Source organism: Capnocytophaga cynodegmi DSM 19736 (assembly GCF_000379185.1).
GTDB classification, from domain to species: domain Bacteria; phylum Bacteroidota; class Bacteroidia; order Flavobacteriales; family Flavobacteriaceae; genus Capnocytophaga; species Capnocytophaga cynodegmi.
Genome location: NZ_KB900737.1, coordinates 1 through 57,671, shown reverse-complemented (window position 1 = coordinate 57,671; position 57,671 = coordinate 1). Strand labels below are relative to the sequence as shown.

Sequence of the window (57,671 nt, the reverse complement as noted above, 5' to 3'; positions counted from 1 at the left end):
AATTACCCCCAGAAGGATTGCATTTTGTACCCCAACAATGGAAAGCCCAATCGCCGTTAAAGCAGCAATACTTAACACTTGCAAACATATCCCTATCAAATAACTCTGAACTGCTGTCTTGATGTTGAAAAGTATGTTTTTCAGACGTTGTTGGTCGCCTTCACCTATCAGTTTAGAAAGAAACGTAATCAAATGATTTTGGTAGAGTAAAAACAAAAACGCATAAATAGGAATCATTGCCATACTAAATAAAACATCTGAAAAAGAAGTGACAAGCATCGCTGCTGAACTTGTCAGAGCAGACTTAGTTTCTTCCCGAACCATATTGATATGCTGTGATTGGTCTACTTTACTAATTCCAAAAAAATCAGTCACAAATCTCTGCAAACGAGCCCAATGCGTTTCAATATTCTTAACTATGGTTTCAGTATCACTGGCAATGCCTCCAATTTCTACAGAAATAAATGTTGCTATCCCCAATATCAACACCACAAAAAGGAAAATAGTCACTAGCGAAGATATTGTATTGGGAAATCGACATTTTTTATTGAAAAATCGATTTATAGGACGTAGCAATATAGCAAAAAGCAACGCCATAACCAGAGGAACGATAATATCTCTACCCAAATAAAAGATAAAGAAAACAAGTACAATTCCAAGCAATGTAAATGCCAAACGAGCATAAAAAGGAAATGTAATAGTGTTTTTCATAACTTGTTTTGTAATTTTAAAATCTCTATTAACTTTTATAGTCTAAAAAATGGAGCAATCTAAACTTTTTCAACTCAAAAATTTAAATTGCTCCAATAACCTTAAAACAAAATTTTCTTGTAGTTTACCATTCAAGAAAATCTGTTCTTACATAGCCGCTTTATAAAGTTCTGCTACTCTGCTCCAATCAATTACGTTAAAGAAATTAGACACATAATCCCCTCTCTTATTTTGATATTTTAAGTAGTAAGCGTGTTCCCAAACGTCCATTCCTAAGATAGGCTGACCTGAAATTTCCAAACCTGGCATCAACGGATTATCCTGATTCGCAGTGCTTCCTACTTGTAGCTTACCATCTTTTACAACTAACCAAGCCCAACCAGAACCAAATCGTTTTGCTCCAGCTTCTGAAAATTGCTTTTTAAAATTATCAAAACTACCAAAATCACGATTGATTGCTTCAGCCAAAGCTCCTGTTGGTTGTCCTCCACCTTTAGGTGAAATTACATCAAAGTACAAATTATGATTGTAATATCCTCCCGCATTGTTGCGAAGTGCTGAATTACTCATATCCAAACCTTTCAACACTTGCTCAATAGTTTGTGTAGCTTGTGCCTTGCCTTCCACTGCTTTATTAAGATTGTTTAGATAACCTACATAGTGTTTTGAAAAATGAATGAACATCGTTTGTGCATCAATGTAAGAATCTACTGCGTTGTAGTCGTATTTCAGAGAAACGATTTTGAAAGCACCTTCATTGGCTTTTACATCAGTAGGTTTTCCATATTCTGATGATTTAGAACACGACTTGGCACACGATTCTTTCTTTGTACACGATTTTTCTTTCTTTTTTACCTGAGCATTAAGCTCTCCTGATGAAAATACAGCACCTGAAAGAGCCAATGCTGTCATAGGAATCAATTTTCTTAGTTTCATAATGATATTTTTTTCAAAAGTAATTAAAAATATATAATGTGAAATGTTTTTAACATTTTTTTACGTTACTAACTATTTGATGTGATATAATTCCGCCATTTTTCTATGCAGCGTGTCATATCTTCAGGCAGATTTGAATCGAATCTCAAAAATTCGCCCGTAGTAGGATGTTCAAAACCTAATGTCTTAGCGTGGAGGGCTTGACGTGGCAATACATCAAAACAATTTTCAACAAATTGCTTATACTTCGCAAAGGTTGTTCCTTTGAGAATTTTATTCCCTCCATAACGCTCATCATTGAAGAGAGTATGCCCAATATGCTTCATATGAACCCGAATTTGATGTGTTCTTCCCGTTTCTAACTTGCACGAAATCAGAGTTACGTATCCAAATCGTTCCAAAACTTTGTAATGCGTGATGGCTTCTTTGCCGTAATTCCCTTCAGGAAAAACGTCCATTTGAAGTCTGTCTTTTAAGTGCCTCCCTATATGCCCTTCTATCGTTCCCTCATCTTGCTCCACATTTCCCCAAACTAAAGCAATATACTCACGTTCAGACGTTTTATTGAAGAATTGTTGTGCCAAATGAAGCATCGCTTCCTCTGTTTTGGCTATAACAAGTAACCCACTGGTATCCTTGTCAATACGATGTACCAAACCAGGTCGATTACTGCTATTATTGGGCAGATTTTCAAAATGATATATCAGTGCATTAATGAGTGTTCCGCTATAGTTGCCGTGACCAGGGTGAACTACCATACCAGCTGGTTTGTTTACTACCAACAATTGGTCATCTTCATAAACAATATCAATAGGAATGTTTTCAGGAGTTAGTAAATACTCGTGTGGTGGGTGGGCAAACATTACCTTCACCTCATCGTTGGCTTTTACGCGATGGTTCGATTTTACTGCAACTCCATTAACAAATATATTTCCTTGTTTTGCAGCCTGTTGCACCTTGTTGCGAGTAGCATTTTCGACAAAATTCATCAAAAATTTATCTACACGGAGCGGTTCTTGTCCCTTCCCTGCTTTAAAACTGTAATGCTCGTAAAGTTCCTCTTCTTTTTCTAAATCTTCATCAAATTCTTGCATCTTATTCCAAATCTTCTACAGGGATAACAATTTCTTTTGTGTTGGGAATTGAGTCAGAAACTCCCATATTTTCCAGTCCATTTCCGCAAATCAAATCAATTTTTGAAGTTTTCATCAATTGTTCTCCTGGTTCGATTTTTTTTCCTTTGTGCGAAAGCTCAAGAACCATATCTTTCCCTATATCATCAACATAGGTAATCGTGCCCACATCAAGTCCAACAGATTTTAAAGTTGCTTCGGCACTACGACGCGTAATTTGAATTATCTTTGGAACGCTTACTTTTCGATACCCCGAAGGATTAATCGTTAAGTAAATTTTTCTGTTTTCCTTAACGTGCTCTGTGGGTTCTGGACTTTGGCTAATAACTGAAAAAGCTGGAAATTTTGGGTCATAATTTGTTGAGTCAAGCACTTCATAACGCAAATTATTTTCTTTCAAAATGAATTCTACTTCAGTTAGTGTTTTCTTTGTTAAGTCTGGAACCACGACATATTCTCCGTGATTTGTCCATACTTTCAAGAATTTCAATACCAGAAATGCTAAAATCACGAGAGCCAAAACAGCTAAGGACAAATGGAAAAATATGCTTTTTATTTTCGGATTTTTTACAATATTTTTTAACATAAATATTTAATTTAGGCAGAAAGTTGCACAAAAATAGCCATTATCTGCGTGATTTGTTATCTTCCATCAATCTGAAAGCAACCGATTGAACCAACGATAAACAGAGGCTGAAAAGCAAAGCACCAAAAAATCCGCTTACCTCAAAACCATTTACTAGTTCTGCAGCCAATAAAATAATTATTGCATTGATAACGAACAAAAAAAGTCCTAACGTAATGATTGTGATAGGAATAGAGATAATTTGTAAGACAGGCTTCACCAAAACATTTAAAATGGATAATACAAAAGCCACCAAAATAGCAGAAAAATAGTCTGAAATCTTCGCAATAGGAAGTACATTCCCTAATAGAAAGACAATAACAGCCGTAACAAGCAAACTTACGATATACTTCATAATCAATATTTTATATTTAAGAATTAAAAAAACTCAAAGTTCTTGCCAAAAATTCGGTTGGGTTTTGAGCGTGAAGCCAATGTCCTGATTTTGAAATCATTTCAATTTTTGCATTCGGAAAATGAGCTTTTATAAGTGACTCATCTTCAGGCATTACATATTCTGAAAACTCACCCTTAAGAAACAATGTTTTTCCTGCAAAAGTATTGTTTTTTGGCAATTCTACACCGATTTCAGATTCATTCTCCATCAAAGCATTCAAATTCATTCGTAATCCTAACTTTTCACGCGTCTCCCAATACAAATTTTTTAACAGAAACTGACGGACAGAAGCTTCACTAACATATAACGCCAATTGATTATCAGCCTCCGAACGAGATTTAACATTCTCAAAATCAATAGACAATAATCCTTTCAAAATTTCTCTATGATGTGGCGGATAGTACTTCGGGGCAATATCAGCTACCACCAATGAGCGAACCATCTTTGGATTTTCAGTAGCAAAAAGCATTGCTGTTTTTCCTCCCATCGAATGTCCTATCAAATCAAACTCAGTGATGGATTTCGATTGTGCGTAACGCTTTAAATCTTCCGCCAAAATAGGATAGTTAAATTCCTCAGAATGAAAACTATGACCGTGATTTCGTTGGTCAATCAAATGCACTTCAAATCCTTCTTCTGCATATTTGAGTCCTAAAGTTTTCCAATTATCGGACATTCCTAAAAATCCGTGCAGAATAAAAAGAGGTTTACCCTGACCAATAATCTGTGAATGTAGTATTTCCATTAACAAACTACTAAAATTATATTATTTTTCAAACTCTGCAAAGATAGGAAATAATTAACAATCAGCAATTAACATTGAAAAAAAATATTTTGTGTTGTTTTTATAGTAAATTCTATCTAAAAAAATCGACTTTGGAACGATTTTGGCTATGAAAATATTATAAAATTAACTACCTCTTATGAAACAATTAATATTTTTTATCATTGGAACATTTTTATTAATTTCTTGTCAAGACACATCAAATAAAAATAAAGGTAGCGAAGAGATTTATTTACCTCAATCCAACGGACAAATAAATTCACTTGCTGTAGTGATTGACAATACCTTATGGAAAGGTACTGTGGGAGATACCATTCGCAAATATTTTGCCTCGCCAGTAGAAGGACTTTCAACAGAGGAACCTATTTTTTCATTACATCAAATTCCTCCAGAAATATTTACAAATAACACTCGAAACAGCAGAAATATCTTAATTATAGAAAAAGATTCCATTAATAATGTGGTGATAAAAGAAAATCTTTTCGCTAAACCGCAGCGAATTGGCGTCATTCGAGGAAAAACAAACCGCGATATTACCTGCGAAATACAAGAACATTTTTCAAAAATCGTAAGAGAATTTAAAGAAAATGACATCAGAGAAAACCAACTCCGCTTCCAAAAAGCTTTAAACAAAGAAAGAGACATTGAAGAAAAATTAGGTTTAAAACTAATGATGCCATCTGTTTATAAAATCGTAAAAAAAGAAAATAATTTCTTCTGGATAGAACGACAAATAAAAGGAGGAACCGCAAATATTATCATTTACGAAATGCCACCTAATAGCATTCCTGAAGGAGATATTCGTTCGGAAGCAATTGTTAAAATGCGAGATTCTATCGGAAAACGCTATATACCTGGACGAGAAGAAGGAATGTATATGATTTCAGAATCTGCCTTTGCTCCAAGCATTTATAACACTACAATTAAAGACCGCAAAGCCATTGAAAGTAAAGGATTATGGGAAGTTAAGAACTTCTTACTGGGCGGACCTTACGTAAATTACATTATCGAGGACGAACCTAATAATCGTTTGGTAGTTATTGAAGGATTTGTTTCGGCCCCTATGACTGATAAAAGAGATTATTTATTTGAATTAGAATCTATTATAAAATCTATTACATTTGTAAAGTAATTATTGGTGGTTAAATTAAAAATGGGAATCGTGGTTTCTTGATTCCCATTTTTTTATTTTCTGAATTTTAGTTTGGTATCATTCTTACATAACGGATGTACCCTTTCCCATCAACTTTACTTTTCACACTTTCGGAAGTGAGTTCAAACTCCACATCTGTTGCGTGATACTTTTGGTCTTCCACTGCGGTTTCAAAACGAATTTTATATCCTTTGTTGATTTTATCATCTTCAATTTCAATAACTTTAATTGCCCTTTCTCCTCCGCTGATGGTAGCTCCTGTAATGGCGTCAATAGTTTGTCGTTTGCCATAGAATTTCCACCATTCAATCAAATCACTATACCACTCAGGGTCATCACCCAGCACTTGCAATGTTTTTTCATATTTACCTTGCGGATTAATCAACGACACTACAATGTAAGCTCCCTCTCCCTCATAATTTGTAAGCTGAATCATACATTTGTATTTGGTGGTGGGCTGCTGTTTTGTGAAAGAAAAACCAACAAAAATAACCACTAAAATCCATATAAAATATCTGATTTTCATATATTTCTATTTTAAAAAATTAATATCCTTATCCTTTAGAGCTTCATTTTCTTTAGCTAAATCGTACGCAGTTTCTTCAAAATCTGTTGTAATGGTTTTATTAGCTTCTTTTTCCAACAAAAATTTGATGATATCCAAGTTCTTAGCCGTCATTGCAGCCTTGTGTAATGGGGTGAGTCCATCTTGGTTTTTTACATTGATATCAACATTTACGGAGACTACTTTTTGTAATAAATTTAGGTCTGCCTTATCAACTGCCAAATGATATATGTTGTTTCCTTTTTCCTGGTTTTGAGCAAAATTCAATCCTTTTTCTGTTAAAATGTTCCATTTTTCATCAAACTTTTTAATGTCTCTTGGTGTATAACTCTCTAACAGATAATATACTAATGTATTTCCTTTAACATCTTTTACGTTTATATCTGCTCCTTTTTTGATTAAATAAGAAACAACATCGGAAGTATTTCTGGCAACCGCCGAAGTTAAAGCAGAATGCCCTTGACTATTAGTTGCATTGATATTAGACGATTTATTCTCCAAAAGAGAAACAACCTCAAGTGAATTTCTAGATGAAGCATTAATTAGAGGAGTATTCCCTTCTTTATCTAACTGATTTACAGAATTTCCTTTGTCAAGAAAATAATTTAGAACAGCGATGTCTTTATGACGAGATGAAAGCGTAAAAAGAGGTGTTAATCCTTCCTTATCTTTTTGATTGGGACTCACTCCTAAGCTCTCAATATATTTAAAAAATTCCAAATTATTGGTTTTCTTTCTTGAGCCTTCTGCTGCTGCAAACATCAAGTTTTGTCCTTTATTATTTAAGGTTTTAGGATTTAATCCTTTTTTAATCAACTGATTGATTATCTTTTGATTACCATTTCTTGCAGCATAAAAGAGAGCATCATCTCCATTGTTATCAATACTTTTAAGCGATAATCCTTTTTTTATAAAATACTGAGCCTCTTTCAAATCTTTCATATGAGGAATTGCTAAAAGCAATGCATTAGCTCCATTTTCATTTTTTTCGTTAATATTTGCTCCTTTATTTATCAGAATATCATAAAGTTCAGTATTTATATTTCCACGCACGGCAGCGAAAAGAAGAGGTGTGTACATATGAGAATCTTTCACATTAACATCTGCACCTTTTTGTAGTAAGTAATTGATTAAAGGTAAGTTATTCTGAAATGCTGCCCAAAACAAGTAAGTACGTTTATCGTGAGTAAGTTTATCAACTTCATTTCCTTCCAGAGAAAGTAAAAAAAGTATAGTTTCATAAGGAGTTCCATTATTAATAGCCAGTGAAACAGCATCATACGCTCTCTCATTCAACTCAGTAGGATTATTCCCTTCTGCTATTTTTTGCTTTACTTGTTCAACAGTAGGCTTTGTTTTCCAATAATCATTACTCAAAAAAATATTTTTCTGTGCTAATAAGAAACCAGGCACAAAAAAACATAAAAAGAAGATAACTCTTTTCATCACCATTCAATTTAAAAATTAATGGTGCAAATATAGTTATTTAGATTAAATATAAATATAAATTCTATTTTTATTTATGGTGAAAGAAGATTCAAGCACTACATTTCAGAAAATTTCTCTGTAAAAGCTGTAACATTATCCCAATTGGTATATTCTATTTCTGCATCAGAATTTGTAGGGCCTTTAGTGATTACCATAATAAGTTTTATAATCAACTTATCAAAAAAGCCATAAATCTTATAGTTAATTTTACCCGCAAAAACTTCAACCATAGTTGGTTTCCACTTTATTTTATTCAAAAATTTAACTACATAAGGATTTGTATGTGCTTGTCTTTTTTCCTCTTTCCTGGCCACTAAATTCACTGAAATGAAAGCAGATTTTTTAGCATTGAGCAATTCGTAATTTTCATTTATCAGATTTATAATATCCTGATTATGTTTTCCATACCGAATACTTGATGCCAAAATTATTTTGTCAAAATCATTCAAATTATCTCGAAAATCAGCAATAGAAACCAATTTTACATCTTGTTTTCTTGAAAGCAAAACACCATTGATATGGTCACATATTTTCTTTGTTTGCCCATCTACAGAAGCATATATTATTACTGATTTTTCCATAATGTAATCTTACTTTTATCGTTTTTCCCATCGATGAATCCACGTTGCAATTGCATAAACCCACGCATCATCATCATTCAAACACGGAATCATTTTAAACTCTTCACCTCCATTTTCCAAAAATTCTTTTCCAGCCTCCATTTCTATTTCTTCAAGAGTTTCAATACAATCTGCTACAAAAGCTGGAGTTATGACCGCCAACTTTCTCACTCCGCTACGGGCAAGTTCTACAACTCTATCAGAGGTGAAGGGCTCCAACCACTTATCAATTCCTAAGCGAGATTGAAAAGCCTGTGAATATTGGCTTCTGGTTAATTGCAAACGCTCCACTAACTGACGTGTAGTTTCGAAACAATGTGTTCTATAACAACGTTCTGCTTCATCTGATTTTGGGTCACAGCAATATTTCCCTTCAGTAATTTTTTTATGATTATCTGTCTTTACTGTTTTCCATAAATGCCGCTCAGGCACACCGTGATACGAGAAAAGCAAGTGGTCAAAATTATACCCATTTAAGTGTGTTTTTGTCACTTTTGCAAGTGCATCAACATACTCAGAGCGATTGTAAAACGCAGGAAATTTAGTTAATGTCATTTCCTTGAATTTCGTTTTGATGAGTTTTTCTGTTAGTACCTCCACAGTTTCAGTAGTTGCCATAGCGTATTGTGGATACATTGGTAACAAAAGAACTTCAGTAACTCCTTTCTCCCTAAGTTGCTGTAAACCAAACTCTATACTTGGATTTCCGTAACGCATAGCAATCTGCACAGGCACAGAAACTTGCTTCTGTAACTTCGCTACCAATCTTTCTGTTATAACAATTAGAGGAGAGCCTTCCTCCCACCATATTTTTTTGTAGGCTTTCGCCGATTTTTTAGGTCTTACCCTCAAAATAATTCCACGAACAATAAGTACCCTCAAAAGATATGGAAGATCAATCACCCTACTATCCATCAAAAATTCATCCAAATATCGCCTTACATCAGATACCTTAGTTGAATCAGGAGAACCTAAATTAACCAACAAAACTCCTTTTGACATATAATTTCCCTATTTTATAAATATGAGGTGCAAATGTAAAGAAATTTTAATAACTTTTCACTTTCAAATACAGAAAAAAATTATACCAAAATTGATATTACTTATTCATTTTTAATTCAGAATAATAAAATTATCTTTGCCCTTCGGTTTAAGAAGTACTTTTCGATTATTAAAAAACTGAATAACAATATCTTAAATATTTAAAAAAGAAATAAAATGATTACAGCGAATAGCCTATGTGTTGAATTTGGAGGCACCACACTCTTCTCCGATGTTTCCTTCGCCATCAATCCTAATGACCGCATTGCTCTAATGGGGAAAAATGGTGCAGGAAAATCTACTTTACTTAAAATTTTGGCTGGTGAACGCGAAGCTACACGAGGAAATGTTAGTATGCCTAAAGATTTTACAATCGCATATTTGCCACAACATCTGATTATGGACGATAATTGCACTGTTTTTGAACAAGTTGCAAAAGCCTTTACCGCAATTCAATCAATGGAAAAACGCATTGATGAAATTAATCAAGAACTTACTATTCGCACTGATTATGAGTCTGATGAATATATGAAACTCATAGAAGAAGTTTCATCTTTAAGTGAGAAATTTTATGGCATAGAAGATACTAATTTTGAAGAAAAAATCGAAAAAACTCTGCTTGGTTTGGGCTTCACTCGTAACGATTTCCACCGACAAACAAATGAATTTAGTGGCGGTTGGCGAATGCGCATCGAATTAGGAAAATTGCTACTTCAAAATCCTGAATTACTACTTCTTGACGAGCCTACGAACCATCTTGATATTAACTCCATCGAATGGTTTGAAGATTTTTTGATTAATTCTGCCAAAGCTGTGGTACTTATCTCTCACGACAGAGCCTTTGTAAATAACGTAACGAATCGTACCATTGAAGTGACGATGGGTCGAATTTACGATTACAAAGCAAAGTATTCTCATTATCTTGAATTGCGGAAAGAACGCCGAGCTCAGCAACAAAAACAATATGATGAACAACAAAAAATGATTACCGAGACCAAAGAATTTATCGAACGTTTCAAAGGCACTTATTCCAAAACATTACAAGTACAATCGAGAGTAAAAATGCTTGAAAAACTGCAAATTATAGAAGTTGACCAAGAAGACACCTCGGCTTTGAAATTAAAATTCCCGCCTTCTCCTCGTTCAGGAAATTACCCTGTCATCGCTGAAGATTTGGAAAAAACTTATGGGGAAAAACAAATTTTTTCAAATGTGAATTTCACCATCAAACGAGGCGAAAAAGTAGCTTTTGTTGGGCGAAATGGAGAAGGAAAATCAACGCTTGTAAAATGTATTATGCGAGAAATTGACTACAATGGGACATTGTCATTGGGTCATAACGTGCAAATTGGCTATTTCGCTCAAAATCAAGCGTCTTTGTTAAACGGAGAACTATCTGTATTTCAAACTATTGACGATATTGCTGTCGGAGACATACGCACCAAAATTCGTGACATTTTAGGAGCTTTTATGTTTAACAAGGAAGAAAGTGAAAAGAAAGTAAAAGTGCTTTCTGGTGGCGAACGAACTCGTCTTGCGATGATAAAACTTTTGCTTGAACCTGTGAATTTACTCATTTTGGACGAGCCTACAAATCACCTTGATATGCGAACAAAAGACATCTTAAAACAAGCTCTTTTGGACTTTGACGGAACACTCATTGTGGTTTCACACGATCGCGATTTTCTGGACGGACTCGTAACAAAAGTGTACGAATTTGGAGGAGGGAAAGTAACTGAACATCTGGAAGATATTTATGGCTTCTTACAGAAAAAGAAAATGGAAAATTTACGAGAAATAGAAAAATAAAACTATTGTTTGAAAATAAGAAAACATCTGTAAATCAATTCTATTTACAGATGTTTTTTATTTTTAATTTTATCAGAGAAATGATTTTTTATTTCCCTAAAAAGGGATATCATCTATGTTTTGACTTGGAAAATTAGGAGGTATGTCCCCAAAAGCATCTCGTGCTGATGGAAGCTTAGAAACATCAAAATCATCGTTCATTTTCGAGCCTATTTCTTGCGTAAAAGATTGGAATCCAGAATTATCAAACTCATCTAAATTATCAAATTTACCAAACTGACCCAAGAATTTCAAACGAATATTATCCAATCCACCATTTCGGTGTTTAGCAACAATAAACTCTCCTTGATTTTCAGTTGAAGACTGAGCCTCATCGTCCCATTCCATAATCTTATAATATTCAGGACGATATATAAACGACACAATATCAGCATCTTGCTCAATAGCTCCTGATTCCCGCAAATCTGATAATTGAGGACGCTTATGTCCAGGGCGTGACTCAACATTACGCGACAACTGCGAAAGAGCAATAACAGGAACATCTAACTCCTTTGCTAAAGCTTTAAGATTTCGAGAGATAGTCGAAATCTCTTGCTCACGATTTCCTACACCCTTTGTTCCTCCAGCTGTCATAAGTTGAAGATAATCAATGATTATCAACTTTATACCATATTGAGAGGAAAGCCGTCGTGCTTTTGCCCTTAGGTCAAATATCGAAATTGAAGGTGTGTCATCAATATAAAGCGGTGCTTTTTCAAGGTCTTTAACTCTGGTACTAAGCACGTGCCATTCGTGAGGCTCTAATTTCCCTGTACGTAATTTTTCGGAAGAAAGTCCTGTTTCGGAAGAAATTAAACGTGTAATCAATTGAACTGAAGACATTTCCAAAGAGAAAAAAGCAACTGGAATTCCTTGCCCAACTGCAATATTTCGTGCCATAGAAAGCGTTAAAGCCGTTTTCCCCATACCAGGACGTGCTGCAATAATGATAAGGTCACTCGCTTGCCAACCCGAAGTAAGTTGGTCAAGTTTTGTAAATCCAGAAGGAACACCACTAAAGCCATCGGTTTTATTGGAAAGGTCTTGAATTTTATTCAAAGCCTTGATAACCAAATCTCCAGCTGATTCACTCGAACGTTTCAGGTTTCCTTGTGTAACTTCATAAAGTTTTGATTCGGCAGAGTCTAACAAATCAAAAACATCTTTGGTTTCATCATAAGCATCTTCAATTACTTCCGATGAAATTTGAATCAATCGGCGTTGAATAAATTTCTGCATAATGATACGTGCGTGAAACTCAATATGTGCCGATGAAGATACACGTTGTGTAAGTTGAATCAGGTAGAATTCACCCCCAACAGCTTCCAAATTTCCATTTTTGCGAAGCTGCTCCATAACTGTTAATAAGTCAATGGGTTGTGATTGTTGAAAAAGTTCAAAGATGGCCTGATAAATAAGTTGATGTTGTTTGCGATAAAAAACTTCGGGGCTGAGAACGTCAATAACATCATCAACTCCTTTTTTATCAATCATCATTGCACCAAGCACAACTTGCTCTATATTAATATCTTGAGGAGGAATTTTCCCTCGCTCCAGATTAATCATAGTAGGGCTTATTACATTTTCAGTTTGTAAAGATGGATATGTTTGAGTTTCTTTCATAGTGCGAAATTAGGAAAAAAAATGGTTTCTTGAAAAAGATATGTGAACACCCATTGTCAACAAATTGTTCATAACCTGTTTATAACTAATACAAAAACAATCCAAACACTGATTATCAGAACTCAGAAAAAAGTGATTTCAATAATAAGGTCTCTTAACAATGTTTTCTTTGTTCAGAAAATTATCCTTTCAAAATTGTACGCAGTGCTTTTCGTACAATATATTGTGTATTTTTTGTTGGGTTTTCTTTTTCCCAACGTTCGCAAAGTTGTGTCACAAAATCAGGACGGGTTTTGGAAGCATCATTGAGCCAATTACCTACACTATCCTGCACATATTTTGAAGAATCGGACTTTAGTTTTTCCAAGATGGACAAAGCCAATTCAGGTTTTTCTTTCAATTCATCAATATGCGGACACCAAACTCCCCTCGGACGAGTGGATTCTGTACAAAAACGGCGGATATTCTCATTTTCACTTTTAGTCCAATCCGTCAAAAACTTTATCGAAAAATCAAGATTGTCATTAATATCTTTACGAAGTGCCATCCACGCAACTTCTCGAACACCAAAATGCGTGTCGGCAATCAAAGGTTTTAATTGTATAAATTTATCTTTCAGAGAAATATTTTCATTTAGTTCTAAAAAATAGGTTGCATAACAGCGTACAGAATCTGAAATATGCGACTTGAGTTTTTGAAATAATATCTCATAATCGCTTGAACTCATATATTCTTTATAAAGCACTGAACTAACGACTCTTATGCTATTCATCGCTGAAGCTTTCTTCTGCTGTTTCAACAATGAAGTAATTTGAAGTATAATTTCTTCCGAAACGCCCATTTCAGGAAATACAGAACCAACCAAAACACTATGGTCAATTGCCAACCACTCCGTTAGATTTACCGTTTCGATATATCCTAAATTCAGTAATTTTAAAACTTCTGTAGGAATATTTTCAATTTTAATTGCTCCTTTTCTATGTAAAATCTCAGGGTTTATGTTCATTTTGTTTTCTTATTTTCTAAATTTATTGTCACAAAACTTTATTTCAAAAAAATGGCTACCTTATTTAGATAGCCTTTTTTTATTTCTATTGTTTATACACTCCCATATTCAGATATTTGTCCATTCGTTTTTCAACAAGTTTTTCTGACGGAAGTTTTTTCAACTCTTCGTATGTTTCCAAAATCACTTTTCTGACAGTTAGGAAAGTAGTTTCTCTATCACGATGAGCTCCACCAAGTGGTTCTTTGATAATCTCATCAATTAGTTTTAACTTCTTCATATCAGGAGCTGTAAGTTTCAGAGCTTCAGCTGCTTCTTTTTTATATTCCCAACTTCTCCAAAGGATAGATGAACACGATTCTGGAGAAATAACTGAGTACCAAGTATTTTCAAGCATATACACGCGATCGCCAATACCTATTCCCAAAGCTCCTCCCGAAGCTCCTTCCCCGATGATAAATACAATAACTGGAACTTTCAAACGAGACATTTCCAATATGTTACGAGCAATAGCTTCTCCCTGACCGCGTTCTTCAGCTTCAATTCCTGGAAAAGCTCCTGGTGTGTCCACGAAACAAACGATAGGAATTCCGAACTTCTCTGCGGATTTCATCAAACGTAAAGCCTTGCGGTAACCTTCAGGATTTGCCATACCAAAATTACGATATTGTCGCATTTTTGTATTTACTCCTTTTTGTTGTCCAATAAAAAGGAAACTTTGGTCTTCAATCTTGCCGAAGCCTCCTATCATTGCTTTATCGTCTTTTACAGTTCTGTCGCCGTGTAATTCTAAAAATGTATCTCCACAAAGAGCTCTAATATAGTCAAGTGTGTAAGGTCTGTCCAAGTGACGTGAGATTTGAACACGTTGCCAAGCTGTTAAATTACTGTAGATTTCTTTCTTAGTTTGGTTAAGTTTTTTTTCAATCTTTTTACAAGCATCGGTCATATCCACATCGCTCTCATCACCAATAAGAGCACACTTCTGCATTTGTTCCTCCAATTCTTTGATTGGTAATTCAAAATCTAAATATTCCATAAGGTCGTTTATTTTGACTTATATTTGAGCAAAAGTACGAAATTTTACAATTGAAAATATCTTTACCCCAAATATTTTGTATTATCTTGGCATCAATAATAAAAATCTCACATCAACAAGAAGCAACAAATCATTAATTAACAAATCATTACAAGCCCAAATTCAATTACTATTGTATTTCATTGATATTACTTATTTACCTATGTTTTCTCTTTTCATAACTTCACATTGTTTAAAACAAAACTTTTTCTTACTGCTAATTTCAATTTTACCTAAAAAAAAGTATATTTGCCCTTAAATTAAGTCTAAATTAAAATCCTTATGAACAAGGCTTCTGTTAAAGACAAACTTACCATTTCTCATCTTAAAAAAGGAGAAAAAGGAATCATAAAACATATTGACATTGAGAATATTCCGTTAAAACTAATTGAATTAGGGTGCTTTGTTGGTAGCGAGGTTGAAGTTATCGAAAAAGCTCCTTTTGGCAATCCAATCTACGTTAATATGAACAATTCCTACCTTTCTATCCGCAAAGAAATGGCTTCATTAATTGAAATCAACAAAATATGACCAAAAGAGAAATAAAAGTAGCACTTATCGGAAACCCAAATACAGGAAAGACTTCTATTTTTAATGCACTTACGGGATTAAACCAAAAAGTAGGAAACTACCCAGGAATTACAGTCGAAAAAAAAATCGGACATTGCAAACTCACTGACGATATTAAAGCTGAAGTTATTGATTTGCCAGGTACTTACAGCCTTAATGCCAATTCAATGGACGAACGCGTAGCGGTAGATATCCTTCTAAATAAGAACGAAACACTTCACCCTGATGTAGTTGCCGTTATCGCTGATATTGAAAACCTAAAGCAAAACTTGCTGATATTTACACAGATAAAAGACCTTAACATACCCACTATTCTGGTTGTAAATATGGCAGACCAAATGAAGCGAAAAGGCATCAGCATTGATGTTCCTGCTCTGGAAAGGGAACTCAAAACCAAAGTAATACTTACCAGTACACGCACACGAAACGGCTTGGACGAACTCAAAAGCGTTCTTGCCAACTGTGCTGACCTACCCACATATTCTTTTTTGGACATCAACCGATTAGATGCTCCATATTTCCATAATTTAACCACGCTGTTTCCTAAAGAAAACGCATACAAACTCTGGCTAATAATATCACACAATACGGATTTCATTGAGAGCCATAAAGAAATTGACCTCGCTGGTTTAAGAAACACCAAAAGCGAAAGCCAAATCAAGCAGATGAAGCAGCGAGAAACCATCTTGAGGTATCAGCAAATAAACGAAATACTAAAAAAAACATATTCGATAGACCTTTCTCAAGCGAAAACACTACGAGCAAAGTTAGACAAAGTGCTTATTCACAAAGTTTTTGGCTACATTATTTTTGCGTTGGTGCTTTTGCTCGTGTTTCAGGCTGTGTACGACTGGAGCAGTTATCCAATGGATTGGATAGAAGAGAACTTGGAGAAATTTACAAAATGGACGTCCAAAAAACTTCCTGAGGGAGCATTAACGGAATTATTAACCGAAGGAATTCTACCAGGAATAACGGGAATTTTGATTTTTATTCCCCAAATCGCTATTCTTTTCTTCTTCATCTCTCTGCTTGAAGAAAGTGGATATATGAGTCGGGTTGTGTTTTTGATGGACAACATTATGAAGCGTTTCGGGCTTAATGGTAAGAGTGTTGTTCCTCTGATATCAGGTGCAGCGTGTGCAATTCCTGCCGTGATGATTGCACGAAACATCGAAAGTTGGAAAGAACGCCTCATCACAATTTTAGTAACTCCGTTTATGACGTGTTCTGCCCGACTGCCCGTTTATCTGATTATCATTGCTTTGGTAATTCCTGATGGCGAGTTTCTGTTCATAAGTTACAAGGCTCTTACATTATTTGCATTGTACGTTTTGGGATTTGTTGCAGCATTGCTTTCCGCCTTTGTGCTTGACAAACTTCTGAAAATAAAGAAAGGAAAAAGTTTTTTCATTGCCGAGATGCCCAATTATAAACTTCCGCTGTGGCGAAACGTAGCTATCACTGTGTATGACAAAACAAAGAGCTTCGTGCTGGGTGCAGGGAAAATCATCTTGGCTATCTCTATAATTCTGTGGTTTTTAGCTTCACACGGAATGGGAGAGAAATACAACAATATCGAAAACGAAGCAACAACTTTAGCTCAACAACAGCAATGGGACGAAACCCAAACAGCTCATTTTATTGAGTCCTCACAGCTGGAATATTCCTACTTAGGCTACATCGGGAAAGCAATTGAACCTATTTTCAAGCCATTGGGCTACGATTGGAAGATAAGTATTGGCGTCCTTTCATCCTTTGCGGCACGTGAGGTTTTCATCAGTACACTGGCTTCTATTTATAGTTTGGGCGGTGATTTGGATACAGAAGAAGAGGAGGGCGAACGCACTATTTTAGAAAAATTACGAAGCGAAACCCGCACGGACGGAACGCCCGTATATACCTTTGCTACTGGCATCTCGCTACTTTTGTTCTACGCCTTTGCTATGCAATGCCTCAGCACTATGGCGGTGGTACGTCGTGAAACCAACAGCTGGAAATGGACTGCCCTACAATGGTGCTTTATGACGGGGGTCGCCTACCTGAGTGCTATGTTAGCGTATCAATTTTTATAACGAATTTTCTTTACAGAAAAAGGCAACTTCAGATACAACGAACCCACACTTTGCGGACAGACGTAGCGTGTGGTTTTTATTTCTTTAGGCTACCGAAAATTTTTCTGACGTAATAAATTAAAACAGACATACTGATAACTAAGAAAGGTTTGACGTCAAACTAAAATAAGTTTGCCTGTAAACTTAAAACACTTTGACGTCAAAGTATTTTCAGCAAACAGTGTAGTTTTTTTATCTAAATAGCTACCCAAAAACAGAAATACTTTCTATCTGAAAAAATATTGCCAATCCCCGAAATAAACGCAAAGGTCACTTTTTTAATTTGCTTTTTGTTATCTTTGCAAACGCATAGTTTATGGCGTTACTGGCTGTATTCTAATTTATTTCCACTTACATAAACAAAGAAAAAGATTACCTATGTAAGTTATAAAAACTTCGACTTCGTTTAGCCTAACGATAACTCGTAGTTAATTTTAGAACTCTCTACATTAAGAAATGAAAACCAAAGAAATACTTATAAAAGGAGCTAAGCTTCATAATTTAAAAGACATTACGGTTGGCATTCCGCGTAATCAATTGGTAGTGATTACGGGCTTATCGGGTTCGGGAAAGTCCAGCTTGGCGTTCGACACACTTTATGCCGAGGGGCAACGCCGTTACGTGGAAAGCCTTTCGTCTTACGCACGTCAGTTTTTAGGGAGACTCGACAAACCCAAAGTGGATAACATCGTGGGAATTGCTCCCGCTATAGCTATTGAACAGAAAGTCAATACTTCTAATCCGCGTTCTACCGTAGGAACGTCCACAGAAATCTATGACTATTTGAAATTACTCTTCGCTCGTATCGGAAAAACGTACTCGCCCATTTCTGGCAAAGAAGTGAAAAAACATTCTGTTACTGATGTAGTTGATGCCGTTTTGAGCTATCCTGAACGAACAAAATTACTGCTTTTAGCTCCCGTACATATTGCCGAAGGTAGGAAAACACCCCAAGTGCTTCAAATTTTATTACAGCAGGGTTATGCACGTATTCAGCATAAAGGCGAAATTATTCGCATTGACGAAGCCGACCTGAACAGCATAAGCTCTGATTTTCTGCTTGTTATTGACAGAATTATTGTACAACACGACGAAGATTTTAAACATCGATTAGCAGATGCCGTTGATACTGCTTTCTTTGAAGGAAAAGGCGAATGCATCATCGAAGAGATTGAAAGTCAGAACAAACAAACGTTCAGCAACCGATTTGAATTGGACGGCATTGAGTTTTTTGAACCCAATGTTCATCTGTTTAGCTTCAACAATCCGTACGGAGCTTGTCCGAAGTGTGACGGATATGGCGATACCATTGGGCTTGATGAAGAGTTAATCATTCCGAACACAGCTCTTTCCGTGTACGATAATTGCATCTTTCCGTGGCGAGGCGAAACGATGAGTTGGTATCGCGACCAGTTGGTTTTGAATGCTTACAAGTTCGATTTTCCCATTCACAAGCCGTGGTTTGAACTCACCAAAGAGCAAAAACAATTGGTTTGGAAAGGCAATAAATTTTTTACCGGACTGACAGATTTTTTCAAAGAACTTGAAGAAAAAAGTTATAAAATACAAAATCGAGTACTACTTGCACGTTATCGCGGAAAAACCAAATGTAACGAATGTGACGGGAAACGCCTACGCAAAGAAGCCGATTATGTAAAGATTAACGGAAAAAGTATTTCAGATTTAGTTGATATTTCCATAGAAGAATTACAAACTTTCTTTAAGGAGTTGAAACTTTCTGACTACGAAAGAAGTATAGCCAAACGCTTACTTGTGGAGATTGAAAATCGATTGCAATTCCTTTCGGACGTAGGATTAAACTATCTGACCCTCAATCGTAAGTCAAACACACTATCGGGCGGAGAAAGCCAACGTATTAATTTAGCAACTTCATTAGGAAGCAGTTTGGTAGGCTCAATGTATATTTTGGACGAACCCAGTATCGGTTTGCACCCGAAAGACACCGAAAAACTCATCGGAGTACTCAAATCGTTACGTGATTTGGGCAATACGGTGATTGTAGTTGAGCACGATGAAGACATTATGAAGGCAGCCGATTACATCATTGATATTGGTCCTGAAGCTGGAACGCACGGTGGTGAGGTAGTTGCACAAGGCACTTATGACGAAATTCTTACGGCAGATTCGCTAACGGGTAAGTACCTCAGCAAACGAATGCAAATCGAACTTCCGAAAGAAAGACGTACCTCTCCGCATTACATCACGCTTATAGGTTGTCGTGAAAACAACTTAAAAAACATAGATGTTACACTTCCGTTGGATATGCTTACGGTAGTTACGGGCGTTTCTGGAAGCGGAAAATCGACACTTATCAAGCGAATTTTATATCCTGCGATGCTTAAAGAGTTGGACATCAATAGCGACAAAGCAGGGCAGTTCTCAAAACTTGACGGAAAGTACAAGCACATTCAGTCTGTGGAGTTCGTTGATCAAAACCCGATAGGCAAGTCCTCACGCTCAAACCCAATAACTTATATAAAAGCCTATGACGATATTCGGAATTTGTATGCCTCACAAAAACTTTCAAAGTTGCGTAACTTTCAGCCAAAACACTTTTCATTCAATGTAGATGGTGGGCGTTGCGAGGTTTGTAAAGGCGAAGGCGAAGTTACCATCGAGATGCAATTTATGGCCGATGTACATCTTCCTTGCGAGGCTTGTGGCGGAAAACGCTTCAAAAAGGAAGTGCTGGAAGTAACTTTTGAAGGTAAGTCCATCAACGATTTACTAAACACCACTATTGATGATGCCGTTGCTTTTTTTGAACAACATAAGCAATCAAAAATCAGCTCGAAACTAAAACCGCTTCAAGATGTTGGGCTGGGTTATGTTACACTTGGGCAGTCATCTTCCACGTTGTCAGGTGGAGAGGCACAACGCATTAAGTTGGCTTCTTTCTTGGCGAAGTCCGAAAGTAAAGAGAAGGTACTATTCATCTTTGACGAGCCTACCACAGGATTGCATTTTCACGATATTCGCAAGTTATTGGCTTCCTTTCAGGCACTTATAGAAAAGGGGCATTCCATTATCGTGATTGAGCATAACTTGGAGATGATAAAATCAGCCGATTACGTAATTGACTTAGGATTGGACGGAGGCGACAAAGGCGGAACCATCATCGCACAAGGCACTCCCGAAGAAATTATCCGAAACAAACAGAGCTACACAGCTCAATACTTGAGAGAAGTGGTGAAATAATAAAATAAAGCTGTCCGCAATGGACAGCTTTTTATTAACCCGTAAGAAGACTATATTAGTAGTAAACTATTTCTCTTTCGTACATAAGTTTTGGAAAACTATTCACGTAATCAATTCGTTGTATCCAATTTCCGTATGCATCGAATTGATATTCATAATCTGTTTCCTCTATGAAACGCCCGTCATTATCATACTCTCGCATCTGTGTAGGATTGCCGTAAGCGTCGTATTTGGTTACTCTCTTTCTGAATAGTTTGTTATCTTTATAAGTGTGTAACTCAGTCACTAAACTTTTTTTATCGTAAATATACTTCCAAGTAACTTCAGGTACATCATCTTTTGAATACTGAGAAAGCTCTTCCACATTCCCCAACTTATCATATTTGTAAATAAACTTACGGGTTTCTGAAGGGCGTTTTGGAACTTGATAAATTGCTTCCACTTCACGACCCCTATCATCGTTATTATAAACCCAGGACTCTACCAACTCTCCTCTGGAATTATAGCAATGGTAAGCCGTTTTGTAACCTTTCTCATCGTATATGTAAACATACTTATTTTTGATATAGCCACGTTCGCCATAAACATCACGAGAAAGCCTTTTATTTTTATCATTGTACTTGTAAATGATTTTATTCTGAAGATTTCCGTGTTTGTTGTACATATTACTTTCAACTTTGTAACCTCTGTCATCAAATGTAGAAAGTATATCTCCTTTCCAGAATTCAGGTTTGCTCGTTTTCTTTATAATACCAAAAGAATCAAGCACGTGATAAGGGGTTAATTTATAAGTTTTTACCTTTCCTCTTAATTGATAATCCTCCAATCTGCTCAATGGCTTTTCAGGAACTCCAACTTGTGCATATCCAACACAGAACATAAAGCACGACAATGCCCCTAGTAGTAACATTTTCCCTCTCATATTGTAGTAATTTTGAATTATTTGCACTAAATCTCATCTCTGAAACAAAATTACTACTATTTAACGGAATAATAAAATCAAAAAAAGTAAACAAATTTCAACAAAAACTCATCAAAATCAATATTTTAATAGCAGAAAAGTTAAATCACAACAAATCATCTCATCTTTTTAACACATAGATAAGACATTTAAAAATTTATTTAAAAAAAGAAAAATTATAAAAAAGATATTCTTAAGATGAGTATTTTAGAAATTAAAAGCCTGAATATCAATAATATGAATACATCAAAATTTTTCTAAATCTGAAATTTAACGTAGGTTATTGGTTTATTCTGTTCCAAATAAAATTTCTCATAGAAAGTCTGAATTTCAGTTACCTCCGAAGGAACACCATCACTATTATAGATATTGTGGTTTGCATACAATACATTGTAACCCAATCCGTGCAACAACCCAAGTGTGTAACCGTGCATAAATTCACTATCTGTTTTTAAGTGTATGTATCCGTCTGTGGCAAGAATATTTTTATATCGATTCAAAAATTCTGTATTTGTTAGCCGATGTTTAGTACGTTTGTATTTTATTTGTGGGTCAGGGAATGTAATCCAAATTTCACTAACCTCTCCTTGTGCAAAACAATGTTCAATAAGCTCAATTTGAGTACGCAGAAACGCCACGTTTTCAATATTTTCTTCGATAGCCGTTTTTGCACCACGCCAAAATCTTGCTCCTTTTATATCAACCCCTATAAAATTTTTGTTTGGATATCTTTTCGCCAATCCCACAGAGTATTCTCCCTTTCCACAACCTAACTCTAACACGATTGGATTGTTATTCTTGAAATATAGCTCATTCCACTTGCCTTTAAATGGAAAATATTCTGATAGCAACTCGTCTCGTTTGGGTTGCAATACATTTGTAAAAGTCTCGTTTTCTTTAAATCGTTTTAATTTATTTTTACTTCCCACAGTTCAATTTTTGGGCAAAAATACAAAAAAATGAATCACTCTGTTGGTCTAATCTTTCGTTTGGACAAAACACAGTTCTCAAATTACTAAAAAACGAGTCAAAAACCGGAAAATCTTTATCTTAATTCTTGTATTATATTGATAGTTTTCTCAACCAATTGTTGCAATTTCGCATACTCTTCATTCCGAATAATTTCCTTTGATATCAACTTGGACCCCATACCCACACAGGTTACACCCGCATCAAACCACGTTTTTAAATTTTCCTTGTCTGGAGAAACACCTCCCGTAGGCATAATGCTTGTCCAAGGTTGAGGTCCCCTTATTGCTTTCACAAAAGATGGTCCATAAGTTCCTCCAGGGAATAATTTAACAATCTCACATCCCAATTCCTCTGCTCTGGCAATTTCCTGTAAAGAACCACATCCAGCCGACCAAAGAATCTTTCTTCGGTTACAAACCAAAGCAATATCTTCACGTAACACAGGAGTAACCACAAAGTTTGCTCCTAAAGACATATACAAACTCGCTTGAGCAGCATCAGTAACTGAGCCCACTCCCATAATCATCTGTGGAATTTCTATTGCCGCATATTTTGATAATTCGGAAAATATTTCGTGAGCAAAATCGCCCCTAGCGGTAAACTCTAGTAATCTGGCTCCTCCATCGTAACAAGCCTTAATCACTTTTTTACTCTTTTCTACATCATCACAAAAAAACAATGGAACAAGTCCTGTATGCTGCATTGCTTTCGCTACTTCTATCCTTGTAAATCGTGCCATAATTCATACTTTTTTAACGTGCTACTCTTCCAGAGGCATCTCCTCCCATTAACTTTTCTACTTCTGCAATGGTTACCAAATTGGCATCACCTTTTATTGTATGCTTTAAACAAGAAGCCGCTACGGCAAAATCCAAAGCCTTTTGGTTATCATTGGGATAGGTAATAAGACCGTAAATTAAACCTCCCATAAATGAGTCACCACCTCCCACACGGTCAACAATATGTGTGATTTGATATTGGCGACTCTCATACATTTTTTCTCCATCGTACAAAACTCCAGCCCACGTGTTATGTGATGCAGACAACGAACCGCGAAGTGTTGTGATAACTTTTTGAGCTTTAGGAAATTTTTCCATCATTTGTTGGCAAACGGACAAAAAGGCTTCTGCTTTTACATTATGCCCTTCCGTTTGTACATTTATCCCTTGAGGTTTAATCCCGAAATGCATTTCAGCATCCTCCTCATTTCCCAAAATAATATCACAATGAGATGTAAGTTCTGTCATAATAGCCTCACGTTGTCTTTCATTACAATATTTCCAAAGTTTTGCACGATAGTTCAAGTCTGTCGAAATGGTAATTCCCTTTGAACTTGCTACCTCCACAGCTTCCAAACAAGCTTCAGCAGCTCCTTTTGAAATGGCAGGTGTAATTCCCGTCCAATGAAACCAATGGGCTCCTTCAAAAACGGCGTCCCAATCAATCATCCCAGATTGTATGTTCGCCATTGATGAATGGGCTCTGTCATACACAACTTTTGAGCCTCGTGAAACCGCCCCTGTTTCTAAGAAATAAATACCTAAACGGTCTCCTCCCCAAACAATTTTATCTACTCCTACTCCTCTTTTTCGCATCTCCATCATAGCACACTGTCCTATATCGTTTTGTGGCAACCGAGTTACAAAATCAACAGGAATACCATAATTTGCCAATGACACAGCTACGTTGGATTCACCTCCTCCGTACACCACGTCAAAGCTATTTGCTTGAGAAAACCTCAAAAATCCTTGTGGAGAAAGTCTTAACATTATTTCTCCAAATGTGATTACTTTTTTCATTTTTATTCAAATTTATATTTATCAATTTCATTTTACAACTCCAAAAAGCTTGGGCAAGTACATCGCCAATTCTGGAACGTATGTTACAACAAACAAAACCATAATCATTACCACCAAAAAAGGCAGAAGAGGCTTAATTACTTTCGTTATTTCAATATGTGCTACTCCACTCCCTACAAAAAGAAGCGTTCCCACAGGAGGAGTACACAGCCCTATACACAGATTGAGTACCATTACAATCCCAAAGTGGACAGGATGAACTCCAAAAGAGGTTACTATTGGCAAAAAAATAGGTGTGAAAATCAAAATCGCAGGTGTTATGTCCATAAATATTCCTACGACCAACAAAATAATATTGATTATCAGTAAAATAACTATTGGATTATCTACTCCACCCAGTAAATGTTCGGAAATCAGCTCAGGAACGTTGTTAAATGCAAACAACCACGATAGAGCCATCGAAGTACAAATCAAAAACATCACAATGGCAGTAGTTTTTGCACTGGAAAGAATAATTCTTGGTAAGTCTTTCAAATGAATTTGACGGTAGAAAAAACTCAGTAACAATGCATAAACAACCGCTATTACAGCCCCTTCTGTCGCTGTAAAAATCCCCATAACAATTCCACCAACCACAATAAAAATAAGTAACAGACTCAAAAAAGAACGAGAGAATGTCTCAAATAATCTCTTTAAGCGGACAGGCTCTCCACTCGGAAATTTGTTTTTTATGGCGAAATAACCCGCCACTAACATTAGTCCTACTCCTAATAACATTCCCGGAATATATCCAGCTAAAAAAAGCGCTTCTATTGAGGCTGCCCCACCACTTGCCAGAGCGAATACGATGAGAACATTGCTTGGAGGGATGATAAGCCCTACTGTTGAGGAAGTTATGTTTACAGAAGCACTAAAAGATTTTTTGTATCCTTCTTCGGTCATTCTATGATTCAAAATTCCTCCAATCGCTGAGGCAGACGCCACAGCTGAACCTGATACCGCACCAAAAAACATCGCTGACAAAATATTTACATACAACAATCCTCCAGGAAAACTCCCTACCAATGATTTTGAAAAATCAACCAACCTGCTAGCTATCCCGCCCTGATTCATAATATCACCAGCAAGAATAAAAAAAGGAATAGCCAAAAGAGCAAAACTGTCTACTCCCATAGTCATACGTTGCATTATGGTAGTGACCGACGGCAAAAATGGAAGATGAAATAACATCGTAAGTGTTGTAGCAATCCCCACGCTGTACGCCACTGGAATTTTTAAAAACAACAAAATAAAAAGTGCTACAAAAAGAAAAACAATTCCAAGTAATTCCATAATCTAATACGTTTTGGCTTAAAAAAGCTATAGTTTTTACTACTTATTTTCTTTATACAAACACCGAAGATGATATATGCAATAAAAAATTATAATGAATCCACTCAAAGGCACCACACTATAAATGTATCCAATAGGAATGTTCAATGTGGCAGATACTTGTCCCAATTTCAGCGTAATGTACATCAAATTCATTCCTCCAACAACCATTATTACCAAAGCAAACAACAAAATCATTACCTCAATGGCGAAATTCATTATTCGTTTTTTGGTATCATTCAATTTATTGAAAAAATAATCAATTGCCATTTCCCCTTTGTAACTACGAACGTAAGCCGTACCAAGAATTGCAAGCCAAATTAAGAGGTAACGAGCCAATTCTTCCGTAAAAGCGTGAGGCTTTCCAATGCTGTATCGAGAAAAAACCTGCCAAAACACATCTATAACGAGAATAGCAAACAGAAATACCAATAGCACCTCCAAAATGTAATTTATTGTTTTATAGAGCTTTTCCATTTTATTTCAATTGTTCGATTTCTTCAATCATTTTTAACCTTTTTTCATCTTTAAAAAATTCAGTTTTTAGAACTTCTGTTTTCGCACGAAATAAGTCCTTATCTGGAGTAAAAAATTCCACTCCTGATTTCTTCAAAATCTCTATACTTTGAATTTCAGCTTCTTCCCAAAATCTTTTCTGTTTCTGAGCTGATAACTTTGCTGCTTCAAAAACCCATTTTTTTTCCTGAAGTGTAAGTTTTTCTAATGATTTTGTTCCTATTACAACCACATCTGGCAGGTAATTATGCTCATCTAAACAGTAGTATTTGCATACCTCAAAATGCATCGAAGTAACAAATGAAGGAGCATTATTTTCAGCACCATCAACTACTCCTTGTTGTAAAGCAGTGTAAAGTTCACCAAAAGCCATAGGCGTGGGAGCTGCCCCTAAAGATTGTACTAAAGATACTGAAATTTTGTCTCCCATAACTCTGATTTTCGTTCCTTCAAGGTCTTTCGGTTCCTTAACGGGTTTCTTTTTTGTATAAAAACTACGGCTCCCCGCATCGTAAAAGCACAAACCTCTTAACCACGAAGTTGTTCCTTTTTCCAACAATTCTTCTCCTATTTTTCCTTCCAAAACATTAAAAAAATGCTCTTTATCTCTGAATAAATAAGGAATGCCCAAAACGAGGTATTCTGGAACAAAATTAGAAATCGCCGAAGCACTTACTTTAGTCATTGAAACGCTCCCTATCTGAAGCAATTCCAATACCTCTCTTTCCGTACCTAAGTTTCCATTAGCATAGATATCGATAGACATTTTACCTCCTGATAGGCTTTCCAGATGCTCTTTAAACGCCTCAACACCTTTATGTACAGGATGCGATGTAGGCAAATTATGAGCGAAGGTCAAAACCTTGACATCAGTTTCTTTCTTACAGGCAATTACCAAGAAAAGAAAGATTACTGATAGCATCTCACATATTCTTTGTTGGCATTTGCTCTTTTTCAAAACCAAAATATTTTTTCGCATTGTAATAACATATATTCTCCACAACTTTTCCGAAAAAATCAATATCATTTGGCAATTCGCCTCGAAATATTAAATTTCCAAAGAAATTACATAGTATTCTCCTGAAATACTCGTGCCTTGGAAATGAAAGCAAACTTCGGCTATCGGTAATCATTCCTACGAAATGACTCAATAAACTCATATTAGCAAGTGTAGTTAACTGACTTGTAATTCCCTCTTTTTGATCAAGATACCACCAAGCTGCCCCCCATTGCATTTTACTGGGTATATTATTCCCATTAAAATTCCCTATCATTGTCGCAAAAACCTCATTATGAGATGGATTCAAATTATAAGTAATGGTTTTTGCCAACTTATTTTCAGCATCTAACTTTCCAAACAAATCTGACATAAAGGAAGCGTAGTTAAAATCGCCAACAGAATCACACCCCACATCGCTTCCTACCGCTTTTAGCAATCTTTGATTATTGTTTCTAATCGCTCCTAAATGATACTGTTGTACCCAGCCTTTTTCGTAATATTTTCTACCTAAATACAAGAATAAGAAGCTTTTGTACTTGCATATCTCTTTATGAGAAAGTTTTTCTTCTTCTTTCTTTTTCTTGAAAATAACATTGATTTCTTCTTCTTTGAAATTCTCTAAAGAAAAACCCTCACCTAGACCAAAATCAGACAAACGGCATCCTTTTTCAGTAAAAAAATCGATTCGTTGGTCAATTGCCTTTTGAAAGTCTTGCAAATCGTTTATTTCAAATCCAACAACCAAAGAAAGCTTGTGTAAATATTCCTCAAAATCAACGCTTTCAATACGAAAAAGATTATCTGAGCGAAAAGCTGGATACACTTTCAAATTTTGTGATTTTTTTGAAATATTTTGATGATGTTGTAAATCATCAACAGGATCATCAGTGGTACAGATAACCTCAACATTTTTTTCTTGTAAGAGCTGCATTGGTGTTTTGCCTTGCAGTAGTGTACTTGCTAACTCATAGATATACTCTGCCGTATTAGGCTGAAGTAATTGCTTGATTCCGAAGTATCTTAAAAGTTCCAAATGCGTCCAATGAAACAGAGGATTTCCAACTGTGAAAGGCACAGTTTTCGCCCATTGTTTAAACTTCTCTTTGTCAGAAGCGTCTCCAGTGATGAACTTTTCGTCCACACCATTGGCTCGCATCGCCCTCCATTTGTAATGATCACCCAAAAGCCAAGCTTGGGTAATATTTTCAAACGGAATATTTTCAGATAATTGCATCGGAGAAAGATGATTGTGATAATCTATAATCGGCATTTTTTCTGCATAATCATAGAACAAACGCTTTGCTAAAGGCGTTTCTAACAGAAAATCTTCTGTTATGAAAGTATTTGTATTGATGAAATTCATAGCTGTAAACTTTTTGAAATTCCCATTGCCAGCCCTCTTAATTCTGCCAGACCTCTCAAACGCCCTATTGCAGAATATCCAGGGTTGGTTTTCTTTCTCAAATCATCTAACATTTGATGTCCGTGGTCAGGACGCATCGGAATTTGGAAATCTGAGTAATTTTGTTCTTTTCTCCATTTTTCTTCCGTAAGAATTTCTTTAACAACAGAATACATATCCACATCTCCTTCCAAGTGATTCGCTTCATAGAAGCTACCTTGCTCGTCTCGTTTCGTACTTCGCAAGTGTATGAAGTGGATACGATTAGCAAAACGTTGTAACATCTTTGTCAAATCATTCTGAGGAATTACGCCTAAAGAACCTGTGCAAAAGGTTATTCCGTTACATCTGTTAGGAACTTTTTCAAACAAATAAGCATAATCGCTTTCAGTACTTACCACCCTTGGAAGCCCCAATATAGGGTAAGGAGGATCGTCTGGATGAATACACATCAAAACGTTATTTTCTTCTGCTATTGGGATAATCTCTTTGAGAAAATATACTAAATGCTCTCTAAGTTTTTGGGCGTTTATATGTTTGTAGTCATCAAGCACTTGCTGAAATTGAGCTAATTTATAGCCTTCCTCAGCTCCAGGTAATCCAGCTATGATATTTCGGGTTAAAGAAATCTTCTCTTCTTTGGAGAGTTTTTCAAAATAATCCTTTGCTTGTTTGATTCTCTCTGAAGAATATTCGTTTTTTGCTCCTGACCGTTTCAAAATGAACAAATCAAAAGCAGCAAAAGCAATTGCATCAAACCGAAGTGCTTTCGACCCATCTTCCACTTCATAATTCAAATCTGTGCGCGTCCAATCAAGAACAGGCATAAAATTATAACACACGATTTTTATACCGCAACTCGCTAAATTACGAATACTTTGCTTGTAGTTCTCGATATAAGTTTTATAATTCCCTGTTTGCTTTTTTATATCCTCGTGAACAGGAATACTTTCCACAACCGACCAACGCAAACCAGTTTCTTCAATGTCTTTTTTTCTTTTTTCTATTTCCTCAATCAACCAGACTTCTCCATTAGGAATATGATGTAAGGCTGTCACTATTCCTGTAGCTCCCGCTTGTTTTATGTCCGATAGGCTCACAGGGTCCTGTGGTCCGTACCAACGCCAAGTTTCTACCATTGTTTATAGTTTAAAGATTAATTTTTTATACTCCGCTGTATGCACTAAATCCTCCATCTATGGGAATTACTACTCCTGTGATGAATTTTGCCCAGTCTGAAAACAAATAGATAACTGTTCCAGAAAGCTCGTCTGGTTCTCCATAACGTCCCATTGGTGTATTAGTTATGATTTTGTTTCCTCGTGAGGTTGCTTGACCAGTTTTTTCATCAATTAGCAAAAAACGATTTTGTTTTGTAAGCAAAAAACCAGGGGCAATGGCATTAACCCTGATACCTGTTTTAGCAAAATGCACCGCCAACCACTGTGTGAAGTTATTTATTGCTGCTTTGGCTGCTGAATATGCTGGAATTTTAGTCAGAGGAGTATACGAATTCATTGATGAAATATTAACAATCGCTCCGCTACCTTTATTTAGCATATCTTTAGCGAAAACCATTGTGGGCAATAAAGTCCCTTGAAAATTAAGTGCAAACACTCTGTCAAAACCTTCTATCTGTAATCCGAAGAATGTTTCTTCCAATCGGTCGAGATGCTCCTCAGTAATGAATTCTGCTTGAGTGGTTGCGGACGCAGCATTGCCACCCGCTCCATTGAGCAGATAGTCAATTGTACCTAATCTACTATGAATTGCTTCCAAAGTTTCTTCCAACGATGTTTTGCTTAACACATCTGTGCAAATTCCGATACTTTCAACATTGTACTTTGTTTCAATTTCATTAGCTACACTTTCAGCAACTTCACGATTTATATCAAGAATAGCCGTTTTTACCCCCTGTGCTGCCAAGTCTTTAGTGATAGTTGAGCAAAGCACACCTCCACCTCCTGTAATAACAGCAACCTTACCCGATATATTCAAATTGAGTTTATTTTCCATAATACAACTTGATTTTAAGTTCTTTCCTGAGTGCTAAAGTATTCCAAAACAAATGATTATTCTATTACAAATGTTACTAAAAAAGGGAATTACGTTACCAATACCATAGAAAATGGTTTCAAAAACGAGAGACATTATATAGTAATATATTTCAGAATAACTATAATAAATTATTTATCAGTCTTTTGTGAATAGTTTTAGAAAAAAAATTATACTTTTGCCTGAAACAAAAAAGAATAAACACAAAAAATAATCCGTATGAATTTCAAATTCAAAAAAACTATGAAACTTATTATAACATTTTTATTTTTAACTCAATCATTTTTAGTTATGTCACAAAATACCAATCCGCTACTTTGTGACCCCAAAGAGGGAACTTGTAGCATACCTCAAACAGAAAATAAAATTGTAAGTTCTCAACTCCCAAAAACAGAAAAATTAATAACAATTACCTATTACACAGACCCAATATGTTCTTCCTGTTGGGGTATTGAGCCTCAGATTCGAAGACTTAAATTGGAATATGGCGACGCCATCATATTTAATTATCACACTGGCGGACTTTTGCCTGATTGGAGTTATAATAGCGGAGGTATTAGCAAACCATCGGATGTGGCTCATCATTGGGACGAAGTGAGTCTGTACTATGATATGCCAATAGATGGTGATATTTGGTTGGAAAATCCTTTGAATTCTTCTTATCCCCCATCAATAGCGTTTAAAGCTGCCCAGATGCAAGATAAGAACAAAGCAATTTCCTTTTTACGAGAGCTAAGAGAAATGGTTTTTCTTCAGAAGAAAAACATTACTCAATGGGAGCATATTGCAAAAGCTGCTGCTGTCGCAAAACTTGATGTTGAGCAATTAAAGAAAGATATTGAGGATAAAGCAAAGGAATTATTCGAAAATGACCTGAAATTAGGAAAAGATTTAGGCATTCGTGGTTTTCCTACAATGATTTTCACGGATAATCAGGGAAACAGAGAGGTTGTTTATGAAGCAAAACCTTACGCTAATTTTGAAAAAGCTATTCTAAAACTCAATCCAAATGCAGTAAAAAAAGAATACAAAAAAGATTGGCAAACACTTTTTGACTACTATCCAACCTTAACTGCTCGAGAATTTTCAGAACTATCAACAATGTCACGAAACGATAGTGAGAACTATCTTAATCAGCTTGTAGAACAAGGATTTTTAGAGAAATATACCACTAAAAATGGTTCCATCTGGAAGAAAAAATAATTATTCGAAAAAATACGTTTGACTTCATAAAAATCAAACGTATTTTTTTATAAAATTTTTGTCTGTCAATCAATTTGCAAAAAATAAATTATTAATCCTCACTGATATCAATTTAATTTTCAACATAATAACTAAAATAGATTTGTTAATTTATACGATATTTATTCAATAATAGTAAAAAATATTGTAACTTGCTTTCCAAATTCGAACCTCTTTTAGTAAAAGTATCAAATCTTGAACTTCAATCTTCAAATATTAAAAATTGCTAATTTATTGAGATTTATTATCTTCTGTTGGTACTTTTCTGCTCAAGCTCAAAATAATATCTACGTACAGCAACTAAGCACTGAACAAGGACTGAGTCAAAACACGGTAATGGCAATCAGTCAGGATAGTCTTGGTTTTATGTGGGTTGGCACACGTGATGGGCTTAATGAATATAGCGGAAATAAAATAAAAATATATAAACACATTTTAGGTGATACCCTAAGCATTGCTGGTAATCATATCAATGACATAGCCAATGGAAAAAAGGGCAATATATGGGTAGCTCATAACAAAGGAATAAGTTTGTTATGCCGAAAAAAAGGTTCTTTTACTAACTACGAAATAGGAGAGTCTGATAACAGAGAAATTCGTTCTATTTCGGTAATTGATGAAGAAGTTTGGGCTTGTGGCTGGACAGGAATTTACAAATACGACGCAGAAAAAAATCGTTTTACAAAACCTGAAATAGTGATTACTAATGTCAATCTGGCTGACATTCCTGTTGCAAAGGTAGTAAAGTCACCTTTCAGAAACGAATACTGGATAGCAAGTGCAACTAAGGGACTTTTTAAGTATGACCCTATCAGTAAAAACGGCATACAAATTAAGGATAATTCCACAGATATAACACTAAGCGAAAATGAACGTATCGAAGATATTCTATTTCACCCAAACGGAAAGATTTATATTGCAACTTATAACAACGGCATCTATCAACTTGATTCTAACGGTATTCCTGAAAAACACTGGTCATTCTCAAGTGAAGAAAAACTGATTGCTTTTGGTAGTATCCGCACTCTGGCTTTGAATACAGACGGAAACATTTGGGTTGGCGGATTTCAAGGAGTGAGATTACTTGACCCCAAAACGGGAGTTGTACAAGAGGTAAATACTTTCCATAATACACACCTAATTGATAGCCCTTCTGTTCGTTCACTATATATTGATAAAAACAGCTCTCTTTGGATAGGTACATACCACGACGGATTGCTATTGAGTGATGAATATCTCTCACGTTTTACACCTCACCCTCTAAACACTCAAAATCACAAAAATTCACATAATATTGCCAGTGCTTTCACATATAAAAAAGGAAACTTAATTGTAGCTACTGAAAACGGATATCTCATAGAATATGACAAAAGTTACAACACAATAAGAACAAATCGCATAGAAAATGGAGCTGTTATCAAGTCTCTTTTTTACGACTCTGCAACTGATATTCTATGGATAGGTACATTACGCAAAGGACTTTACAAAGAGCATAATGACAAAATAACAGCCGTAGGTTTGGCAAATCTTGGTGTTATAAACAATATTTTAAAAGAATCAGATGACAAATTATGGATTCTCTCCGATAAAAGTGGTGGATTGAATCTCTTTGATATCAAGACAAATCAGCTAACAGACTTCCCCATTGCAAAGAAACTTCATCCTTTCATCGGTAAAAACTTCGGGAAGCATCTTTTAAAAATAAACAATACAACCTACTTACTTTCAACAATAGGCAAAGGATTGATTCTCTTTGAAAACTCAACTGGAGGAAAAATTGAGCAAAAAATCGAACAAGTTGATGATGTGAACCACGTTTTAGCAATCGGAGAAAAATATTTTGTGAGTACTGACGGATTTGGCGTTTTTGTACTGGACAAACACTTGGAAATTGTAGAAAATTACACCACTAAGGATGGCTTACTCAACAATACCATTTTCAGTATAATGGCTTCTGGCGAGGACTTATGGGTAAACAGCATCAATGGAGTTTCGCAATTTGCTAATGGAGTCTTTTTAAATTATCACATACGAAACGGCTTCCCTATTTCTGAAATTAATCAAGGGGCTACATTCTGCATTCATTCAAATCCGATTGTTTTTGCTGTGGGTGGAAAAGACCTCTGGGTTTCGTTCGAACCTCAAAAAGTCTCTAAAAATCAGCACAGACCTAAGGTGTATCTGTCTGAAATAAAAGTAAACAATCAGCCCATTAGCTCTATTTCAAAATTGGAGAATATTTCAGTGATACATCCTGAAGAAATAGAATTGGCTCATAACCAAACAGCTCTTACTCTTGAATTTACGAGCTTGAATTACTTGATGCCTGAAAACAGTCGTTTCAAATACATTCTTGAAGGATTTGATATCGATTGGCGTTATTCTTCCGAAAAGGGAATTATAGAATATAGTAAAATTCCCAAAGGTTCCTATATTTTCAAGATACAAGCCAGTAACAATGATGGGGTTTGGGGTGAGCAACTCAGTTTTCCTATCGTAGTAAAACCTCCTTTTTGGCTTACTTTTCCCGCATTTATAATATATTTTTTGGTAATATTCATCATCATTTGGTACATTCGAAGAAATATGTTACGCCGAATTGTGCTTAATCATCGTATTCGTTTGAAAGAAATTGAAAAGAAACGAGTAGAAGAAATGCATTCTATGAAAGTGAAGTATTTTACGGATGTAAGCCACGAAATACTAACTCCTTTAACACTGATTTTAAGTCCAGTAGAGGAAATTTTGGAAGAAACCGAGCTTCAACCCAAAGTAAGGAAAAAGATATCGAACATACAATATCAAGGAAAAAATCTATTACACTTAGTCAATCAGTTACTTACCATCAATCGGATTGAATCTAACCAAGAAAAGCTCAATGAGGTTCCTATCCTATTAAAAAATTTTCTTGAAAATGTTAGTAGTTCTTTTCATTCACTCGCTTCCCAAAATGGCATCAATTGGCAGATAAATATGCGAGAAGTGACTGAAAAACCTTTACTAATTGATAAAGAAAAAATTGAAAAAATACTTTTGAACTTGTTATCAAACGCCATAAAATATACTCCAAAAGACGGAAATGTTTCCCTTTTAGTAAAAACCATTGAAAACGAAAAAGGCAATTATAACCTACATATTAAGGTGGAAGATTCAGGTATAGGAATTGAAAAAGAATCACTACCTCTTATCTTCAACCGTTTTTATAAGAATGATAACAAAAAAATTCCAGGTAGTGGTATTGGACTTTCTCTGGTTAAAACAATCGTAAAAGACTTGATGAAAGGACAAATTGAAGTGGAAAGTACATTAGGGAAAGGAAGTAAATTTATAGTTATTATTCCCAACATAAAAGCTGATATTTCTGGTTCTGAAAGATTGCTTCACAACGAAGCTTTCGTTTTACCTATGGAATTGACCTCCCAACTGGAGAGCAGCGAAGAAACCATATTTGTATCTGAAAAAACTGATAAAAAAAATACAATTCTGATTGTTGAGGACAATATCACACTACTTAACTCACTTTCAGAGAGATTGTCAAATAACTTCAATGTGCTGAGTGTAACATCTGCCGAAGAAGCTCTTGAGATTCTGCAGGAAGAAGATATAGATATCGTGATTTCAGACATTATGCTCCCAGGCAAAAGCGGAAAAGAACTTTGTGCTGAAATAAAGTCAAACATCGTAACAAGCCACATCGCAGTAATCCTAATCACGGCGATACAACAACAGGAAGTAAAAATGGAAAGTCTTGAACTTGGAGCAGATAATTACCTCACTAAGCCTTTTTCTCACAGAGAATTACAGCTACGCATCAGTAATATTTTACGGCGACAAAAAAATCTACGCCAGCTATACAAACGAGATGCTCTACCCGAAAAAGCAGAAAATCGATTCAACAAATTTGATGATGATTTATTACACCGAATTAATTCATACATCGAAAAAAATTTATCAAACCCAGAGTATTCTATTGAGAATTTGAGTGAAGACGTTGCTTTAAGTCGTGTGCATTTATATCGAAAGATGAAAAAATTACTGGATATTTCTCCCTCAAAATATATGCGAGATTTTCGTCTAAAAAAAGCTGCTGAAATACTCTCAAAAGAGGACGTTCGAGTTGTAGAACTTGCTGACCTAGTGGGCTTTCAGGATGCAAATTATTTCTTGAAATGCTTTAAGGAAAAGTACGGAATTTCTCCCAAAGAATTCTCAAAAAAAGGAAAATAAATTTATTCAAAAAATCCCCATAAAAATTGGAAAGGAGCAGAAAAATTAACTTCAAAATCTGTATTTTTTACATTAATAAAATTACCTTCCCCAGCGATTTTGACAAATTTTTTGTTTTTAACTTCTCCCAAAGGCAATTTAAAAGTAGCTATGTTTTGAGAAGTGTTCTCCCTGAATAACAGCACGTATGTTTTATTCTTGGTATAACTTACAAATCCTGTAAAATGATAGCCGTTGGGTATTTCTCCCAATGGATGAATTATACCTCTCTGCATTTCACTTCGTTCTCTTTTCCAAAGATTTATCAATTTAGCAACAGAAAAAGCCTCGCTGGGTAAGCCAGTTGCTTCCATCCACGCTAAGGGTTGCCCCATCATAGTTATAGCAAACTGATAATCAAATGGAACATCATAAGGTTTAAGCAAATCGTCTGTCGGATATTTATATTTATTTCTCCACTTATTAAGCCACTCTATTTGGAAACGCTGTATAGGAACATACTTAGCTAGTGTCCATACATTACGTAAAGTAAGATGCGGATAGTAATTTCCCCAATCTGTATAACGGTTTTCTAAAAATATATTCCCTAAATGGTTGAAAAAGAAATATCCTCCACGTTTTCCTGCAGTAACATCAATATTAAACTGCAAGTTATCAGCCTGTTTTTGAGTCATCTGAAACATTTTCTTCACGTTGTTTTCAGACTTTTTATTACCAATTCGTAACCCATCAATTTTTATCCACGAAACTCCGTGTTGTTGATGTAGCTCCAGCATAATATCTTTATCACGTTCCCAATTGGCATAGTCATCACTTTTTGAAGGGTTGAACCAAAGCCCCAGCCCAATTCCCAGCGATTTGGCTTTGCGTGTTATCTTTGTCAAACCATTGGGAAATCGTGACGAATTTACCTCCCAATCAGATTTTTCCCAGCTATCCCAAAGTTTTGAATTTGTTTTTGTTGCAGAATTGCTTGATAATCCTCTTTGCCAACCATCATCAATTTGATAGTTCGTAATGCCAAGTTGAGCTGCTACTTCTAACTCATTCAAAATGAATTTCTCATTTATTCGGCTATCACGATTCCTATCCCCCCAAGTGTTCATTGTGAAGGTGTTATCTTTTTCAGGAATATACTTATGAGTGTTTAATTCATATTTTTTATACGCGTCCAAGGCTGCGGATTCGCTTCCTGCATACATTACTGAAAAAACTCGGTAAGCCTCCTGCCATTCAGAATCATTTTCAGAAGTTACAATACCTGGCGAATGTACCTTTATACCAGAAAAATCAGTACTAAAATCAAATCCCATATATGCGGACTGTGCTTCTTGCAAAGGAGACATCTTTACGACCAAATGAACATCCGAAGTATGATTGTCCTGAGCAATAAGTACAGAACCCTTGTAATACTGCGGTTTTCGATATGGCAATTCCTCACGAATATTAACTATGTTACTATGATGATCAGTAGCCTCCTGAAAACTAACAACTTTCGTTGTAAAGTGAGGATTTGAAAAAGGCATAGAAAAATAGAAAGGAACATTTGTGCTAAGCAAATGAGCATCTTCTATCAATTCCCTATTGGAAATATCCAATGATTCAAACAGAGAGCCGTTTCCCTTTACCTGCAATGACCATTCAACTCCAGAAGAATTATCATAAACTCGCAGACTTCTCTTAATTTCATAATTTGCATAAACAGTTTGCAAATCAAGTTGATAATATCCTGACACTCTATCGGTTGCCTCAACGTAATAAGATTTTTGAGAATACGAAACTGGAACTTGTTCCGCTGTTCGGTCTGGAATCGGAATGGGAAATATATCTGTCATTGAGCGAGATAGTGGTTTTGCTTTAGTGAGCCATAAAACGCCTTCCTTCCACTTGTAGGTTTGCTCACTCATTCCGTCATTAACAATCAGTGTTTCTGAGTTTTTCCACTGAAAAACATTCGATTGAGACCAACTATGATGAATAGCTCCCACACAAATAAACAACCCAATGACAAATAATTTCCGCAACATTATTTCTTACTTTTTTTACGAGATTTTCTGGTTTTCTTTTTTTCAATCACAAATTCATCTATAAGTGTATTAGCCTCACTCATAGCTTTGTATGTGATTTTACTTTTAGTAATTTCAATATACTGATAAGAACTTACCTTTGAATATGAAACGTCCATCCAACTCTGTTCATCAAGGTCATAGTACTTGTCGCCAACCACAGTCACTGTAAAAACAGGTTGTGAAGGTTTTTCTTTTGTACCCGTTCGGTTTTCTAATCCTCCTCTTGCATACGTGTGGTCGTGTCCTTGTAATACGAGTCCTATTTTATCCTTATATTTTTCTATCACAGGCAACCAATTCTCCAATAGTCCTTTATTGATGCGTTTTTTAGCCCCCGAAAAAACAGGATGATGTGCAACGATAACGACCCAATCTTGCTCGGTTTCGGACAAAATTTGTTCCAACCATTTGCCTTGCTCGTGGAGTTTTTCGTTAGAATTCATTACAATGAATCGCACAAAACCATAATCTAAATAGTATTGTCCTGCATCCCAAGAGTATGGGTAAGGAAATGTTGATGTCCAGTAGTTTGAGAGTTTTATTTTTTTACCCTCAAGATTTTTCAAATATTCGTGATTACCAGGTGCAGCAATTACAGGGATTGTGGCATTAATATCTGCTGTAGAAGTATGCCATTCTGCCCATTCATAATCATTATTAGCGTGATTTATCATATCTCCTACATACACTGCAAGTTGTGCTTGTCCAAATTTTCGGAAGGCTTCTTTATAAATTCGTTTAGCGTGTTTGTAAATCCCGTTTTGAGTATCCCCAAAGTAAAGTAATTTGAGCGTATCAGTATGATTTTCGTGAACATAGGTGTTCCACGCACTCCAATGCGGTGATTTTCCTACACGATAGCGATAAATTTTACCTGACTCTAAACCAGAAATAATTGCTTTATGGTAGTGCATCGGATAATCCTTATATTGCACAACCTCATACGAAGCAGTTATTCGCTTACGATTTGCCTTAGGAAAGGAATAATCATCACCCTTGACAAGTTCCAAAGTGCCTTCTTTTATCAAAGTATCTGTACGCCAAACTACAGCAATTTCATCATTATTGGAAGCCCTCGGAACAAGTGTTATCCTATCTGGGAGTACAGTAGGGCGATGATCTAATAACGGATTTTCTGGCACAGAAGACTCCTTATCCCAACGTGCTTGTAACTCAGGAGATACCTGTGAAAAAGTGTTCTGAAAGAACAACAAAAGCAAAAATGCTATGAGACTATTATTTTTCATTTATTTCATATTTAGTTTGTCATAAAATCATCTTACAGAGTTATCTGGATTTTTTACCCAGCCTTTTGTCCAATCCTCACTTCCATTTTTTATAGCTCCTACATAGGTTGCCGAAGTGAAAAATGTATCCAATGAAGCAGGATTAAACTCACTTGTTTGCTCAACATCTGGAACAAAATCAGCTAGTCCAATTCCCGCAATAGCTTTCAGTGTATATATTTTGTCCTTAAAATTTACTGCATTATTATGGAAAGGATTTGTTTCAATATTTCCATTTTCTATATTGAAAGTTCCTGCAAATTTTTGAGCATCTCCTCTAAAAGCATCTGCCTCTACATCAAATATGTACGAATATGCAAAAACAGCAGAACCCTTCAAATCTGTTATATTAACATCATCGCCAGCACGCAAACCTCTTCTGGGGAAATTAGCTATGATGGCATTATATACTTTCGGAGCAGCTTTTGCTCTCATTCTCATTCCATTCGTTTTTCCAGCATCTTTACCCGCTCCCAGTAACGTTATATTAGCAATTACAGGAGACGCTTCTTCACGAATAACAAAATCATCATTCTCATCAAATCGTGCGGAATTTACAGAAATTGCAAACTGTATTTTTCCCTCATATTTTTCTCCCAAACGATACGACCCTCCACGGCAATCAGTTGCTACCAAATACTTAAGTTGAGCATCACCATCTGTTATCATAAACCCTTCTCCTTCGGAATTAAATACCTGTATGTGACTAATTTGAGTTTTAGAACCTACATCTGATAGACGAAAAACTCGATCGCCTCCATATTCCAAACGAAGGTAGTTTATCTTACCATTATCTGATTTTGTTCCTGCACCAATAAGTGCAAACCTACCCCAATCTCCTGCTGAAGCCTTTGAAACATCTGAAAGAACTTTAGAACTTGTGATAACAACTGGATTTGTTGCAGTACCTGAAATCTTTGCAATACCTGAAACATTGATTGATACCTTTTCCTTAGCTTCAGCATTCATATAAACCTGTACACCCTCTTCTATTTCCAATGAAGAATCAACCTCAAAAGTTAGTGATTCGGGAACAAAATAGTTTCTCCCTTTAATGAGCTTCACACTTTTTCCAGAAGGAACAATGCCCTCCGTACCAACTTTCAAACTAAAAAGAGAAGTTGAACCTATGGTAATTTTGTCGTATAAAGCAACTTTGGTTACTACAAGAACTTCAGAACTTTCAACATCATTCTGATTTACCAGAGTAAAGCTATATTTCACTTCTGCTCCTTCTTCCTGTCCAGCCGAAATAGGTTCAGTAGTGTATATAAACTCAGAAGCTGTGGCGTGTACTGGGAATTCTTTCAAAAATCCTCCATTTTTCTTAACTATGACTGACTTTGCACCTCCATCTCCATTGAGAGTAAGTTTTATTTCAGTTTTTTCTCCAGGAGCCAAATCAACCATCTCTGAACTTTTCAATGAAAGTAAAGGTGTTTTATACTCTGGATTGTCTTTTTTACAAGAAAGAACTACAAATAGCATTCCAATTATGGTTGCTACGCACACAAAAAATTGTTTTTTACATCGTAACATAATATTTATATTTTTAGATTGTTTTTTTATTTTCTTAGAGTACCATCGTAGTTTTTAAACCACTCCCCTCCTTTGGTCCAATCTTTTGAAGGTTCCACAGCCCCTATGTAAGGAGCATCAACAAACCAACTTCCCAGAGAAGTAGGATTAAATATGGTAGGAGCTATTCCTACAAAATTATCTCGCGTTATTCCTGAAACAGACTTTTCCGATAAGTTATACTTTCCACTCTCAAAAAAGAATGTTTTAGCTTCTTGCTCCCAATTTATTGCGTTATTAAAGGAATGAATGTTATCAATTTTTGTAGTTACCCCCAGTCTTTCCAGCGGAAGATCTTCCACACGGACTCCATCACTCGGAAATTCAGTAACTATGGAATTATGAAATAACCCCTCTGCACCTCGTCGGATACGAACGCCTCGACGAGTGCCAAATTCAAGCCCTCCGGAACCATTTCCTATTAAAGTGACATTACTTACTTTGAAAGTGGTACGAGGCTGTTTATCAAAAATAGAATTATCATTACGGAACTCTATCGAACGAGCTTGATTCCAATAATTTACGGGATTTAGTGTCGCTTTTATATTAGTTTGAAAAATCCAAAACTGACCATTGCCTTGCCAACCTTCATCTGCCCATATGCCATATCCTCCGTGCTGTATCCCAGCTATGTAACGCAAGGAAACTCGCCCACCTCGCAATCGGAAAGCATTATTGTACGAATCAAAAGATTGGACGTACTCTATCGTCGTTTTACTCCCCACTCCATTGAGTTGTAAAGAATGTAATCCTCCTTTTCCTGTATACTCTATCCGTACAAATTTAAGCGTACCAGAATTATCATCAGGATTATTCCCTCCATAACGAAAACCATCGAGTAATACTGTGGTTGCAGCGTTGGTAGGTGCTGAGCCATTGATGTATATTCCGCCCCAATCTTCCCGAGATGCTGTGCCTGATAAAACCTTATCGCTGGTAAATACAATGGGTTGAAGTCTTGTGCCTGAAGCTGTAATTTTTCCTCCTCTCATAATCACTAACTGGCTGTACTTATTACTATTAAAAGTTCTGAAATACACAGTAGTACCTTCGTTAATAGTGAGGTTTGCTCCATCATCAACACTTACTACTCCATCAATTAGCCACTTTTGGTCGTTGGTAAGTACTATATTTTTGTTGATTCTTCCTGAAATTTTCTTGAATGCCTTTCCTCCAATTGAAAAATCAGCAATTTCAAAGGGTTGAGCAACTCTTATAATCACTGTAGGCGTTACGAAACTATGCCCTTGTTTGTCTTCGAGCTTAAAAGATATTGTAACTTCTTCTCCTAAAGTGGCTGTTGCAGGAACATCGTACTCATATTCATAATTGTAAGTAAATGAATTTTCTGGATTTTCTGTTGCAACAACCTTTCCCGAAACAAGGACTTCTATTTTACTTATTCCTGCGGGAGCTTCAGCTACAACATTCAAAAACACCTTCTCTGAAGGTTCTCGTGCAATAACTTCACCAGAATAGTTTTCTATTTCAATTGTTGAAGCAGAAAGTTCAATTACTTTTTCTCTCTCACAAGAAACCACTGCGATAACAGAAAGTATAACGAATATCATTGTCTTAAGTTTCATCTTTCTAAATTTTAAAGTTTTCTATTTCTATAACCTGAAATTTATTCCAAACCTTGATGACCAACCAAAATAGGCAATCCTTGAAATTTGACTTGAATTCCCCTGATAACGAATTGACGGAGAATTGGTTAAATTAACAAACTCGGCATAAATACTTATCTTCTTACTGATTCGTTGTGATAAGTTAACATCAAGTTGAAATCTTTCATCTTGAATAATATCATCGTTTTCGGTACTTGCTACCGAATGAATGTATGAACCATTATAATTCAAACTCGCTTTACAGGAGAATCCTTTGTAATCCCAAGAAAGAGAGGCATTTCCCGTATGAAGTGCTTGACCAGGCAAACGCATATCAGTCCTGTCCTGTGTATTGGCTTTGCTTCCCGTATAAGTGTAGTTTAGATAGGCACTCAAACCTTTAAATATGCTCGGAAGAAAATCCAATTTTTGCATCAAGTTGAATTCGAAACCATATACAATAGCTTTTTCTCCGTTTTGTTCCTGTCGGAACTCAAAACCTGCAGTTTGTGGAAAGCCAGGATAATCTTCTAATAAAGACGGAACAATGCGTGAAAATTGAAAACGACTTATATTCTTGTAAAACAATCCGGCCGAGATAACTCCACCTCCCTTATTGTATTTTTCAAACATAAAATCAATATTATCTGAAAGTGAAGGTTTTAATTCTGGATTTCCAATAAAAAGCCTTGCCATATCAGCATCATAGTTCACAAAAGGAACAATGTCAACGAAATTCGGCTTCGCATATGATTGTGTGTAAGCAGCACGGATATTGGTAAACTCTGTTAATCCATATTTCAATTGTAGGTTAGGCAAAAGAAAACCATATTTTGTACCTCCACTTATAGGAGTTGCAATTACCGTTGTTCCAGTACGTTTCACATCAAAAGCGTGATAGAGAACATCGTTATATTCATACCTCAACCCTGCAATAATGAGTAAATCTTTCAGCTGAATTCGGTTCATAATGTAACTTGCATTTACATTTTCTTCTGCTTCGTAAGTATCATTTTTGGATAAACGTTCAGCGTCCCAAGAATCATCTCCTTCAATTAGTAATTTGCGATAAGTTTGCATATAATTCTCAAACTTATTTTTGTCTATTCTTGGTCCAAATTCATATCTATTATTCAAGAAATTTGTTGGCTCTTTATCACTTGCAACGTGGGCAAATGCTTCTTTTAAATTTAGTACTTTGTTGGGATCAAAAAATGAGAAAACGTGATTATCACGGAATTTATTGTTTGTTACTTTACGTGCCTTCCCACCAAACTTTATATTTCCACTATAACCTTTGAGTATATAATCTTTACTAATATTAAATTTTCCGACCAAATTGGAAGCCTTAGTGTACTCACTGTCTTCTTCATAACGTCTGAAATCATTCATCAAGAGTGGATTTTTAATATTGTAAGGATGTTCTGGACGTAATTGCGGGACTTCATCCATTATTCCTCGCTTATTGTCTGCTACGATAGATATTCCATCATGAGAAAAATCACCTCGTGTACTTGAATACTCTCTTTTAGATGTGGTGTAGAAAGCTCCCCAATCCACCATCCAACCATTTAAATTATGATTTCCTTCCAGATTAAAATTATGATTTTTCTTGATTTCTTTCCAAATATTAATATCTCTTCGGATTCTACCGTCGAGTAAGCTGTCGTGTGAAATCCACTGAGAAGTACTTCGGTCTAAATCAAAGCGCATACGATTACGCACATCGTCATCTTCCCTGTAATTGTACATATAATTGAAAATAATTTCGTGATTTTTCACTTTATAATCAATTGTAGTTGTGGTTCCTACGCGAGTACGTTTATTTTCTGTTTTCCGAAAATGATAATACTCTGGCATAATTAAGCCTTCGTTTACCATTTTTACTTTCTTTTTGACACCTGACCAAGTGGCATCCATTCTATCTTCAGAATTATTATTGCTATAATAACTTCCGCTGAGTAAAATTCCTAACCGACCATTACTATGATTATCATTTACTGAAAACCGTCGGCTAATTTGCATCTTACCAATTGAATTGAGCTTACCTGAAAGGTCATTAAACCCCTTTCCTAAATCTCCTTTTAATTGCAATTTGATGGAACGTGCTGTGGGAGTTTGCAGATTGATATTTCCGCCTATTGCATCACCATCCATATCCGAAGTTAGCGTTTTGGTAACCTCAATTGCTCCTAATTGGTCGGCTGGAATGAGGTCAAGTCCCTCCGTTCTTGAACCACTTTGTTGAACAGATGACAATTGCTCTCCATTAATACTGATATTAGTAAAATGCTGTGGTGTACCTCTGATAGAAACAGAAGCTCCTTCTCCTTTGTCTCTAGCGATATTAATTCCAGGTAAACGTTGTAATGACTCAGCAACATTCTTATCAGGGAATTTCCCTATGAGGTCAGCTGAAACGACATTCTTTATGTTATGAGCAACCCGTTGTTGATTAAGAGCTTTCTGTTGTCCTTCAAAACTGCCAACTACAACCACTTCTCCCAGATTAAGATTACTAGGTTTTAGACGTATCTGTAGGTCAACTTCCTTATCCGAGGGCATTTTTATCACTTTTTGTTGTGTTTCGTACCCCAAACAAGACAATGTGATGTTTGTTTCCCCTTTTTTCAAATTCCCCAAACGGAACTTTCCTTCCAAATCAGTGGCTGTCCCATTAAAATTTGTAGCATCATAAACGCTAACTCCTGGCAAAGGCTCGTTGGTAGCATCATCAACTACTCGCCCTTTTATCTCATAAGTTTGTGCGTTGGCTGCCAAAATACTTATTAACGTTAGTAATGTCAGAAAGATATTTTTCATTGCTTTTTTATTTTTATTCTTCTTTGAGTTTTATCACCGCTAAGTTAGTCTAACTTTATTAAATACAAACATAACTTATGTTACTAAAAATAGAATTTGCGTTACATTTTTCTACAATTATTTCACTAAGTCAATACCCTACTCCTCTGACACGAATCCCACTAACGACAGGCTCTCCTTTTATCGGCTGAAATTTAATTGACAAGCCATTATCTTTTGTCACTTTTGTTTTGAATACAAGTCGGTAAGGAACGTTTAATCCGTAATTTACTCCTAAATCTAAGTTCTCCTCAATTAAAGATTCATTTGCGAAAATACTAAATATACGTTTATTAGGCTGACGCGTTACTTCTTTGTCTTCATCTGCAAAACGCCGAGATTTGGGAACATACTCAACCATTAAAACTTCTACCTCATAAACTCCTTTAGGTACATCTGCTTTAAACTCTGACATACCCACACGAACCGCCTGATAAAGAGGGTCTTCTTCGTCTATTGCAAGAATATCTTCTTTTGTCCCTATCTTGTCCCCAACATAAAGTTGTTTCCCTCCAATAAAACCAAAACTACCTTCAGAATATTCTTTTTCAGGAAGCCAGTACTGCCCCGTTCGCGAATCGATGAAAGCATAATTTGCCCCCAAGTTCATCGCGATATCTATTTCTTTACTAGTTTTAAATTGATAAGGAATTAGTTTTGTTTGAACTAATTTATCTTGAACATTTTTACCATTTTCTTGTAAGGAAAATACATATTTCCCTTCTGGCAGAGATAAATCCCATACTGCCATTCCATTTCTTGTTTGGCTTACTGAGTGGAATTGATTATTAATTAAGAGAGAAAGTTTCTCACGGTTTGAAAAGGCATACATACGAACTGGAACAAGTGTATCTGAAGGCGATGTAGCTATATGCTTCCAATCTGTTCGGAAAGGATAGCCAAATGTTGCAACTGGTTTTTCAGACAAAAGTGCTTGCATCAAAAAGTAAGCGTCTTTTGGCTTACGATTGTGTGTAACCAAACCTTTGTTATTCATATGCGAAGTGGCATCTACACGGCGTTCTGAACTAAAATCTACCAAATTCCAGATTGCTCCACCAGAAATATAAGGACGTGCAATGATTTGAGAGGTTAAAGATTGTATAAAACGAACCTGTTCTTCCATTGTGAAGTCAAATTTTTCAGGCTTTTCAGAATAAAGGCGCACATCCGAACCAGCACCATATTCGCTAATGAAATGAATTCTGTTAGGATATTTTTTGTGTTGTTCGTCCATATATTTACCAAAATCCTCATATTTATCATAATACCAACCGTGGTACAAATTCCACCCTGCAATCATAGGAATGTCTCCAATTCCCGATTCATCATAAAGCGCATAATTATGCATCGCAATTGCAGTGTAACGATATGGGTCTGTTTGTCTGGTTAAGTTTTCCAAACGTTGTGTTAGTTCAAGTGTGGCTTTATTGCGTTCAGGAATTTCTTGTTCTGGTTTAAAACGATGTGCCCAATAAATCTCATTCATATATGCCCATATAAATATCGAAGGATGATTATAGTGCTGCTTAATCATTTCTTTGAGCATATTCTCAGCATTTTGGTTATGTTCTTCACTCACATTTACTTCATTTACCAACGGGATTTCTTCCCAAACAACAAAACCTAATTGGTCTGAATTATCGAGAATTTCAGTTGCTTGTGGATAATGTGCATTTCGCAGAAAGTTAGCTCCCATATCTTTTAACAACTGCATATCTTGCCGATGCATATCATTAGTTAATGCATTTCCATACGGAATCCTGTCCTGATGGCGATTCGCTCCAATTAATTTTACGTTTTTCCCATTCAGAAAAAATCCTTTGTTCGCATCGAAACTGAACCATCTAAAGCCCAAGGGTTGTGTTAAATTATCAAGAGTTTTTCCATTTTCTTTCAAACTACTTTCCACATAATAAACCACAGGCATTTCGGTACTCCACAATTCAAAATTTTCTACATTTTTAAATGTGACTTTAAAAATCATATTCGAAGAAGCCTCAATGGTTACGTTGCTTCTTTTTTCTGCCAAAACGGACTCTGTATCTTTCCTGATGAAGGTTTCGAGCGATAGTTTTACCTTTTGGTTACTTTTGTTTTGTAGATGATATTCAATGATGACTTCTGCCTTTTTCTCGGAAACTTTAGGTGTTGAAATATAAATCCCTGGACCTCCGTAATCGGACATACTAAAGTGTTTATCTCCCGTAGTTATTAAATGAACAGGACGATAAATACCGCCAAAAAATGTAAAGTCCGCTGACAGAGGAGGAATATTCTTGTCAAAACTATTATCAACCTTTACAGAAATATATTGCTCTCCCGATAGATTCAAAAAAGGTGTCAGTTCCACATTAAAAGAGCTATAACCACCAATGTGTTTTCCTGCAAATTTCCCATTTACAAAAACTTCTGTAACCTGATTAGATCCCTCAAATTGTAAGAAATATTGCCTCCCAGACTCAGGAATTAATCGAAAAGACTTTTTATACCACGCAATTCCCCTGTAATAGCCTCTTTTCCCATCAGCAAGAACGTCCTTATCATTCCACGTGTGAGGTAACTGAACCGGTTGCCAATTAAAACTATCCGCATTAGGAAGAACAGCATCTCCTATGCTATCCTTCTGGAATAGCCAACCTGAATCAAAACTAACTTTCGAACGTCCAACAGAACGAATTTGGGCTTCTAATGTGAATTTGTAACCAAACAAAATCACCATTACCATACAGATGTACCTTCTCATAAATTTATTTTTTGGCTAAATTACTCCTATACAAATAATAAATCTATCTCAAATGTTACGAAAAAGAGGAATTGGGTTACCTTCTCTTTTCACATCAGCTAGAAAGCCCAATTTACATCTGTAAATCAGCAATATAATCATTTATAAATAATATTTTTTCTGAAAAATTAATCAATCATAAAGAATAATTCTGTATTTTCGTGGCAATGAAATTTCATCAATTGAATTTTCATCAAAAAATATAGCAAGATGATTATCAAAAAAGTTAATGGAAAAGAGCCTTCTTTTGGAGAAGATTGTTTTATTGCTGAAAATGCAACAATCACAGGAGATGTTTCTGTAGGCAATCAATGTACCATTTGGTATAATGCCGTGATTCGGGGCGATGTAAATAGTATTCAGATTGGAAATAAAGTAAACGTACAAGACGGCGCTGTTATTCACGCAACTTATGAAAAACATTCCACAGAAATAGCCGATAATGTATCTATTGGACATAATGCCATCGTTCACGGTTGTACTATTCACAGTAATGTGTTAATCGGAATGGGAAGTATCGTAATGGATGGATGCGTTGTTGAAAGTGATAGTATCATTGCAGCTGGTGCAGTAGTTACCGAGCATACTCATATTGAGTCTGGAAGCATCTATGCTGGTGTTCCTGCCAAGAAAATAAAGAGTTTATCAGAAGAGCAAAAACAATCTATACGAAAAACAGCTGATAATTACGTAAAATACGCCTCGTGGATTGAAGATTAGATGAAATTTTATGATATTTCTATAATGAAAACAAAAAAGGCTTCACATTCTTGTAAAGCCTTTATTTTCTTTGTGGTCCCAGCTGGGCTCGAACCAGCGACCACCTGATTATGAGTCATATTTTTTATTGTTTATTGTAGTTTATTTAATTCCATTTTTATTATATTTATACTATAAATCAACATATTGCCACTAAAATAATTTTGTTATTATCTTATTTTATGTTACTTTTACGACATTAATGTTCGTCAAATGTTCGTCAAAAGTTATGACCACTTTTCAATTCACACTTAAAAACAACCCAAAAGTAAATGGTGAAAGAAGTATCATCATTACGTTTATAAAAGACAGAAAAAACACAAGTTTATCCATCAGGAAATCTTGTAAGGAAGAACAATGGAGCTATGAAACAGAGAGAGTAAAGAAAAACCACCCTGAGCACAAAAAACTCAATACCTTTATCGAAAAATATAAAAAGATTATTCAGGATATTATTGAAGACTTTGAAGATAGAAATATTCCCTATTCCTTACCTGACCTTATAGAAAGTGTAAAAAAATACAAAGGAAAAAATAAGACTGCTTCCTTCACAGAGTATTTATTACAAAGTATAAACAATCAAAAAGTTTCAGGTAAGATAGGTTCAGCAAGAATTGAAAAAGATACTCTAAATTCACTACAAAAATTTTTTAACAAGAAAGAAATCGGATTTAATGAGATAACTTTTTTATCATTGAAAAAATATGAATTCTATTGCTATGAAAAAGGTAATTCACCAACAACGATAGCTATCAGGATGCGAACGATGCGCTATATTTTTAATCAAGCCATTACTTCAAAAATCATTAAAGAAGCACAATATCCCTTTAAGGATTACAAGATTTCAAAAATAAAAACCGATGCTAAAAAAGAGTTTTTAGATGAAGATGAAATTCAGGCTTTGAAGACTTATGTACCCAAAGATAATCGAGAAGCTTTTGCAAAAGATATGTTTCTATTTAGCTACTACTCAAGAGGAATTAACTTTATAGATTTACTAAAGCTAAAGAAAAGTGCATTATCGAGCGAAAATTTGACTTTTATCAGAACCAAAACAAATGTACCCGTGACCTTTAAATTAGCTGGATACAACAAAGATATTATGAAAAAATACCTATCGGATGATTCCTCTGAATATCTTTTCAATATCGTGCAGAATAATAATGCAGATATTACTTATTTGAAAAATAAATCTCACAAATATTTGAACAAATATATCAACCCAAGTTTAAAGGTCATTATCCAAAATTTAGGAATTAATAAACATATAACCTATTACTGTGCTAGACATTCTTTTGCTACGGCTTTAAAGTTTAAAAATGTATCAGTAGATATTATCAGACAAGCATTAGGACAGAAAGATATTAATTCTACGATGGCTTATCTCAATTCGTTACCGGACAAGAAATTAGATGAAATTATTGATATGGCTTTGATTTAATTAGAATTATAATATTGACCTAACATAAAAATTTGAATCATCCCATTGCTTGAACGATTAATACTAAACGCAAGTAATCCCATCGTAAGTCATCAGTTTAATTATTTATATTATAATTAACTTTTAACTGAAAAAAACTATATTTGCAGAAAGTTTTTTCAGAATGCTTTCCTAGAGATATGAGGACATCATTAATATTACATTCCCAAAAATAAGATAGTTATGAAGTCTTTCCTTTCAGTACTTGTGTTTATGATTGGTGTTTGTTATGTTTTTCCACAAGAGAAACGCCCTATTTCAACTGCATTTCCTTTCTTATTACTAGGTACTGATGCCATAGCTTGTGGTAAGGGAGACTTGGGAGTAGCCTCAACACCAGACGTTTTTTCTCAACATTGGAATGCTTCCAAATATATTTTTGCAAAGGAAAAATCTGCCTTTGCAATGGCGTATGCTCCCTATCTAAATCGGGCAGTACAAGATATTTTCATAGGAAATCTTGTATACTACAAAAAAACAAAGCGAGGAGCTTGGGCTGGAAGCTTTAATTATTTCAATATAGGAAATGTAACACTTACTCGCGGTTTTGGTAAAGACATTTACATTCTGGGAGATTTTCGTCCCTCTGAATTTACATTTGACGTTTCCTATAGTTTGCAGCTGAGTTCTCACTACGCAATGGGTATTACCACTCGTTATTTGAACTCAAATTTAAGGCTCCCTATAGAAGAAAGCAATGTAGCCAGAGGGGTTGCTTTTGACATCTGCGGTTTCTATTCTTCCAAGGAACATCTAATAGGTAATTATTTCGGAAAATATACTTGGGGATTCCAAATTTCAAACATTGGTGGTAAAGTGCAATATGAAAAATTAGGACAGACTTTTTTCTTACCTACCAACCTTAAATTAGGTGCGGGGTACAACTTACAAACTAATAGTTACAACCATTTTCAGTTTCTTTTAGAAATCAATAAATTACTCGTTCCTTCACCAGCCAAGTATGGTTTTAATGACACTAATGGCAATGGCATTCAAGAGCCTACTGAACCTACTGAAATTGTAGCGGGAAAAAGCCCAAATGTTGATTTCTTGCAAGGTATTTTCCAATCATTTGGCGATGCCCCTAATGGTTTTTCGGAGGAATTACAAGAAATTTCTTGGTCATTAGGTTTTGAATACGCCTATAATGAAACCTTATTTGTACGAACAGGTTATTTCAATCAGCACAAAAATAAGGGAGACAGAAAGTATCTGACATTAGGTACAGGGTTTCGAATACAATCGTGGCAAATTGATTTTTCATACCTTTTTTCAACAGCAAAAACAAATAACCCAATGAGCTCTTCTTTAAGAATTGCACTACAATGTAAGCTTTAAAACACAAAGAGTCCATTACTGTATTAATCAATATTAATCAAGTAATGGACTTTGCTTCTTTACACATTAAAATTGATAATAGTATGGTACTTCTGATGTGATTTCCCCATTAGGTAGGCGATATTTTAAAATTGCATTGTATTTTTTCTCAGGAATTGCAGGGAAGTTTCGTTCCATAAATTCAGCCTCCCAAGTAGGATTTAATATGCCTCTTGTTAAATTATCTGAAATACGTCTGCCAAGTTCAGTCCAGTCATTTCTGTAATATACTAACACATCATAACGATACGGAAAAAGACGTTTAAGTATGGAACCCTGTGAATTATTTTGTAAATTTTCCGCATACGAACTCACCACAGAGATTGCCTCTTTAGGAGGAAAACCTATTTTTTCATTCGATGAACCTCTTCTTAAGATACTGATAACTTGCGGATTTGTATATAAATATTTTTTAAATACAGCATCGTAAGCATCATCCAATACCGCCTCTGTATAAAACAAAGGCTTTCCGTCGGTGTATACTGTTCCTAAAAGCTCAGTAACTTCAAAAGATTCGTCTGTATTCATATTGTTAAATAACGTCACTACGTCCGAAGAGATTTTATCCCAAAGTTTTCGCTCCGTTTTAAAAGCATTCATCTTCTGTTTGAGTGATTTGTATTTACTAGCTTTAAAACTGTACGTTAATCGTTCGAAACTTCCTTCTTTAACAGAGGCTTGGGCTTTGTTGCTTTTGAAAGCAGCAGAAGTCTCTTTTTCTATGGTATCGTACCCCCCTTCAACTCGTTTTGTTTCTCTCTCAGATGTGGTTATTTTGCCTTTTTTCATACTATTTTTGCTATAACTTACTATGGAAAGGGTGTATTTTGCCCCTGTATCAAGCTTTGGCATTGTATAGGTAATTGCATTCTTAGCAGCATTATAACTGGGCTGAGCTGTTAGTTTATTTCCGTTCTCTGAAATCAAATATAACTGTGTTTCCCAGTTATCGGACTCAAACAAATACGCCTGACCTTGCTTGAGCTGTATAAACGCATTTTTGGTTTCATCTACAAAATAGTTTTTTTGGTCAAGTATTGGATATGCATATTGGATATTTTTGTTAGGAATGTATTCTGGAGCTACTCCCGTAACAAAAGTTCGTTCTTCCACCTCCAAAGCCTTCTTGCCATCTACCATCACAGTTTGATAGGAATTGCCCTTTAATTCCTGAAAACTCACCTGAGCGGTAATTTTGTATTTCGTATTAGAAGAAAGCGTCTCTGTAGGAATAAAATTCACCACATCAGAAGATTTTCCAAATTCCAATTTGCCTTTAATTGTACCACCTTTTTCATCGGTCATTTCCAATTTTTCCAATTTTACAACATACGTATGGTCGCCATCATCTTCAGGAATAACAATAGGTTTTTCCACTTCAAGATTGAAACTTACCTGAGGAGCAATGAACACATCTACATTCGTGCTCTTATCAGAAGGAGACACTTCGGAAATGATTTTCATTCCGCCTAAAACTTCCTGCTGAGCAAGCTCACACTGCTCACCAAATTCCATTTTGAGTCGGAAGCGACCCTTAACAAGCCCTCCCAATACGTTGTAGTATCCGCCCAAATAACCTCTCGCCCAAAAAGGATTGGGTCCTGACCCTTGCAAAATAGCAGCAACTCCCGCTTTAAGAATTGGAATATTTTTGCGAACAAAAAACAATCGTACTCGTATTCCCAACTCTCCTTGAAGATAAACATACGTTTGCCCACTGGCATACCAACCATTGATTCCAAGCTCTCCACTGCGGTTTTTACAATGAGTATTGCCATAGTTTTTCAGCATTATATCCGAACCTAAACCCGCAGCAAATCGAGCATAAATAAATCCTGCATTGATATCGCCCGTATCAAAATTCAAATGAGAGCCAAAAGCAAATCCTTTTCCTTCCCTAACCTGATTGAGGCTTTGCATATACCCTAAGTTACTTGCTTTCATTCCTAAAATTTCAGCTACTTTGGCAGGAGGCTCGGGAGTTTCATAAATTTTCGTTCCTATCATAAAGTAACTTTGTGCATCTACACTTAAGTTACCAAAACCTACTTGCAAGCCTATCATCTCACGCGAAGTACCAATATGAATATACCAATCTTTAGGGTCGATATGAATCACAGCTCTCCCCGCCAGTCCGTTGTTGCCCTTACCCTTTATAACACCTCCGGCAACATTTACATAAGCTTCCATATTGGCGTGAAAGGCTTTTTGGCTAAAATCATAATTCATTGCCATTGTAGCATAAATAGGAGCTTGCTTTACTTTTCCATTTTTATCCAAAGAAACATCCACTTGTGAAGGAGTGTTATTATTATCCAACACTAAAACTTTATCTAAATCATTCTTCTTAAGTTTTTCCATATTAATCAGGTTATTTACTTGCGAAGTAAACCCCTCTTGCAGAGATTCAAAAGGATTATCCAATTTGTCCTGTAAAGCATACATTATGGTAGCCTCCCCATCAATACCAACACGGGCAAGTCCTCCTTTTTTATTGGTTTGGAGGCTTAAAACAGCCATAAAAGAAGCTACATTTTTACTCTGAAAAGCTCCTAATACACCAGCCTTTAACTCCAATTCCACCGATGCATCTGGAATAAGCTCAAAGGCTCTTTTTATCCCCGATATATTACCTTCCTTGTCTTTATTGGCCATTGTACCATCTTCAGGACGCATTCGGTAGTAAGCTCCTCCAACAAAGCCCGTGATATTCACAAACGAAGCTGGAATATTTAAACCATCAACAGCAGCATCAAACCCCCAATAACGAAAATCCTTATTCCCAAATACGGCATTAGCATCTACCTTAATGGCAGGATTTTCAATCTCTACTGCCAACATCGCTCTAAAACCATTGCCATAAAGTGGGTCATCTTTCATCAGTTTGAGCCTTCCTGACACAGTAGCCACCACAACATCTACATTATTTAAGGCTAATTCACTGACGTCAAAAGTGTCATATCGCCAAGAAGCCTTTTCTCTTTTAGCATAAATACTAAATCCTCCTTCGGCAGAAAATTTATCTTTCTGTAAACCTACACGAATGCCAAAATTCAACATCGCTCTATTGCCTTTGAAATTGACATTCACATCTTTCACACTTACAGGAAAATTAGCTAAACGTTGCTCACCCGTAACTCCAAAATGTTCTGCAGAAATATAAGGTTCTTCGGTTTGAAGTGTAAATTTGCGAAAAGTGATACCGTTAAATTCGTAGCTGTTCTTATCAGTGCTATTTTCACGCAGAGACATTTGTCCGTTAAGAACCGCTTTAGGAATGAATTTCTTATTCTTTACTCTCAACTCAAGGTATGACGATGGTTCAATAGTGGCTTGGGCTCTCCATAAATCAAAATTGAGCTTTTCCAAAGAGGAAGCCCTAAGCATATAGTCATCATCGGTAAAAGTTCCCGTAAAAAGAATACCTTTTTCACTTGATTTTTTCGCTTTGTCATTAGCAGCAACATCAGCCGTATCTTCTGAATCATCAGCCGATTCAATAGGAAGCAACATTCGCCCAGAGAGAGCCCCTCCCTTGATTTTAGAAGCCATAAAATCTGCTTTAATAAAATCCAATGAATACCGCCACGCATTTTCTCCGCCTGCCGTAGTACCTTCATTAAGAGAAATTAAGTTCTCCGCTGAAAAACTACCCGAAACGCCGTACGAATCCAAAATAAAACGCTCTGCCGAAAAACTCACTCTCGCTTCGGACTTTTTAAATTCTTCTGGTAAGGTAATTTTTAATTTACCCATATAAAAACCACGCCACGACTCCGCTTCAGCTACTAAATACTCCTCATAACCTTGAGGCAAAAACATCCCCTCTGCATTATGCGTGTCGCTCATATCCAGAATGATGTCCTCTGACTCAAACACAAAAGCACCTCGGTCACTGTTCTGTACTTGTTTGGTAATGGCAAATGCAGGTAAAGAAACCCTTAACAGCAGATTGTTCCAGCTTTCAGCCTTTAAAGCCACTGAAGTTTCTACTCTTCCGTTAAGTATCGGGGTATATGTACGCTCATCAACAGGCACTATCAACTGCGGAGATACGCGAATCACGCCATTTAAGGCTATCTCACGCAAACCATCACAATCAAAGGTAATATACGTCAAATCACCAACCGTATCACCCGTGCGTGTATCAATGCCTCCACCACGAAGCAAAAACTCCCAATTCTTGTTGGAACTCACCGTGAAATCTCCCAAAAGAGAAAGACGCATATCGCCCACTATTTGTCCTTCATACGAAAACGAAAGCCCCGTAGCTCCAAAAAAAAGCTGCTTTTTACCCGTAGGACTCTCACTATCAGGTACCGTAAGACGAGCATACGCATTGACTAACGTCTGCTCAGGCAAAAAAGTAGCTTGAGTGATGATAATGGCATATTCCATCCCATCCTTCGTCTCTCGTATACCAACAGGAAGCTCTGTGATGTCTTCTAAGGTTTCTGCCCAGCGAGTTTGCTCAAAAGTCGCTCCCAAAGGATGTTCTTGAGAAAAAATAACCTCAAAAAAGGACAAAAACAAAACAAAAAAAAGAAAAATGCGTACCATAGTGAATCAATTAAAGTTGATGATTCTGTAAAAATCAAAGAATCTACTTCTGTTTTCTTATAAAGAAATTCCAAAGATATACAAAAATTAAATACAAAGTATTACCTTACTTATTTGAAACGCTTCTAATCCTTCTCAAAAGTAGAAATAGAGCATTTTACCAAAACGTAAAATATAATTTCATAAAAAACTGATATTTAACGCATTTAAAAATTGTTTTTACAATACATTTGATACATCATCCAATTTACAAACACATTTCTTAATAATCGTATATTGAGCCCCTTTAATTTCGCTCGTAAATGAACAAATCCCCGCCAGTATCAGAAATAAACATTTTATCATCGTGAAATTCTATTTTATCGGCTTTTTCGTAAGTGTCTATTTTGTGTATCCATTGATAATTAGCCGTTTCTGGGTCGATAGCAATAACAAAGGAATCTCCAGCATCATAAACCAAGTACCAAAGTAATCCTTCATTATAAACCACATTATGCCCTGCCGCCCAATAAGTTTTGCCCTCGTACTCAAAATCTGGAAGTCGTGAATATTTCCTGTCATAATCGTACATTTCGCCATTATCAAGATTGACTCTGTAAAGCGATAAACTTGTACAAACATAACCAAAGTTACCAATGACCTCCATAGTACGAGCGTAAGACTCTGTTTTCCAGATAAGTGAACCATCTTGTGGGTTCAGACTTAAAATACCGAAAGTAGATACTACGATAAAATTATCTTTATAAGTATAAATTTCTTGTATTCGTAATTGGTTGTTTTTGCTGTCTTCTTTGTTAAAAAAATCGCGTATGTTCTTTTGCCACAGGAGAGAAAAATCATTTTATATATATA

41 protein-coding genes (1 of these 41 running past the window's edge) are annotated in these 57,671 nt (G+C 35.7%); 10 read left to right on the top strand and 31 right to left on the bottom strand.

What is annotated here, in order from left to right:
- From YW9_RS0110810 to YW9_RS0110785, 6 genes are all read right to left on the bottom strand, one after another.
- On the bottom strand, window positions 1–711 hold the 5' portion of the coding sequence (locus YW9_RS0110810; RefSeq protein ID WP_018280188.1) for an AI-2E family transporter. It extends 477 nt beyond the left edge of the window; the window shows 711 of its 1,188 coding nt (coding positions 1–711); it begins with the start codon at window positions 709–711; its stop codon lies off the left edge, out of view.
- Window positions 712–858: 147 nt separating this feature from the next.
- On the bottom strand, window positions 859–1,647 hold the full coding sequence (locus tag YW9_RS0110805) for a superoxide dismutase (RefSeq protein ID WP_018280187.1): 789 nt from the start codon (window positions 1,645–1,647) through the stop codon (window positions 859–861).
- A 68-nt stretch (window positions 1,648–1,715) separates the two neighbouring features.
- Window positions 1,716–2,741, bottom strand: coding sequence for an RluA family pseudouridine synthase (locus YW9_RS0110800; protein ID WP_018280186.1), 1,026 nt, complete (start codon window positions 2,739–2,741; stop codon window positions 1,716–1,718).
- Window position 2,742: 1 nt separating this feature from the next.
- Window positions 2,743–3,366 carry a PASTA domain-containing protein gene (locus YW9_RS0110795; protein ID WP_018280185.1) on the bottom strand — a complete coding sequence of 208 codons (624 nt, stop codon included), beginning with the start codon at window positions 3,364–3,366 and terminating at the stop codon, window positions 2,743–2,745.
- Between the two features lie 40 nt (window positions 3,367–3,406).
- Window positions 3,407–3,760: a phage holin family protein gene (locus tag YW9_RS0110790; protein ID WP_018280184.1), complete on the bottom strand. Its 354-nt coding sequence runs from the start codon at window positions 3,758–3,760 to the stop codon at window positions 3,407–3,409.
- Between the two features lie 16 nt (window positions 3,761–3,776).
- A complete protein-coding gene (locus tag YW9_RS0110785; protein WP_018280183.1) occupies window positions 3,777–4,547 on the bottom strand; it encodes an alpha/beta fold hydrolase in 771 nt (256 codons plus the stop codon).
- Between the two features lie 178 nt (window positions 4,548–4,725).
- On the opposite strand from YW9_RS0110785, the gene YW9_RS0110780 reads away from it, so the two are divergent.
- Entirely contained in the window at window positions 4,726–5,718 is a 993-nt protein-coding gene (locus tag YW9_RS0110780) for a DUF4837 family protein (RefSeq protein WP_018280182.1), read from the top strand.
- 67 nt (window positions 5,719–5,785) lie between these two features.
- Here the strand turns inward: YW9_RS0110780 and YW9_RS0110775 are convergent, their stop codons facing one another.
- The 4 genes from YW9_RS0110775 to hemH all read right to left on the bottom strand — a co-directional run bounded on the left by YW9_RS0110775 (window position 5,786) and on the right by hemH (window position 9,414).
- Window positions 5,786–6,265 (bottom strand): DUF2271 domain-containing protein, encoded by a 480-nt coding sequence (locus YW9_RS0110775; protein WP_018280181.1) that lies wholly within the window; start codon window positions 6,263–6,265, stop codon window positions 5,786–5,788.
- Between the two features lie 6 nt (window positions 6,266–6,271).
- Window positions 6,272–7,750 (bottom strand): ankyrin repeat domain-containing protein, encoded by a 1,479-nt coding sequence (locus YW9_RS0110770; protein WP_026193988.1) that lies wholly within the window; start codon window positions 7,748–7,750, stop codon window positions 6,272–6,274.
- Between the two features lie 98 nt (window positions 7,751–7,848).
- On the bottom strand, window positions 7,849–8,373 hold the full coding sequence (gene hemG / locus YW9_RS0110765; RefSeq protein ID WP_018280179.1) for a menaquinone-dependent protoporphyrinogen IX dehydrogenase: 525 nt from the start codon (window positions 8,371–8,373) through the stop codon (window positions 7,849–7,851).
- Window positions 8,374–8,388: 15 nt separating this feature from the next.
- A complete protein-coding gene (hemH, locus tag YW9_RS0110760) occupies window positions 8,389–9,414 on the bottom strand; it encodes a ferrochelatase (RefSeq protein WP_018280178.1) in 1,026 nt (341 codons plus the stop codon).
- A 216-nt stretch (window positions 9,415–9,630) separates the two neighbouring features.
- Here hemH and YW9_RS0110755 point away from each other — a divergent pair, with 216 nt between their 5' ends.
- Complete coding sequence (locus YW9_RS0110755) at window positions 9,631–11,262, top strand: ABC-F family ATP-binding cassette domain-containing protein (protein WP_026193987.1); 1,632 nt, start codon at window positions 9,631–9,633, stop codon at window positions 11,260–11,262.
- 96 nt (window positions 11,263–11,358) lie between these two features.
- Here YW9_RS0110755 and dnaB read toward each other — a convergent pair whose 3' ends face one another.
- The 3 genes from dnaB to YW9_RS0110740 form a co-directional block, all read right to left on the bottom strand.
- Complete coding sequence (gene dnaB, locus YW9_RS0110750; protein ID WP_018280176.1) at window positions 11,359–12,924, bottom strand: replicative DNA helicase; 1,566 nt, start codon at window positions 12,922–12,924, stop codon at window positions 11,359–11,361.
- Window positions 12,925–13,105: 181 nt separating this feature from the next.
- The gene (locus tag YW9_RS0110745; RefSeq protein ID WP_018280175.1) at window positions 13,106–13,930 is read right to left on the bottom strand and encodes a DNA alkylation repair protein; all 825 of its coding nucleotides are present in this window, start codon (window positions 13,928–13,930) and stop codon (window positions 13,106–13,108) included.
- Between the two features lie 85 nt (window positions 13,931–14,015).
- Window positions 14,016–14,969: an acetyl-CoA carboxylase carboxyltransferase subunit alpha gene (locus YW9_RS0110740; protein WP_018280174.1), complete on the bottom strand. Its 954-nt coding sequence runs from the start codon at window positions 14,967–14,969 to the stop codon at window positions 14,016–14,018.
- A 321-nt stretch (window positions 14,970–15,290) separates the two neighbouring features.
- Between YW9_RS0110740 and YW9_RS0110735 the strand changes: the two genes are divergently transcribed.
- From YW9_RS0110735 to uvrA, 3 genes are all read left to right on the top strand, one after another.
- Complete coding sequence (locus YW9_RS0110735; protein WP_018280173.1) at window positions 15,291–15,539, top strand: FeoA family protein; 249 nt, start codon at window positions 15,291–15,293, stop codon at window positions 15,537–15,539.
- Complete coding sequence (gene feoB, locus YW9_RS0110730) at window positions 15,536–17,653, top strand: ferrous iron transport protein B (RefSeq protein WP_018280172.1); 2,118 nt, start codon at window positions 15,536–15,538, stop codon at window positions 17,651–17,653. The genes YW9_RS0110735 and feoB overlap by 4 nt, the downstream gene beginning before the upstream one ends.
- 495 nt (window positions 17,654–18,148) lie before the next feature.
- Window positions 18,149–20,911, top strand: a complete 2,763-nt coding sequence (uvrA, locus tag YW9_RS0110725; RefSeq protein WP_018280171.1) for an excinuclease ABC subunit UvrA — start codon at window positions 18,149–18,151, stop codon at window positions 20,909–20,911.
- Between the two features lie 55 nt (window positions 20,912–20,966).
- On the opposite strand, the gene YW9_RS0110720 is transcribed toward uvrA, so the two are convergent.
- From YW9_RS0110720 to YW9_RS0110675, 10 genes are all read right to left on the bottom strand, one after another.
- Window positions 20,967–21,833: a hypothetical protein gene (locus YW9_RS0110720; protein WP_026193985.1), complete on the bottom strand. Its 867-nt coding sequence runs from the start codon at window positions 21,831–21,833 to the stop codon at window positions 20,967–20,969.
- 296 nt (window positions 21,834–22,129) lie between these two features.
- Entirely contained in the window at window positions 22,130–22,801 is a 672-nt protein-coding gene (gene trmB, locus YW9_RS0110715) for a tRNA (guanosine(46)-N7)-methyltransferase TrmB (RefSeq protein WP_018280169.1), read from the bottom strand.
- Between the two features lie 116 nt (window positions 22,802–22,917).
- Window positions 22,918–23,583, bottom strand: a complete 666-nt coding sequence (locus YW9_RS0110710; RefSeq protein ID WP_026193984.1) for a bifunctional 4-hydroxy-2-oxoglutarate aldolase/2-dehydro-3-deoxy-phosphogluconate aldolase — start codon at window positions 23,581–23,583, stop codon at window positions 22,918–22,920.
- A gap of 13 nt (window positions 23,584–23,596) precedes the next feature.
- Window positions 23,597–24,643 carry a sugar kinase gene (locus YW9_RS0110705; protein WP_018280167.1) on the bottom strand — a complete coding sequence of 349 codons (1,047 nt, stop codon included), beginning with the start codon at window positions 24,641–24,643 and terminating at the stop codon, window positions 23,597–23,599.
- A 27-nt stretch (window positions 24,644–24,670) separates the two neighbouring features.
- The gene (locus YW9_RS0110700) at window positions 24,671–25,975 is read right to left on the bottom strand and encodes a TRAP transporter large permease (RefSeq protein WP_018280166.1); all 1,305 of its coding nucleotides are present in this window, start codon (window positions 25,973–25,975) and stop codon (window positions 24,671–24,673) included.
- A gap of 39 nt (window positions 25,976–26,014) precedes the next feature.
- Entirely contained in the window at window positions 26,015–26,491 is a 477-nt protein-coding gene (locus YW9_RS0110695) for a TRAP transporter small permease (protein WP_018280165.1), read from the bottom strand.
- Between the two features lies 1 nt (window position 26,492).
- Window positions 26,493–27,452 (bottom strand): TRAP transporter substrate-binding protein, encoded by a 960-nt coding sequence (locus YW9_RS0110690; protein WP_040354162.1) that lies wholly within the window; start codon window positions 27,450–27,452, stop codon window positions 26,493–26,495.
- A gap of 1 nt (window position 27,453) precedes the next feature.
- Window positions 27,454–28,893: a glucuronate isomerase gene (gene uxaC, locus YW9_RS0110685; RefSeq protein WP_018280163.1), complete on the bottom strand. Its 1,440-nt coding sequence runs from the start codon at window positions 28,891–28,893 to the stop codon at window positions 27,454–27,456.
- Entirely contained in the window at window positions 28,890–30,071 is a 1,182-nt protein-coding gene (uxuA, locus tag YW9_RS0110680) for a mannonate dehydratase (protein ID WP_018280162.1), read from the bottom strand. Before uxuA ends, uxaC begins: the two co-directional genes overlap by 4 nt.
- 25 nt (window positions 30,072–30,096) lie before the next feature.
- Window positions 30,097–30,948 (bottom strand): SDR family oxidoreductase, encoded by an 852-nt coding sequence (locus YW9_RS0110675; protein ID WP_018280161.1) that lies wholly within the window; start codon window positions 30,946–30,948, stop codon window positions 30,097–30,099.
- A gap of 330 nt (window positions 30,949–31,278) precedes the next feature.
- Between YW9_RS0110675 and YW9_RS0110670 the strand changes: the two genes are divergently transcribed.
- On the top strand, window positions 31,279–32,190 hold the full coding sequence (locus YW9_RS0110670; RefSeq protein ID WP_018280160.1) for a DsbA family protein: 912 nt from the start codon (window positions 31,279–31,281) through the stop codon (window positions 32,188–32,190).
- 273 nt (window positions 32,191–32,463) lie between these two features.
- Window positions 32,464–36,456, top strand: coding sequence for an ATP-binding protein (locus YW9_RS0110665; protein WP_155848775.1), 3,993 nt, complete (start codon window positions 32,464–32,466; stop codon window positions 36,454–36,456).
- Between the two features lie 2 nt (window positions 36,457–36,458).
- Here YW9_RS0110665 and YW9_RS0110660 read toward each other — a convergent pair whose 3' ends face one another.
- From YW9_RS0110660 to YW9_RS0110635, 6 genes are all read right to left on the bottom strand, one after another.
- On the bottom strand, window positions 36,459–38,483 hold the full coding sequence (locus YW9_RS0110660) for an alpha-galactosidase (protein ID WP_197070107.1): 2,025 nt from the start codon (window positions 38,481–38,483) through the stop codon (window positions 36,459–36,461).
- Complete coding sequence (locus YW9_RS0110655) at window positions 38,483–39,772, bottom strand: purple acid phosphatase family protein (RefSeq protein ID WP_018280157.1); 1,290 nt, start codon at window positions 39,770–39,772, stop codon at window positions 38,483–38,485. The genes YW9_RS0110660 and YW9_RS0110655 overlap by 1 nt, the downstream gene beginning before the upstream one ends.
- Window positions 39,773–39,799: 27 nt before the next feature.
- Complete coding sequence (locus tag YW9_RS0110650; RefSeq protein ID WP_040354154.1) at window positions 39,800–41,350, bottom strand: hypothetical protein; 1,551 nt, start codon at window positions 41,348–41,350, stop codon at window positions 39,800–39,802.
- Between the two features lie 26 nt (window positions 41,351–41,376).
- A complete protein-coding gene (locus tag YW9_RS0110645) occupies window positions 41,377–42,975 on the bottom strand; it encodes a hypothetical protein (protein WP_155848774.1) in 1,599 nt (532 codons plus the stop codon).
- Window positions 42,976–43,002: 27 nt separating this feature from the next.
- The gene (locus tag YW9_RS0110640; RefSeq protein WP_081615907.1) at window positions 43,003–45,819 is read right to left on the bottom strand and encodes a TonB-dependent receptor; all 2,817 of its coding nucleotides are present in this window, start codon (window positions 45,817–45,819) and stop codon (window positions 43,003–43,005) included.
- A 130-nt stretch (window positions 45,820–45,949) separates the two neighbouring features.
- Window positions 45,950–48,604, bottom strand: a complete 2,655-nt coding sequence (locus tag YW9_RS0110635) for a glycoside hydrolase family 2 TIM barrel-domain containing protein (RefSeq protein ID WP_155848773.1) — start codon at window positions 48,602–48,604, stop codon at window positions 45,950–45,952.
- Window positions 48,605–48,853: 249 nt separating this feature from the next.
- On the opposite strand from YW9_RS0110635, the gene YW9_RS0110630 reads away from it, so the two are divergent.
- The 3 genes from YW9_RS0110630 (at window position 48,854) to porV (ending at window position 52,220) form a co-directional block, all read left to right on the top strand.
- Window positions 48,854–49,363, top strand: a complete 510-nt coding sequence (locus YW9_RS0110630) for a gamma carbonic anhydrase family protein (protein ID WP_018280152.1) — start codon at window positions 48,854–48,856, stop codon at window positions 49,361–49,363.
- A gap of 268 nt (window positions 49,364–49,631) precedes the next feature.
- Window positions 49,632–50,843: a site-specific integrase gene (locus tag YW9_RS0110625; protein ID WP_018280151.1), complete on the top strand. Its 1,212-nt coding sequence runs from the start codon at window positions 49,632–49,634 to the stop codon at window positions 50,841–50,843.
- A 222-nt stretch (window positions 50,844–51,065) separates the two neighbouring features.
- Window positions 51,066–52,220: a type IX secretion system outer membrane channel protein PorV gene (gene porV, locus YW9_RS0110620; protein ID WP_026193983.1), complete on the top strand. Its 1,155-nt coding sequence runs from the start codon at window positions 51,066–51,068 to the stop codon at window positions 52,218–52,220.
- 66 nt (window positions 52,221–52,286) lie between these two features.
- Here porV and YW9_RS0110615 read toward each other — a convergent pair whose 3' ends face one another.
- Together YW9_RS0110615 and YW9_RS13180 are read right to left on the bottom strand one after the other, a co-directional pair.
- The gene (locus YW9_RS0110615; RefSeq protein ID WP_018280149.1) at window positions 52,287–56,819 is read right to left on the bottom strand and encodes an Ig-like domain-containing protein; all 4,533 of its coding nucleotides are present in this window, start codon (window positions 56,817–56,819) and stop codon (window positions 52,287–52,289) included.
- Window positions 56,820–57,105: 286 nt separating this feature from the next.
- Entirely contained in the window at window positions 57,106–57,465 is a 360-nt protein-coding gene (locus YW9_RS13180) for a hypothetical protein (RefSeq protein ID WP_155848772.1), read from the bottom strand.
- Between the last annotated feature and the right edge of the window lie 206 nt (window positions 57,466–57,671).

Bases quoted from the DNA above. Each gene is read 5' to 3' on its own strand.
- YW9_RS0110770 (WP_026193988.1), bottom strand. From the start codon at position 7,750: ATGAAAAGAGTTATCTTCTTTTTATGTTTTTTTGTGCCTGGTTTCTTA.
- YW9_RS0110645 (WP_155848774.1), bottom strand. From the start codon at position 42,975: ATGAAACTTAAGACAATGATATTCGTTATACTTTCTGTTATCGCAGTG.
- YW9_RS0110785 (WP_018280183.1), bottom strand. From the start codon at position 4,547: ATGGAAATACTACATTCACAGATTATTGGTCAGGGTAAACCTCTTTTT.
- YW9_RS0110740 (WP_018280174.1), bottom strand. From the start codon at position 14,969: ATGGAATATTTAGATTTTGAATTACCAATCAAAGAATTGGAGGAACAA.
- YW9_RS0110800 (WP_018280186.1), bottom strand. From the start codon at position 2,741: ATGCAAGAATTTGATGAAGATTTAGAAAAAGAAGAGGAACTTTACGAG.
- feoB (WP_018280172.1), top strand. From the start codon at position 15,536: ATGACCAAAAGAGAAATAAAAGTAGCACTTATCGGAAACCCAAATACA.
- YW9_RS0110650 (WP_040354154.1), bottom strand. From the start codon at position 41,350: ATGTTACGATGTAAAAAACAATTTTTTGTGTGCGTAGCAACCATAATT.
- hemG (WP_018280179.1), bottom strand. From the start codon at position 8,373: ATGGAAAAATCAGTAATAATATATGCTTCTGTAGATGGGCAAACAAAG.
- YW9_RS0110625 (WP_018280151.1), top strand. From the start codon at position 49,632: ATGACCACTTTTCAATTCACACTTAAAAACAACCCAAAAGTAAATGGT.
- YW9_RS0110755 (WP_026193987.1), top strand. From the start codon at position 9,631: ATGATTACAGCGAATAGCCTATGTGTTGAATTTGGAGGCACCACACTC.
- uxuA (WP_018280162.1), bottom strand. From the start codon at position 30,071: ATGGTAGAAACTTGGCGTTGGTACGGACCACAGGACCCTGTGAGCCTA.
- uvrA (WP_018280171.1), top strand. From the start codon at position 18,149: ATGAAAACCAAAGAAATACTTATAAAAGGAGCTAAGCTTCATAATTTA.
- YW9_RS0110805 (WP_018280187.1), bottom strand. From the start codon at position 1,647: ATGAAACTAAGAAAATTGATTCCTATGACAGCATTGGCTCTTTCAGGT.
- YW9_RS0110615 (WP_018280149.1), bottom strand. From the start codon at position 56,819: ATGGTACGCATTTTTCTTTTTTTTGTTTTGTTTTTGTCCTTTTTTGAG.
- YW9_RS0110745 (WP_018280175.1), bottom strand. From the start codon at position 13,930: ATGAACATAAACCCTGAGATTTTACATAGAAAAGGAGCAATTAAAATT.
- YW9_RS0110660 (WP_197070107.1), bottom strand. From the start codon at position 38,483: ATGTTGCGGAAATTATTTGTCATTGGGTTGTTTATTTGTGTGGGAGCT.
- YW9_RS0110790 (WP_018280184.1), bottom strand. From the start codon at position 3,760: ATGAAGTATATCGTAAGTTTGCTTGTTACGGCTGTTATTGTCTTTCTA.
- YW9_RS0110705 (WP_018280167.1), bottom strand. From the start codon at position 24,643: ATGAAAAAAGTAATCACATTTGGAGAAATAATGTTAAGACTTTCTCCA.
- YW9_RS0110630 (WP_018280152.1), top strand. From the start codon at position 48,854: ATGATTATCAAAAAAGTTAATGGAAAAGAGCCTTCTTTTGGAGAAGAT.
- YW9_RS13180 (WP_155848772.1), bottom strand. From the start codon at position 57,465: ATGGAGGTCATTGGTAACTTTGGTTATGTTTGTACAAGTTTATCGCTT.
- YW9_RS0110780 (WP_018280182.1), top strand. From the start codon at position 4,726: ATGAAACAATTAATATTTTTTATCATTGGAACATTTTTATTAATTTCT.
- YW9_RS0110640 (WP_081615907.1), bottom strand. From the start codon at position 45,819: ATGAAAAATATCTTTCTGACATTACTAACGTTAATAAGTATTTTGGCA.
- YW9_RS0110635 (WP_155848773.1), bottom strand. From the start codon at position 48,604: ATGAGAAGGTACATCTGTATGGTAATGGTGATTTTGTTTGGTTACAAA.
- dnaB (WP_018280176.1), bottom strand. From the start codon at position 12,924: ATGAAAGAAACTCAAACATATCCATCTTTACAAACTGAAAATGTAATA.
- porV (WP_026193983.1), top strand. From the start codon at position 51,066: ATGAAGTCTTTCCTTTCAGTACTTGTGTTTATGATTGGTGTTTGTTAT.
- YW9_RS0110710 (WP_026193984.1), bottom strand. From the start codon at position 23,583: ATGGCACGATTTACAAGGATAGAAGTAGCGAAAGCAATGCAGCATACA.
- uxaC (WP_018280163.1), bottom strand. From the start codon at position 28,893: ATGAATTTCATCAATACAAATACTTTCATAACAGAAGATTTTCTGTTA.
- YW9_RS0110795 (WP_018280185.1), bottom strand. From the start codon at position 3,366: ATGTTAAAAAATATTGTAAAAAATCCGAAAATAAAAAGCATATTTTTC.
- YW9_RS0110670 (WP_018280160.1), top strand. From the start codon at position 31,279: ATGTCACAAAATACCAATCCGCTACTTTGTGACCCCAAAGAGGGAACT.
- YW9_RS0110720 (WP_026193985.1), bottom strand. From the start codon at position 21,833: ATGAGAGGGAAAATGTTACTACTAGGGGCATTGTCGTGCTTTATGTTC.
- YW9_RS0110690 (WP_040354162.1), bottom strand. From the start codon at position 27,452: ATGCTATCAGTAATCTTTCTTTTCTTGGTAATTGCCTGTAAGAAAGAA.
- YW9_RS0110655 (WP_018280157.1), bottom strand. From the start codon at position 39,772: ATGAAAAATAATAGTCTCATAGCATTTTTGCTTTTGTTGTTCTTTCAG.
- YW9_RS0110675 (WP_018280161.1), bottom strand. From the start codon at position 30,948: ATGGAAAATAAACTCAATTTGAATATATCGGGTAAGGTTGCTGTTATT.
- YW9_RS0110700 (WP_018280166.1), bottom strand. From the start codon at position 25,975: ATGGAATTACTTGGAATTGTTTTTCTTTTTGTAGCACTTTTTATTTTG.
- YW9_RS0110775 (WP_018280181.1), bottom strand. From the start codon at position 6,265: ATGAAAATCAGATATTTTATATGGATTTTAGTGGTTATTTTTGTTGGT.
- hemH (WP_018280178.1), bottom strand. From the start codon at position 9,414: ATGTCAAAAGGAGTTTTGTTGGTTAATTTAGGTTCTCCTGATTCAACT.
- YW9_RS0110695 (WP_018280165.1), bottom strand. From the start codon at position 26,491: ATGGAAAAGCTCTATAAAACAATAAATTACATTTTGGAGGTGCTATTG.
- YW9_RS0110735 (WP_018280173.1), top strand. From the start codon at position 15,291: ATGAACAAGGCTTCTGTTAAAGACAAACTTACCATTTCTCATCTTAAA.